General features: G+C 61.9%; 54 protein-coding genes (2 of these 54 running past the window's edge). 33 read left to right on the top strand and 21 right to left on the bottom strand.

The genetic code is table 11. The features are described from left to right. The 6 genes from R0125_RS01025 to R0125_RS01000 all read left to right on the top strand — a co-directional run. Positions 1 to 123, top strand: partial view of an acyltransferase gene (locus R0125_RS01025; RefSeq protein ID WP_317236829.1) — the 3' end only. Its footprint begins 918 nt before the window's first position; 123 of the gene's 1,041 nt are visible here — the last part of the coding sequence; the start codon falls outside the window, past its left edge; its stop codon occupies positions 121 to 123. 177 nt (positions 124 to 300) lie between these two features. Next, positions 301 to 1,377: a TRAP transporter substrate-binding protein gene (locus R0125_RS01020; RefSeq protein ID WP_248181526.1), complete on the top strand. Its 1,077-nt coding sequence runs from the start codon at positions 301 to 303 to the stop codon at positions 1,375 to 1,377. A gap of 100 nt (positions 1,378 to 1,477) precedes the next feature. Next, entirely contained in the window at positions 1,478 to 2,023 is a 546-nt protein-coding gene (locus R0125_RS01015) for a TRAP transporter small permease subunit (RefSeq protein ID WP_317236828.1), read from the top strand. Continuing rightward, complete coding sequence (locus R0125_RS01010; RefSeq protein ID WP_248181528.1) at positions 2,020 to 3,315, top strand: TRAP transporter large permease subunit; 1,296 nt, start codon at positions 2,020 to 2,022, stop codon at positions 3,313 to 3,315. The genes R0125_RS01015 and R0125_RS01010 overlap by 4 nt, the downstream gene beginning before the upstream one ends. A 165-nt stretch (positions 3,316 to 3,480) precedes the next feature. Then, positions 3,481 to 4,797, top strand: coding sequence for a cyclopropane-fatty-acyl-phospholipid synthase family protein (locus R0125_RS01005; RefSeq protein WP_317236827.1), 1,317 nt, complete (start codon positions 3,481 to 3,483; stop codon positions 4,795 to 4,797). Positions 4,798 to 4,799: 2 nt separating this feature from the next. Continuing rightward, the gene (locus R0125_RS01000; protein WP_317236826.1) at positions 4,800 to 5,924 is read left to right on the top strand and encodes an NAD(P)/FAD-dependent oxidoreductase; all 1,125 of its coding nucleotides are present in this window, start codon (positions 4,800 to 4,802) and stop codon (positions 5,922 to 5,924) included. A 56-nt stretch (positions 5,925 to 5,980) separates the two neighbouring features. Here R0125_RS01000 and R0125_RS00995 read toward each other — a convergent pair whose 3' ends face one another. Both R0125_RS00995 and R0125_RS00990 read right to left on the bottom strand, forming a co-directional pair. Continuing rightward, positions 5,981 to 7,669: a choice-of-anchor I family protein gene (locus R0125_RS00995; protein ID WP_317236825.1), complete on the bottom strand. Its 1,689-nt coding sequence runs from the start codon at positions 7,667 to 7,669 to the stop codon at positions 5,981 to 5,983. A gap of 178 nt (positions 7,670 to 7,847) precedes the next feature. After that, complete coding sequence (locus R0125_RS00990) at positions 7,848 to 8,321, bottom strand: Dps family protein (RefSeq protein ID WP_248181533.1); 474 nt, start codon at positions 8,319 to 8,321, stop codon at positions 7,848 to 7,850. Positions 8,322 to 8,524: 203 nt separating this feature from the next. Here R0125_RS00990 and R0125_RS00985 point away from each other — a divergent pair, with 203 nt between their 5' ends. After that, the gene (locus R0125_RS00985) at positions 8,525 to 8,797 is read left to right on the top strand and encodes a DUF2061 domain-containing protein (protein WP_317236824.1); all 273 of its coding nucleotides are present in this window, start codon (positions 8,525 to 8,527) and stop codon (positions 8,795 to 8,797) included. Here R0125_RS00985 and R0125_RS00980 read toward each other — a convergent pair. Continuing rightward, positions 8,763 to 10,205, bottom strand: a complete 1,443-nt coding sequence (locus tag R0125_RS00980) for a dihydrolipoyl dehydrogenase (RefSeq protein ID WP_317236823.1) — start codon at positions 10,203 to 10,205, stop codon at positions 8,763 to 8,765. The two genes, R0125_RS00985 and R0125_RS00980, sit on opposite strands and share 35 nt — an antisense overlap. A 165-nt stretch (positions 10,206 to 10,370) precedes the next feature. Here R0125_RS00980 and R0125_RS00975 point away from each other — a divergent pair, with 165 nt between their 5' ends. Continuing rightward, complete coding sequence (locus R0125_RS00975; protein ID WP_317236822.1) at positions 10,371 to 11,042, top strand: LysE family translocator; 672 nt, start codon at positions 10,371 to 10,373, stop codon at positions 11,040 to 11,042. Here the strand turns inward: R0125_RS00975 and R0125_RS00970 are convergent. Continuing rightward, entirely contained in the window at positions 10,987 to 12,072 is a 1,086-nt protein-coding gene (locus R0125_RS00970) for a 3-deoxy-7-phosphoheptulonate synthase (RefSeq protein ID WP_317236821.1), read from the bottom strand. The two genes, R0125_RS00975 and R0125_RS00970, sit on opposite strands and share 56 nt — an antisense overlap. Positions 12,073 to 12,417: 345 nt before the next feature. Here R0125_RS00970 and R0125_RS00965 point away from each other — a divergent pair, with 345 nt between their 5' ends. Next, complete coding sequence (locus tag R0125_RS00965; protein ID WP_317236820.1) at positions 12,418 to 13,218, top strand: secretin N-terminal domain-containing protein; 801 nt, start codon at positions 12,418 to 12,420, stop codon at positions 13,216 to 13,218. 5 nt (positions 13,219 to 13,223) lie between these two features. On the opposite strand, the gene R0125_RS00960 is transcribed toward R0125_RS00965, so the two are convergent. Then, complete coding sequence (locus tag R0125_RS00960; protein WP_317236819.1) at positions 13,224 to 13,751, bottom strand: molecular chaperone DnaJ; 528 nt, start codon at positions 13,749 to 13,751, stop codon at positions 13,224 to 13,226. Between the two features lie 208 nt (positions 13,752 to 13,959). Here R0125_RS00960 and R0125_RS00955 point away from each other — a divergent pair, with 208 nt between their 5' ends. The 6 genes from R0125_RS00955 to R0125_RS00930 all read left to right on the top strand — a co-directional run bounded on the left by R0125_RS00955 (position 13,960) and on the right by R0125_RS00930 (position 22,646). Continuing rightward, entirely contained in the window at positions 13,960 to 15,063 is a 1,104-nt protein-coding gene (locus R0125_RS00955) for an efflux RND transporter periplasmic adaptor subunit (RefSeq protein WP_317236818.1), read from the top strand. Further along, positions 15,063 to 18,131 (top strand): efflux RND transporter permease subunit, encoded by a 3,069-nt coding sequence (locus tag R0125_RS00950; protein ID WP_317236817.1) that lies wholly within the window; start codon positions 15,063 to 15,065, stop codon positions 18,129 to 18,131. The genes R0125_RS00955 and R0125_RS00950 overlap by 1 nt, the downstream gene beginning before the upstream one ends. Before the next feature lie 93 nt (positions 18,132 to 18,224). Then, positions 18,225 to 18,548 carry a DUF3301 domain-containing protein gene (locus tag R0125_RS00945; RefSeq protein ID WP_248181542.1) on the top strand — a complete coding sequence of 108 codons (324 nt, stop codon included), beginning with the start codon at positions 18,225 to 18,227 and terminating at the stop codon, positions 18,546 to 18,548. Positions 18,549 to 18,670: 122 nt separating this feature from the next. Further along, entirely contained in the window at positions 18,671 to 19,597 is a 927-nt protein-coding gene (locus R0125_RS00940; protein ID WP_248181543.1) for an esterase/lipase family protein, read from the top strand. 90 nt (positions 19,598 to 19,687) lie between these two features. Next, a complete protein-coding gene (locus R0125_RS00935; RefSeq protein ID WP_317236816.1) occupies positions 19,688 to 20,788 on the top strand; it encodes a lipase secretion chaperone in 1,101 nt (366 codons plus the stop codon). 79 nt (positions 20,789 to 20,867) lie between these two features. After that, positions 20,868 to 22,646: a hybrid sensor histidine kinase/response regulator gene (locus tag R0125_RS00930; protein WP_317236815.1), complete on the top strand. Its 1,779-nt coding sequence runs from the start codon at positions 20,868 to 20,870 to the stop codon at positions 22,644 to 22,646. On the opposite strand, the gene R0125_RS00925 is transcribed toward R0125_RS00930, so the two are convergent. Beyond that, complete coding sequence (locus R0125_RS00925; protein ID WP_317236814.1) at positions 22,615 to 23,277, bottom strand: response regulator transcription factor; 663 nt, start codon at positions 23,275 to 23,277, stop codon at positions 22,615 to 22,617. The two genes, R0125_RS00930 and R0125_RS00925, sit on opposite strands and share 32 nt — an antisense overlap. A 233-nt stretch (positions 23,278 to 23,510) precedes the next feature. Between R0125_RS00925 and R0125_RS00920 the strand changes: the two genes are divergently transcribed. Together R0125_RS00920 and R0125_RS00915 are read left to right on the top strand one after the other, a co-directional pair. Then, positions 23,511 to 24,806: a pyridoxal phosphate-dependent aminotransferase gene (locus R0125_RS00920; protein ID WP_248181547.1), complete on the top strand. Its 1,296-nt coding sequence runs from the start codon at positions 23,511 to 23,513 to the stop codon at positions 24,804 to 24,806. Between the two features lie 57 nt (positions 24,807 to 24,863). Beyond that, complete coding sequence (locus R0125_RS00915) at positions 24,864 to 25,688, top strand: inositol monophosphatase family protein (protein ID WP_317236813.1); 825 nt, start codon at positions 24,864 to 24,866, stop codon at positions 25,686 to 25,688. 3 nt (positions 25,689 to 25,691) lie between these two features. Here the strand turns inward: R0125_RS00915 and slmA are convergent, their stop codons facing one another. The 9 genes from slmA to R0125_RS00870 form a co-directional block, all read right to left on the bottom strand. Beyond that, positions 25,692 to 26,279, bottom strand: a complete 588-nt coding sequence (slmA, locus tag R0125_RS00910; RefSeq protein ID WP_248181549.1) for a nucleoid occlusion factor SlmA — start codon at positions 26,277 to 26,279, stop codon at positions 25,692 to 25,694. A gap of 99 nt (positions 26,280 to 26,378) precedes the next feature. Then, complete coding sequence (locus R0125_RS00905) at positions 26,379 to 27,188, bottom strand: thiazole synthase (protein ID WP_317236812.1); 810 nt, start codon at positions 27,186 to 27,188, stop codon at positions 26,379 to 26,381. 69 nt (positions 27,189 to 27,257) lie between these two features. Beyond that, complete coding sequence (thiS, locus tag R0125_RS00900) at positions 27,258 to 27,458, bottom strand: sulfur carrier protein ThiS (RefSeq protein ID WP_248181551.1); 201 nt, start codon at positions 27,456 to 27,458, stop codon at positions 27,258 to 27,260. Between the two features lie 19 nt (positions 27,459 to 27,477). Beyond that, complete coding sequence (locus tag R0125_RS00895; protein ID WP_248181718.1) at positions 27,478 to 27,861, bottom strand: DUF423 domain-containing protein; 384 nt, start codon at positions 27,859 to 27,861, stop codon at positions 27,478 to 27,480. A 10-nt stretch (positions 27,862 to 27,871) separates the two neighbouring features. Then, positions 27,872 to 28,672, bottom strand: a complete 801-nt coding sequence (locus tag R0125_RS00890) for a symmetrical bis(5'-nucleosyl)-tetraphosphatase (RefSeq protein WP_248181552.1) — start codon at positions 28,670 to 28,672, stop codon at positions 27,872 to 27,874. Then, positions 28,665 to 29,495 carry a 16S rRNA (adenine(1518)-N(6)/adenine(1519)-N(6))-dimethyltransferase RsmA gene (gene rsmA / locus R0125_RS00885; protein WP_317236811.1) on the bottom strand — a complete coding sequence of 277 codons (831 nt, stop codon included), beginning with the start codon at positions 29,493 to 29,495 and terminating at the stop codon, positions 28,665 to 28,667. Before rsmA ends, R0125_RS00890 begins: the two co-directional genes overlap by 8 nt. Continuing rightward, entirely contained in the window at positions 29,492 to 30,487 is a 996-nt protein-coding gene (gene pdxA / locus R0125_RS00880) for a 4-hydroxythreonine-4-phosphate dehydrogenase PdxA (RefSeq protein ID WP_317236810.1), read from the bottom strand. Before pdxA ends, rsmA begins: the two co-directional genes overlap by 4 nt. Further along, on the bottom strand, positions 30,484 to 31,818 hold the full coding sequence (locus R0125_RS00875) for a peptidylprolyl isomerase (RefSeq protein ID WP_317236809.1): 1,335 nt from the start codon (positions 31,816 to 31,818) through the stop codon (positions 30,484 to 30,486). Before R0125_RS00875 ends, pdxA begins: the two co-directional genes overlap by 4 nt. 52 nt (positions 31,819 to 31,870) lie before the next feature. Beyond that, positions 31,871 to 34,153 carry an LPS-assembly protein LptD gene (locus tag R0125_RS00870; protein ID WP_317237939.1) on the bottom strand — a complete coding sequence of 761 codons (2,283 nt, stop codon included), beginning with the start codon at positions 34,151 to 34,153 and terminating at the stop codon, positions 31,871 to 31,873. A 385-nt stretch (positions 34,154 to 34,538) separates the two neighbouring features. On the opposite strand from R0125_RS00870, the gene R0125_RS00865 reads away from it, so the two are divergent. From R0125_RS00865 to R0125_RS00855, 3 genes are read left to right on the top strand one after another with little or no spacing between them, the layout of a single operon-like run. After that, the gene (locus R0125_RS00865; protein WP_317236808.1) at positions 34,539 to 35,567 is read left to right on the top strand and encodes an aminoglycoside phosphotransferase family protein; all 1,029 of its coding nucleotides are present in this window, start codon (positions 34,539 to 34,541) and stop codon (positions 35,565 to 35,567) included. Further along, positions 35,564 to 36,244, top strand: coding sequence for an N-acetylmuramate alpha-1-phosphate uridylyltransferase MurU (murU, locus tag R0125_RS00860; RefSeq protein WP_317236807.1), 681 nt, complete (start codon positions 35,564 to 35,566; stop codon positions 36,242 to 36,244). The genes R0125_RS00865 and murU overlap by 4 nt, the downstream gene beginning before the upstream one ends. A 4-nt stretch (positions 36,245 to 36,248) precedes the next feature. Next, positions 36,249 to 37,001: a DnaJ domain-containing protein gene (locus R0125_RS00855; protein ID WP_248181557.1), complete on the top strand. Its 753-nt coding sequence runs from the start codon at positions 36,249 to 36,251 to the stop codon at positions 36,999 to 37,001. A 17-nt stretch (positions 37,002 to 37,018) separates the two neighbouring features. Here the strand turns inward: R0125_RS00855 and R0125_RS00850 are convergent, their stop codons facing one another. Next, positions 37,019 to 37,945, bottom strand: a complete 927-nt coding sequence (locus R0125_RS00850) for a DUF3530 family protein (protein WP_317236806.1) — start codon at positions 37,943 to 37,945, stop codon at positions 37,019 to 37,021. A gap of 166 nt (positions 37,946 to 38,111) precedes the next feature. On the opposite strand from R0125_RS00850, the gene rpe reads away from it, so the two are divergent. The 13 genes from rpe to R0125_RS00785 all read left to right on the top strand — a co-directional run bounded on the left by rpe (position 38,112) and on the right by R0125_RS00785 (position 52,245). After that, complete coding sequence (rpe, locus tag R0125_RS00845; protein WP_248181559.1) at positions 38,112 to 38,798, top strand: ribulose-phosphate 3-epimerase; 687 nt, start codon at positions 38,112 to 38,114, stop codon at positions 38,796 to 38,798. After that, on the top strand, positions 38,795 to 39,484 hold the full coding sequence (locus R0125_RS00840) for a phosphoglycolate phosphatase (protein WP_248181560.1): 690 nt from the start codon (positions 38,795 to 38,797) through the stop codon (positions 39,482 to 39,484). The genes rpe and R0125_RS00840 overlap by 4 nt, the downstream gene beginning before the upstream one ends. Before the next feature lie 233 nt (positions 39,485 to 39,717). Beyond that, entirely contained in the window at positions 39,718 to 41,205 is a 1,488-nt protein-coding gene (gene trpE, locus R0125_RS00835) for an anthranilate synthase component I (protein ID WP_248181561.1), read from the top strand. A gap of 16 nt (positions 41,206 to 41,221) precedes the next feature. Beyond that, complete coding sequence (locus R0125_RS00830) at positions 41,222 to 41,803, top strand: aminodeoxychorismate/anthranilate synthase component II (protein ID WP_248181562.1); 582 nt, start codon at positions 41,222 to 41,224, stop codon at positions 41,801 to 41,803. Between the two features lie 11 nt (positions 41,804 to 41,814). Then, positions 41,815 to 42,843 carry an anthranilate phosphoribosyltransferase gene (trpD, locus tag R0125_RS00825; protein ID WP_317236805.1) on the top strand — a complete coding sequence of 343 codons (1,029 nt, stop codon included), beginning with the start codon at positions 41,815 to 41,817 and terminating at the stop codon, positions 42,841 to 42,843. Positions 42,844 to 42,922: 79 nt separating this feature from the next. Further along, positions 42,923 to 43,735, top strand: a complete 813-nt coding sequence (gene trpC, locus R0125_RS00820) for an indole-3-glycerol phosphate synthase TrpC (protein WP_317236804.1) — start codon at positions 42,923 to 42,925, stop codon at positions 43,733 to 43,735. A 10-nt stretch (positions 43,736 to 43,745) separates the two neighbouring features. Continuing rightward, positions 43,746 to 45,128 carry an MATE family efflux transporter gene (locus R0125_RS00815; protein ID WP_317236803.1) on the top strand — a complete coding sequence of 461 codons (1,383 nt, stop codon included), beginning with the start codon at positions 43,746 to 43,748 and terminating at the stop codon, positions 45,126 to 45,128. Positions 45,129 to 45,202: 74 nt separating this feature from the next. Then, a complete protein-coding gene (locus R0125_RS00810; protein WP_317236802.1) occupies positions 45,203 to 47,035 on the top strand; it encodes an IucA/IucC family protein in 1,833 nt (610 codons plus the stop codon). Further along, positions 47,022 to 48,770 carry an IucA/IucC family protein gene (locus R0125_RS00805; protein ID WP_317236801.1) on the top strand — a complete coding sequence of 583 codons (1,749 nt, stop codon included), beginning with the start codon at positions 47,022 to 47,024 and terminating at the stop codon, positions 48,768 to 48,770. Before R0125_RS00810 ends, R0125_RS00805 begins: the two co-directional genes overlap by 14 nt. 7 nt (positions 48,771 to 48,777) lie before the next feature. Next, entirely contained in the window at positions 48,778 to 50,094 is a 1,317-nt protein-coding gene (locus R0125_RS00800; RefSeq protein WP_317236800.1) for an AMP-binding protein, read from the top strand. Next, positions 50,094 to 50,354 carry a phosphopantetheine-binding protein gene (locus R0125_RS00795; protein ID WP_317236799.1) on the top strand — a complete coding sequence of 87 codons (261 nt, stop codon included), beginning with the start codon at positions 50,094 to 50,096 and terminating at the stop codon, positions 50,352 to 50,354. Before R0125_RS00800 ends, R0125_RS00795 begins: the two co-directional genes overlap by 1 nt. Then, entirely contained in the window at positions 50,354 to 51,379 is a 1,026-nt protein-coding gene (locus R0125_RS00790) for a DUF6005 family protein (RefSeq protein WP_317236798.1), read from the top strand. Before R0125_RS00795 ends, R0125_RS00790 begins: the two co-directional genes overlap by 1 nt. Then, positions 51,376 to 52,245, top strand: a complete 870-nt coding sequence (locus tag R0125_RS00785) for a sugar phosphate isomerase/epimerase family protein (protein ID WP_317236797.1) — start codon at positions 51,376 to 51,378, stop codon at positions 52,243 to 52,245. Before R0125_RS00790 ends, R0125_RS00785 begins: the two co-directional genes overlap by 4 nt. Here R0125_RS00785 and R0125_RS00780 read toward each other — a convergent pair. The 5 genes in view from R0125_RS00780 to R0125_RS00760 are tightly spaced (at most 48 nt apart) and all read right to left on the bottom strand, a layout consistent with a single transcriptional unit that may run on beyond the window. After that, positions 52,215 to 52,505: a DUF2218 domain-containing protein gene (locus R0125_RS00780; RefSeq protein WP_317236796.1), complete on the bottom strand. Its 291-nt coding sequence runs from the start codon at positions 52,503 to 52,505 to the stop codon at positions 52,215 to 52,217. The genes R0125_RS00785 and R0125_RS00780 overlap by 31 nt on opposite strands. 48 nt (positions 52,506 to 52,553) lie before the next feature. Beyond that, on the bottom strand, positions 52,554 to 53,330 hold the full coding sequence (locus R0125_RS00775) for an ABC transporter ATP-binding protein (protein ID WP_317236795.1): 777 nt from the start codon (positions 53,328 to 53,330) through the stop codon (positions 52,554 to 52,556). After that, entirely contained in the window at positions 53,327 to 54,421 is a 1,095-nt protein-coding gene (locus R0125_RS00770; RefSeq protein WP_317236794.1) for an iron ABC transporter permease, read from the bottom strand. Before R0125_RS00770 ends, R0125_RS00775 begins: the two co-directional genes overlap by 4 nt. Beyond that, positions 54,418 to 55,560, bottom strand: a complete 1,143-nt coding sequence (locus R0125_RS00765; RefSeq protein ID WP_317236793.1) for an ABC transporter substrate-binding protein — start codon at positions 55,558 to 55,560, stop codon at positions 54,418 to 54,420. The genes R0125_RS00770 and R0125_RS00765 overlap by 4 nt, the downstream gene beginning before the upstream one ends. A gap of 14 nt (positions 55,561 to 55,574) precedes the next feature. Further along, positions 55,575 to 57,321 carry the 3' portion of a TonB-dependent receptor domain-containing protein gene (locus tag R0125_RS00760; RefSeq protein WP_317236792.1) on the bottom strand. Its footprint extends 227 nt past the window's final position, so only the last 1,747 of its 1,974 coding nucleotides appear in the window; the start codon falls outside the window, past its right edge; its stop codon occupies positions 55,575 to 55,577.

Genomic DNA, 57,321 nt, shown 5'->3' with positions numbered 1-57,321 from the left:
GCCCTGACCCTCGCGGCCGCCATCCATTACGCCATCGAAAAACCGGCCCTGACGTGGTTTCGAAAACTCCGTCATCGGGCCACCGAACAGCCGGCGCCAGTGCCGGTCAGAACACTGCCCTGAAGGCCCGGAACAAGCCGTCGGAACGACTAAGACCTAGGTCGTAGAGACGCCGGTTTTGCGTTCCGTTTGCTAACAATTGCTGCTACCTTGAACTAGAATCACAAGCAAGTAATCCCTGTCGGGTGACGCCCGAATCATTCAAAAAAGACAAAAAACAAATCAGAGGATAGAAGAGCAATGAAGATCCGTTCTGTTCTTTCCGCCGCTGTGCTGGCCGTCGCAACTACCCTAGCCTCCGCACAAGCGCTCGCCCAAGACACCTTTACCCTGCGCCTCGCTGAGACCTGGGGACCGAACTTCCCGATTTTCGGTGATACCACCAAGCGCTTCGCAGAGACCGTTGAGACCATGTCCGATGGCCGCCTCAAGGTCCGCATCGATTCCGCCAACAAGCACAAAGCCCCGCTCGGCGTGTTTGACATGGTCAAGGCCGGTCAGTACGACATGGGCCACTCTGCCTCCTACTACTGGAAAGGCAAGGTTCCGGAGACCCTGTTTTTCACCAGCATGCCCTTCGGCATGAATGCCATGGAACAGTACGCCTGGTTCTACCACGGCGGTGGCATGGAGCTGATGCAGGAAGTGTACGAACCCCACAACATGCTGTCGTTCCCCGGAGGTAACACCGGTGTTCAGATGGGCGGCTGGTTCCGCAAGGAAATCAAGTCCCTGGATGACCTCAAGGGCCTGAAGATGCGCATCCCCGGCTTTGCCGGTGAAGTGTTTGCGGAAGTGGGCGTAAACCCCACCAACATCGCCCCGGGTGAGCTCTACACAGCCCTTGAGCGCAATACCATTGATGCGGTTGAGTGGGTCGGTCCGGCGCTGGACCTGCGCCTTGGCTTCCAGCAGATTGCCGATTACTACTACACCGGCTGGCACGAGCCTGCCACCGAGCTCCAGTTCCTGGTGAACAAGCGGGTGTGGGATAAACTCCCCGCTGACCTTCAGGAAATTATGCGTGTCGCCATGCGCACCGCCTCTTATGACATGCTTGTGCACTCCCAGCATGAAAACGCCAAAGCCTGGGCCAACATCAAGGAAGAGTATCCGAACGTGCAGATCAAACAGTTTCCGGATGACATCTTCCAGGCGATGTACAGCGCCAACAAGAAGCTACTGAAGGAGTCAGCCGAAGGTAGCGAGATGGCGGCCAAAATTATCGAATCCCAACAGAACTACCTTGAACAGAGCCGCGCCTACACGGACATTTCCGAACGGGCGTACCTCAACACCATGGCTGAAATCGAGTAACATCGCAGCCTTATCAGAGCCGGGATCGCTCGAGCAGTGATCCCGGCTTTGTTATTTGTAGCAACGGAAAATCGCCGGCTGATATGGCGGAGGAATATTAATGCGGTGGATTATCAAACTGGACGAGGGCCTGGCCCGTCTGTCCATTCTCTGTGGCTGGATTGCCTGTATCGCGATGATACTGATGGCAGCCAACGTCTTTTATGATGTTGTCGCCCGTTACGCGTTCAACAACGTCTCCATCGGCATGCAGGAAATGGAGTGGCATCTCTATTCCGTGGTTTTCCTGTTCGGGATTCCCTATGCCCTGCGCACCGATGGCCATGTGCGGGTGGACGTGTTCTACGCGCGCTGGAGCAACAAGACCAAAGCCTGGATCAACCTCGTGGGCGCGTTCATTTTCGTCATTCCTTTCGCCTACCTGATCGGCATCTATGGCTACGAATTCGCTCTCGATTCCTACACCATGGGCGAGGGCAGCGGCGACCCCGGCGGCCTTCCGCACCGCTGGATCATCAAGGCGGTGATCCCCCTGACCGCGGTCCTCACCGCCATCGCCGGCCTCAACATGGCCACCTTCGCGATGCGGGTCATGTCCGGTGAGAAGGAATACGAAGGCGAGCACAGCGCAGGGGGACTGGCATGATCGGCATGATAATGTTCGGTGTCGCCCTCATCATGCTGATGCTGGGCTTCCCGGTTGCCTTCACGTTTGGCGGCGTTGCGCTGTTTTTTGGCGTGTTTGCCGAGGGCATGGATCTGTTTGCCTTCATGCCTTACCGCATCATGAGCGTGATGCAGAATACCGTGCTGATGGCGGTGCCCCTGTTCATTTTCATGGGCGTGGTGTTGCAACGGACCAAGCTGGCGGAACAGCTACTGACCTCCATGGGCCGACTGTTCGGAGGCTTGCCCGGCGGCCTGGCCATTTCCACCATTCTGGTGGGCGCCCTGCTGGCAGCGTCTACCGGCGTGGTCGGCGCCAGTGTTGTCGCCATGGGTTTGATATCCCTGCCCGTCATGTTGGCGCACAAGTACGACAAGCGCCTGGCGACCGGCACCATTTGCGCCTCCGGTACGCTCGGGCAGATCGTGCCACCGTCCATCATCCTGATCATCCTGGGCGATGTGCTCGGCCTGCCCGTAGGCGATCTGTTCAAGGCAGCTGTCGGACCCGGCGTGGTGCTCATCGGGCTGTACATTGGCTATATCCTGATCATGACCCGCTTCAAGCCGGAAACCGCGCCGGCCATGCCGGACGACAGCGGCGTCTCGCGCAAGCGCGAGGTTTTCGATGCGCTGCTGGCCATTATTCCGCCGCTGGCGTTGATCGTTATCGTGCTGGGCTCCATCTTCACCGGCATTGCCACGCCCACCGAATCCTCCGCCCTCGGCGGCGTGGGTGCCGTGCTGCTGGCTATCATCTATCGCCAGTTCTCATTCAAGATGGTGTGGGATGCGTCCAAGGATACGGTCAAGGTCACTGCCATGGTGTTCGCGATTCTGATTGGCGCCACGGCCTTTTCCATGGTCTTCAGCTACACCGGCGGCGACTACCTTCTGGAGGAATGGCTGCTGCAGCTCCCCGGCGAGAAATGGGGCTTTATCATTCTGGCCATGCTGGTCATTCTGGTGCTGGGCTTCTTCATCGACTTCGTGGAGATTTCCTTCATCATCGTGCCAATTCTCGCGCCGGTGGCCGAGGCCCTGGGCATCAACATGCTCTGGTTCGCCATTCTGGTCGCCATGAACCTGCAGACCAGTTTCCTGACGCCGCCCTTCGGATTCGCGCTGTTCTACCTGAAAGGGGTGGCGCCACCCAATGTGCGAACGACCGACATCTACAAAGGGGTGTTGCCGTTCATCATGCTGCAGGTTCTGGTGCTGGCGCTCATTGTCATCTTCCCGGAATGGTTCGGGATGAGCTCGTCCTACTGACATCGATCCAGCATTGCCAAAAAATGCCGGGGCTATCGCTCCGGCTTTTTTCGTTTTTGCCCGCCCCCATGACAAATTACGATCATTTTCTATACTGATGACACAACCGGTGTTTCCCAGTTGTGCAGTCGGGATTCGCCTCACCCATAAGGGAGGCAAGGATTCATGAACCAGAGTACGGCCCAGAAAACGGAACCTTCCGGCCAAACCGACCGCCCACAGGCTCATGTGCTGAAACTGCCCATCGAGGGTCTTCAGGTAGATCGTGAACCGCGCTCCTACGAAGTCTGGCTGATCACCAAGCTCATGCGGATGGCGGGATCGCCCCCGGTGCGGTTCCGCCTCTGGAACCACGAAGTCATCGAGTCCGAGGCGGGCGAGGCCCGCTTCACGATTCACCTGAGTGACCCCAAAGCCCTGAGGTCACTGGTGGCCAATCCGAACCTGGCGTTCGGCGACCTCTACAGTGCCGGCCGGCTGCATGTGGAGGGCGATCTGGCCGAGCTGATGGAGACCCTCTACCGCTGCATTCATCAGGCCCGCCAGCGCTGGCCACGGTGGCTGGACGCGCTCTGGCGCAATCACAACCCTCGCCCCACAGGTATTTCCGAGGCGCGGGAGAACATTCACCACCATTACGATCTCGGCAACGAGTTCTACCGTATATGGCTCGATACTGCCGAGATGCAGTACACCTGCGCCTACTACGAGCGCCCGGACCTCACCCTGGAGCACGCGCAACTGGCCAAGCTGGAACACGTGTGCCGCAAACTCCGTCTCAAACCCGGAATGACGGTGGTGGAGGCCGGCTGTGGCTGGGGCGGCCTGGCCCGCTACATGGCCAGACACTATGGCGTAAAAGTACACGCCTACAACATCTCGAAAGAACAGCTGGCCTACGCCCGGGCTGAAGCGGAACGGCAACAGCTGTCGCATCTCATCGATTATGTGGAAGACGACTACCGCAACATTCAGGGCCGGTACGATGCGTTTGTCTCCATCGGCATGCTCGAGCACGTCGGCAAGGACAATTACCCGGCCCTGTCGGAACTCATCCAGCGCTCGCTCAAGCCCGAAGGCATTGCCCTGCTGCACAGCATCGGCCGCAACCGCCCCATGCTGATGAACGCCTGGATCGAGAAAAGAATTTTCCCGGGCGCCTATCCGCCCAGCATTGGTGAGTTCATGGAAATCTGTGAGCACGGCGATTTCTCCGTGCTGGATGTGGAAAACCTCCGGCTGCACTATGCCAGCACCCTGAGCGACTGGATGCAGCGCTTCACCGCGCGGGAAGCGGAAGTCATCGCCCTGTATGACGAGCACTTCGCCCGTGCCTGGCGCATGTATCTGGCCGGTTCCATCGCCGCCTTCCGCGCAGGGTCGTTACAGCTGTTCCAGGTGGTATTCACCCACGGGGGTAACAACCGGCTGCCCCAGAACCGGCAGGACCTGCACACCTCACCCGCCGCGCCGGAGGCCTGATCATGGACTACTACGATCTGATCATTGTGGGCGCCGGCCCGGCCGGGTCCACCCTGGCTCACGCGCTGCGAGGCAGCGGCAAGAAAATTCTGATGATCGACAAGCAGTCCTTCCCGCGAGACAAGACCTGCGCCGGCTGGGTCACGCCAGCAGTGATGAACAGCCTCGAGATCGACCTGGCCGATTACGAAAAGAACCGCACCCTGCAGCCGATTCGCCGGTTCCGGATCGGCATGATGGGGCAACCGGCGGTGGAAAATAACCACGACAAGGTGGTGAGCTACGGCATCCGCCGCTGCGAGTTTGACGACTACCTGCTCAGACGCGTCAACGCCCCCAAAGCGCTGGCCACACCGGTAAAGTCCATCGACCGCGAGAATGGTAACTGGATCATCAACCACACCTGGCAGGCGCCGCTTATCGTCGGCGCTGGCGGGCATTTCTGCCCGGTGGCCCGCCTGCTGGGCGACGGCCCGGGTGGTCACGAAACGGTGGTGTCGGCCAAGGAAGTGGAGTTCGAGATGACCCCGGAACAGTCCGAGGTCTGCGCCGCCCGCGGAGACATGCCAGAGCTCTGGTTCTGCCGCGACCTGAAGGGGTATGCCTGGGTATTCCGTAAAGGCAACTTCCTGAACATCGGCCTGGGCCGGGAAGACAACCACAAGCTGAGCGGGCATCTGGAGCAGTTTGTCGAGGAAATGAAAGCCAGCGGCCGCATCCCGCCCGATCTTCCGGGCCGGTTCAAGGGGCACGCCTATCTGCTTTACAACCACGCCGAGCGTCCGCTGGTGGATGAAGGCGTCATGCTGATCGGGGATTCAGCCGGGCTGGCCTATACCCAGAGCGGCGAGGGTATTCGCCCTGCCATTGAGTCCGCGCTGATTGCCGCACAGGTGATCCGCGAGGCCGGAGACAATTCCGCCCAGGCGCTCCAGACCTACGGTGAGGCCATCGCCGAGCGGTTCGGCACCCGCGCCACCGAGGCGGATCAGGGCTGGCAGGTTCCGGAGTGGGTGAAGTCGCCCCTGGCCAGCACCCTGATGCGCTCCCACTGGTTCACCCGCAGGGTGGTGACCGAAAAATGGTTTCTGCACCAGCAGGTACCACCTCTCGCGTTGGCCGTTTAGGGCAACCACAAAAAAGCCGGAGACAGGCTCCGGCTTTTTAATCACTGCAGGCGCGATCAGTCGGCTTTGAGCTCGATCACATCGATCCCGTACAGGGTGGTGGTGCCACTCACTTCATTGCCCACCGCCAGCATCGGCGATCCAGTCGGGCTGTTGTCTGCGCTGATGAACGCCAGACCTTCCGGCCCCAGATCACCCGCCATGCCAGCTTCCAGTTCCATCTGGGTGGCGCTGAAGTCGCGGTTGTTCAGGTACTGCACGAAGACCGGATTCTGGGGGTTGGTGACGTTGTAAACCATGAGCCCACCAACCCGCTCGAGGCCGATGAATGCAAAGGTCTGGCCATTGATCTCGCCCGTCACCACGGCCTCGGGCTCCGGCCCCTTGTCATCGGACCGGTTGTCGAAGGCGTTCTCATCGTTGTTGCTGTTGAAGTTGTCCGGGATCACCCGGGCGGTGATGCGCTCGAACTCACTGCCGCTGTCGAACACCTGGGTGCCGTCCGCGGTCCAGATGGAAAACGAGCGGGCGCCGTAGGAATACAATTCGCTGTATTCACATGCTGCCTCAACGTCTGTCATCGGATCTGACGGGTCGCAGCCGTTGCTGACGCCCAGGGTGGAGGTGACGTTGAGCCGGCCCAGGTTCTCATCGTTCTGGAGCTCAGCCGCATCTGGAAACGCTATTCCATCCAGCATCAGGTCCTTGATGCGGAACTCTTCGCTGAAGCCGTCGTAGTCGCGGGAGTCGCCCTCGTTGGCGGTGATGTAGTACGTCTTACCGTTAAAGCCGTAGCTGGTGATGGCATCCGGCTGGTACATGCCTTTCACCGGCCAGTTACGGATATTGATGCGGCTGTCACCAAGGGCGTTGAGATCCTCGTTGCTGGCATCGAGTTCGTTACCGATGACGCTGTGGTCCTTGAAGCCCAGTGGCAGGATGCGGGTGATCTCACCGGCTTCAATGTCCAGTTCCGCCACGGCATTGTTCTCCTGCAGCGCAACCCAGGCGGTGGTGTTGTCGACCGACACGGCAATGTATTCCGGCTCGAAATCCTGGGCGGTACTGGCGCCGGGCCCGAAAATTCGCACGCCCTCTGCCCGCAGCTGATCCTCCTGGCCGTTGAACGCGGTGAAGGCCGCAGTGGTCACCGAAGCACCGGCGACACCGGCAGACAGATCAATGATGCTGACGGAGCCTTCCGGGTCCACGCTGTAGTCGTCGCTGGGTTCGCCTTCGTTGGCCACCAGAACCTTCTGGCCATCCCGGGTGAATGTGAGCATGTCCGGCAACGCGCCCACCACCACTTCGCCCACCTTGCCCAGGTCGCTGGCGTTATAGAACACCACCTTACCGTTGTCCTGCTTGACCACCGCTTCTATCGCGACCGCCACCAGGTCACCGAACACGGCAACGCTGTTGGCCGCTGCCCCTTCTTCAGTGGCGTCAATCGTGGCCATCTTGGTGGGCTGGCTCGGGTCCTGGATATCCAGCACGTCTACGGTAGCGTCGTTGGCGTTGATTACGAACAGACGCTGATTGGCAGGGTCGTGGGCCACGATCTCAGCGGCACTCTCATCGAACACACCGCTGGCATAGGTGCCCAGCTGGTTGAGCTCAATGGTGGTCTGGCTGGTGCCGGCAATACCAGCAACGCCATTGTCACCATCGTCGCCGTCACAAGCGCTCAGACCAAGCGTGGATGTCAGGATGGCTGCCGCCAGAAGGGATTTACGAAGTTCCATGGTCGCCTCGGTGGAATTATGAGTGTGTGGAATCCCGACACACCCTAGGGCGACAATGTGACAGCCATGCGTCACTTTGAGGACAGTTTCAAGACGAGCGCGTTGCAGCCGCGGATTCACACCACAAAAAAAGCGGCCCGCAGGCCGCCTTTTTTCAGTCGTCGACTGCCCGATCCGATCAGTGGCCCAGGTAGCTCCGATACATCCACACCGTCTTTTCCTGCTGGGAGATGTAATCGCTCATCAATGCAACGGTGCCTTCATCATCGGCCTCCCCGGCCAGGTGCAACAGCTCCCGCTGCTTGCCAATGAGCTTGGCGAAGCTCTCGACAATGTTTTCCATGGCTTCCTTGCCATCGGACACATCCTTTCGTTCCGGCACTTCCGATTTCTCGATGTAGGTGCTGTAAGCATGCGCCGGCCGATGGCCCAGGGTCAGCACCCGCTCAGCAATCTCGTCTATCTTGAGCAGAAGATCGTCGTACAGCTCCTCGAACTTGACGTGCAACTCAAAGAAGTTGTCGCCCTTGATGTTCCAGTGGTAGCCGCGGACGTTCATGTAGAAAATCTGGTAGTTGGACAGCAGATCATTCAATACGCTGGCCAGCTGTTCGGTTTTGGCGGTATCCAGACCAATAAAGTTCTTACCCATAACGTGTCTCCTTGACAGTTACTCAATGAAAACTGGCTTCGATAGTAGCCAGATCGTGCAAATCCGTGAAGTTTAGTTCGCCAATTTCACTCATAGAGCCACCCTATCAAATTTCTTCATACAATTTATTTAACAATGATTATCACTTGCCCCATAGTGATTGCGAAACGATGACACATGACGTTCATCAGGCGGGGTTGATCATGAGTGCACTCAAACTGTTTATCCACGATCATCAGAACAACGGCGACAATTCGCTGCTGAAAACCATCACCTTCGCGCTGACGCATTTCACCGTCGCCTTTACCGTGGCGTTTCTGCTGACCGGCGACATCCTGATCGGCAGCCTGATTGCGATGGTCGAACCGGCGATCAACACCGTGGCCTATTTCTTTCACGAGAAATTCTGGGCCCGCCGCGAGCGACAGGCCCGCCCGGCGCCTATGTCCCGGGACCGCAATCCATGCAGCGCTTGACGATCTCCGGGCCAATGCTCAGGTTGCGATTGAGATCCCGCAGAGCGGTTCTCACCCCCTCTTCAATAACCGGGTGGTAGAAAGGCATATCGAGCATTTCGCTGACCGTCATGCGGCGTTGCACGGACCAGGCCAGCAAATGGGCAATGTGCTCGGCCGCGGGGCCGAACATTTCTGCGCCAAGAAACTGACCGCTACCCCTTTCACCATACACCCGCAGCAGACCGCGATTTTTGCCGATGACCCGGCTGCGGCCCTGCCCCTCAAACGACACCTCGCCAACGCCGTAACAACCCTTGCAACGTTCATCCACCTCATCAAGGTTAAGACCGACCGTGGCAATCTGCGGATCGGTAAACACCACCGCCAGTGGCGTGCGGCGCAACCCGGCGCGCACGTCAGGAAAGCGCCCGGCGTTGTCCCCGGCGATACGCCCCTCATCAGCGGCTTCATGGAGTAACGGCGCATCGTGGTTGCAGTCTCCGGCGATGAAAATGGCGCTGTCGCCGCATTGCAGGGTGTAGCGATTGAATCGTGGCGTACCACGATCATCCAGCTCGATGTCGGTGTTCTGGATGTCCAGCTGATCAACATTCGGCCGTCGGCCGGTGGCAGCCAGCAGGTAATCGAAGGTTTCGGTAATCTCTCCCCGATCGTCGTCCACAAAGGTGACGGCCACCCCTTCCTCAGTGCGCGCTACCGCTTTGACCTCGCCTTCCGGGTGCAGCTGGAATTCACGGCGGAAGGTTTTGAGGGCGTAGTCCCGCATTTTCTCTTCCCGGATCGGGCCGAGGGATCCCCCCCGACCGAACATGCGCACCCGCACGCCCAACCGACTCAGGGCCTGACCCAGCTCCAACCCGATAATACCGGGGCCGAACACCACCACCGATGCCGGCAGATCCTGCCACTCAAAGAGGTCGTCATTGACCACCAGGCGATCCTTGGCTTCCTTGAGCATGTCCGGAATATTGGGTCGTGAGCCGGTGGCCACCACAATACGATCGGCCGTGATTTCGACGTCGTCGTTGACGATCAACCGGTGCGCATCCACGAAACGGGCATCGCCAATCAGCTTGTGTTCAGCGGGCATGTCTTCCACCGTTTCGAGCACAAAGCCGACAAAACGGTCGCGCTCGCTTCGCACCCGCTGCATCACCGCTTTCCCGTCAATCCGGATTCCGCCCGGATGAATCCCGAACTGTGCCGCCCCGGCCATGTCATGGGCGCGCTCCGCGGCGGCGATCAACAGTTTGCTGGGCATGCAGCCGACACGGGCACAGGTTGTGCCATAATGCCCGCCTTCAATCAGCACCAGGCTGTCAGTGTGCGCTTTGGCGGCGCGATAGGCGCCCATGCCGGCCGTGCCGGCACCAATGATCGCCACATCTACCGTTCGCTTCTCCATCACTGCCTCTCCCGCTGGTTACCTTGCTCATCAAGTCTGCACAGTATAGTCCGCCAGAATTAATTGCCTTTGACACAGGATATTCTGGCCGATCACTTATATGCTTGCGCTCACAGGATTATTGCCGTTTTGACCACACCCGGATCGGTTTGGGAGAACCATTCAATGCAAAACTATTGGGCGGAATTTCTGACCGTCGCGCTGGTTCATCTGCTGGCGGTGGCGAGCCCCGGCCCGGACTTCGCCGTGATTCTTCGACAGGCGCTCTGCCAGAGCCGCCGCAACGCACTGCTCACTGCAGCGGGCGTTGGCGCCGGCATTCTCGTGCATGTCACCTATTCTTTGTTGGGGATCGGCCTGCTGATTCAACAGTCATTGCTGTTGTTTAATATTCTCAAGGTGGTGGGTGCGCTGTATCTGAGCTGGATTGCCATCCAGTGTCTGCGGGCCCGGGCAGGCGGGGTGCAAGTGGCAGCAGAACCCGCGCTGGCACAACGGGGGCTGGCGGCGTTCCGCCTGGGCTTCCTCACCAACACCCTGAACCCCAAGGCCACGCTGTTCTTCGTGTCGCTGTTTTCCATAGTCATCAGCCCGGGTACGCCGGTCGCCCTGCAAACCGCTTACGGCGTCTACATGGCCCTGGCCACCGGGCTTTGGTTCGCCCTGGTCGCCACGTTCTTCACCCTACCCCGGGTACGGCGCGGTTTTAACCGCTTCGGCCATTGGCTCGACCGGTTAATGGGTGGCGTGCTGTTATTGCTCGCCGGGCAACTGCTGTTTTCTACAGTGAGCGGATCAGAGCCTCCGTCTGCGCCCAGCCAATACACGGATCGGTGATGGAACAGCCGTAGGTCAGATCGGCGCCGTCGTTCTGACGACCCGGCTGCAGGAAACTCTCCAGCATCAGTCCACGAATGCAGGTGTTTCCTTCAGCTCTCTGCGCCATGACCTCCCGGGCAATTTCCAGTTGACGCTCCGCCTGCTTGCAAGCGTTGTCGTGGCTGCAGTCCACCATGAGGGCGCTGGACACCCCGGCGCTGCTGAGCGCCTTGATCGCCTGGCCAACACTGTCGGCGTCGTAGTTGGTGATACCGCGGCCACCCCTCAGTACCAGGTGGGTATCCGGATTGCCGGCGGTGGTGATCATCGCCGCAGCGCCGCTGCGGGACACGCCCATGTGGTGATGGGGATGCGCCGCCGACTTCATGGCGTTGATGGCAACGGCCACTCCACCGTCCGTGCCGTTTTTGAAACCCACCGGCATCGGCAACCCACTGACCAGCTCCCGATGCACCTGGGATTCGGTGGTACGGGCACCGATGGCCGTCCAGCTGATCAGGTCCCCCAGGTAATCCATCGCGAACGGGCTGAGCGCCTCCGTCGCCAGCGGCAGGCCGGACTCCGCCAGGTTCAGCAGCAGCCGCCGTGAGCGCACCAGGCCCTCAGCGAGATTGCCGGCACCGGTGCGCTCGGGGTCGTACAGCAGGCCTTTCCAGCCCACGGTGGTTCTGGGCTTTTCCAGATAGGCGCGCATCACGATCAGGAAACGGTCTCTGACGCTCCGGGCCAGCGCGCTGAGCTTCGCCGCGTATTCCAGCGCCGCCACCTCGTCATGAATTGAACAGGGGCCGATCACGATGAGGGTGCGGGGGTCATCACCTCGCAACACCCGGCGAATGGCGTCCCGGTGACGCAGAATCTGGCGCTCAGTGGCTGCTGTGACCGGCAGGCTCGCGGCCAGCTCGGCGGCGGTCGGCAGGATCTCTTCCCGGCGATTGGCTGCGGTCGTGGTGGCTGTTGCGCTCAACTCTCCAGATTCATCATCTCTGGCTTCATGAAGCGCGTCGATGTTCAAAGGCATGTTCATGTCGTTCGTCCGTTTCCCTGTATCAGAATCAAAAAAGCCCCGGCTGGGCTACCAGTCGGGGCTTTTTCGAGTCCGGTGGCAGCTTGGGTCTCTGCCGGGCTGCCTTCCTCGTTATTCGGTCGATGAAGATCTTATGGGCGGCCCGGGCTCTGGCTAAAATAGCCATAACCAAACCACCAGAAAAACACAGCAGCGATCACCCCCGTCGGTTGCGCACCGAAGGCTTGCAGAACATTCAATTGACAGATCGCGTGTGTTGTCTTCATGATTTTCAATATATACCCCGGCTTTTCGGCTTTGCAACCCGCAAACCCGATATTTGTGGATTTTATCCCGGTGACTGCCATGACCCTGACGTTGCTCAACCAACCTGCCCGCCGGTTCCCGGCCCTGCTTGCGCTGGTCATTTTGCTGGCGAGCCCGCTGTCTGTGCTCGCGGCCCCCGAGTCCCGCACCTATCGGCTGGATAACCGGGCAGCGGAGGATGTGGCGGCCCAGGTCCGGGACCTCTATGGTTCCGATCAGGTCCGGATCACCGCGCGGGGACAGCAGATGATCCTCCGCGGCGAGCCGGCGGTGCTGGATGAAATCGGTATGCTGGTGGACACCCTGGATGTCGCGCCGGTTCAGATGCGCATTACCGTGCGCTCCCGCAGCAACCTGGACGCTAAAAGTGGTGGCGGTGGCGTCACCATCACCAACAACCAGGCTGGCGCTCGCGTGGAACGCAAAGTGACGACAACCCGGCGCAATCAGGAGCGCACACTGGTGGTTCAGGACGGCCAATCCGCCCATATCACGTCAGGACAGGTTCGTACCGTGCCTGTCGCCATCCGCGGAGGTCGCAATCCAGCGGCCGTGCTTGGTCAGGTGGAAACCCGCAGTGGCTTTCTGGTCAGCCCCCAAGCTCTGTCAGACAGCGCCATCGAATTGAACATCGTGTCCTTTGAGGAAGACCCGGAAGGTGATATTCCCGGGTATGAAACCGAGGCGCTGATGACTATCCGGCGGGTGGAGCCCGGCCAATGGGTGGAGTTGGGCAGCACTCGCAGCCGCCAGGCCGGAACCCGCTCCGGCATTACCTATCAGGTCGGCGGCGAGGAGCGCGCAAACCAGACTTTCGAAGTCAGGGTTGATCTGCTCTGATCGGCTCAGGCCACCCCACGGCGGGCGGCCAACAGGGTCGCTTTGGCTTCATTGACCTTGGCCGCCAGGTAGTCGTTACCGCCACGGTCCGGATGAATTTTCTGCATCAGACGCCGATGCGCCAGAATGACGTCATCTTCGCTGCAGCCGGTGGGCACCCCCAGAATCTCACACGCCTCACGCTCTGACATCTGCCCCGGACGTCCCTCGCGCCGGTGACCATGCGCTGACGATTGGCCACCGGCCGTGCCGGGATCCTCGCGTTGATCCTTGCTCTGGCTGAACAACCGACTGGCCAGCGGCGCGAACTTCAGCAGCGCCGGCAGCTTGCGCAACAGGGGAATCAGCCCGGCCACTGCGGCCGTGAGCACGTGGATCCGCCCGGTCAACACCATAAACAGCAACAGGGCACCGCCGACCACCAGAAACAGCTTCCAGACGGCCGCCTTTTTCTTCTCTGCGGTCAGCCCGCCCCACTGCTTGAGAACGAGGAAGACCGCAACGGTCAGGGCAAGTCCAAGTATCCAGTGCATAGGGTAATCCCTTACGTTTCAATGACCGTAATTCTGGCATCACACCGGTGACAAAACACCCGTTTTTTGTATAGGATGCTACCCTATTAGTCGGATTAAGAATCAATCACAAACTCTTTCCCTCTCCGGATAGGCACAACCAATCGGCGACCCCGTTGTCGTGCTGGTGGCAGACTTTCCGATGGAATTCAATACTCAGGACTGACCTATGCGCACTGCCTCCCGTTTCCTGATCGTTATTCTCTTTCTCGTCGTCGTGCTTGGTGGCATTTTTGGCTACAAGTTCTATCAGTTCGGCCAGATGAGCGAGCAGATGTCACAGCCGCAGCCGCCGGCTGAAGTTTCCACCATCAGGGCCAGTGCCGGAAAGTGGACACCGGCCACCAAAGCGGTGGGCAGCGTGGAAGCGATCAATGGCATCGAGGTAGCCAATGAGGTCCCGGGCGTGGTGGAAACCATCGGGTTTGAGTCCGGCGATACCGTCAAGAAAGGCGACCTCCTGATCCGTCTGGATGCCGCCATCGACGAGGCGGCGCTGCGCACCCGCCGGGCCGAGGCACAACTGGCCGAGCAGGAGTTCAAGCGGGTGTCTGACCTGCTGCCGAAACGCGCTGTGTCCCAGTCTCAGTTTGATGAGGCCAAGGCCAACTTTGATGCCGCCCGGGCCCGCGTCAACGAAGCCGAGGCCCAGCTCAACAAGAAAGTGATTCGCGCCCCGTTCGACGGCAACCTGGGCCTGCGCATGGTGGATCAGGGCGAATACATCCCGACCGGAACACCGATTGTCGAGATCAACATGCTCGACCCCATCTACGTGGATTTCACGCTGTCTGAAAAGGAGCTGCCAAGGGTGGCGACCGGGTACGAGGTGGATGTGACCGTTGCGGCCATTCCGGGCAAAACCTTTACGGGTGAAGTCAGCGCCATCAATACCTCGGTCAATCCGGAAACCCGCACGGTGCGGATCCGCGCGACCGTGCCGAACCCGGACAACCAACTGCGGCCGGGCATGTTTGCCACCATTCGCACGCTGCAACCGGAAGACCGTGACGTGGTTACCGTTCCGCAAACCGCCATTTCCTACAACACCTACGGCGATTTCGTATTTGTGGTGGAGGAAAACAACGAGGGCGACCTGATCGTCAACCGCCGCACGGTTCAGTCCGGCGAAATCCGTGACGGTCGTGTTGCCATCGAGGACGGTCTGAGCGAAGGCGAGGAAGTGGTCTCCAAGGGCCTGTTGAGACTCCGCGCCGAGCAACGGGTCACCGTTCAGGAAACCGAAGACGAGTCGGTGGAGGCGTCTGAATAATGCGCTTCACTGATATTTTTATCCAGCGCCCGGTGCTGGCAACGGTGGTCAGCCTGCTGATCCTGTTGCTCGGTGCCCGCGCCGCCATGGAAATGGAAATTCGTCAGTACCCCGAACTGGAAAGCACCACGGTTACGGTGACCACGTCCTACCCCGGCGCCAGTTCGGATCTGGTCAAAGGCTTCATCACCACGCCGCTGCAGCAGGCCATTGCCGAAGCCAGCGGCATTGATTACCTGACCTCGACCAGTTCTCAGGGCCAGTCCACCATCGAAGCCAAGATGGAACTGAATTACGACGCCAACGCCGCGCTGGCAGAAATCCAGGCCAAGGTCGCCAGCCAGCGCAACGTGTTGCCGGCGGACGCCCAGGACCCGGTGATCACCTCCACCACCGGTGACTCCACCGCGCTCATGTACATTGCGTTCTACAGCAATGACCTGGAAGTACCGCAGATCACCGACTACCTGACTCGGGTGGTCCAGCCCAAACTGCAGGCGCTTTCAGGCGTGGGCAAGGCGGAACTGCTGGGGCGCAAGTTTGCCCTGCGTGCCTGGCTTGACCCCGAGCGGCTATCGGCCGTGGATATGACACCCCAGGAAGTGGTGCAGGTGTTGTTGCAGAACAACTATCAGGCCGCAGTGGGCAACACCGAGGGCAAGTACACCAAGATCAGCATGACCAGCGACACCGATGTCGGCGATCCGGATCAGTTCCGCGACCTCGTCATCAAGGAATCCAATGGCTCGCTGATCCGGCTGGACGACATTGCCAGGGTGGAGCTGGGCTCTGAAACCTACGATCAATTGGCGCTCTACAAGGGCCAGCCCGCCACCTATGTTGCCATCGAACTGTCTCCTGGTGCCAACCCGCTGACCGTCGCGGAGCTGGTCAAGAACGAGCTGCCGGGCATTGAACAGCAACTGCCATCGGGGCTGGAAGTACGCCTCGCCTATGACGCCTCCGACTTCATCGATAACTCGATCAATGAGGTCATCCAGACGCTGGTTGAAGCGCTGTTGATTGTTCTGGTCGTGGTGTTCCTCTGCCTGGGTTCCTTGCGAGCCGCCGTGGTGCCCTCGGTGGCGGTGCCGCTGTCACTGGTCGGTGGCGCCTTCTTCATGCTGATGATGGGTTTCTCCCTCAATCTGCTGACGCTGCTGTCCATGGTGCTCGCCATCGGCCTGGTGGTGGATGACGCCATTATCATGGTGGAGAACGTGCATCGGCATATTGAGCAGGGGGAATCCCGGTTCGATGCCGCCATCAACGGCGCGCGAGAAATGGCAGTGCCGATCATTGCCATGACCACCACTCTGGTGGCGGTGTATGCCCCCATCGGCTTTATGGGGGGACTGGTGGGTTCGCTGTTCACCGAGTTCGCCTTCACCCTCGCCGGCACCGTGGTGATTTCCGGCATCGTCGCGCTCACCCTGTCGCCCATGCTGTCCGCCAAGATTCTCAAGCCCCACGGCAACCCCGACCGCTTCGAGAAACTGGTGGAGCGGTCCTTCGGTGGCCTGGCCAACGGCTACAAGCGGGCGTTGAGCACACTGATGGACACCAAATCGGTGGTGATCTTCTTCGCGCTGGTGGTGCTGGCCTCCATCTACTTCATGGTGATGATGAGCCAGAACGAACTGGCGCCCACCGAGGACCAGGGCATCCTGTTCTATCAGGGCCTGGCGCCACAGACTGCCACTCTGGACTACCTGCAGGAGCACGGCGAGGAAGTGCTGGAGCGCATGGAAACCGTTGACGGTTACAACGAAGACTTCATGATCCTCGGCATCACTGCGCCCAACGCTGTCTTCGGTGGTTTCAAGATGAAGCCCTGGGGCGACCGGGAGGTCAGCCAGTTCGACGTCCAGCCGCAGCTCGATGCTGAACTGAAGAAGATCACCGGGCTGCAGACCGCGGTGTTCCCGCGGCCCTCGCTGCCGGGCTCCGGTGGCGGCCTGCCCTTCCAGTTCGTGATCACCACCGGCAACGACTACGATCGCCTCAACGAAGTAGCCGATGAAATGCTCGGCAAGGCCATGGGCAGCGGTAACTTCATGTTCCTGCAGAAGTCCATCGACTTCGACCGGCCGGTTACCCGCATCAAGGTGGACCGCGACCGGGTGGCGGACCTGGGATTGTCGATGCAGGACATCGGCCAGGCCATGTCGAGCATGCTCGGCGGCGGCTTTATCAACCGCTTCAGCATGGAAGGCCGCTCCTACCAGGTTATCCCCCAGGTGGAGCGGGAGTTCCGCCTGACTGCAGATGCCCTGAACGAGTACTACATTCGCGCGGACAACGGCGAACTGGTGCCCCTGGGCAGCGTTATCAGCTTCGAGCATGACGTGGAGCCGTCCCAGCGCACCCAGTTCAACCAGCTGAACTCACTGACGCTTCAGGGTGTGGTCATGCCGGGTGTGACGGTGGGCGATGCCATGGCGTTCATGGAGTCCACCGCCGAGGAGGTGTTCCCTCAGGGCTTCACCTCCGACTACACCGGTGAATCACGGCAGTTCGCCAATCAGGGCAGCGCGCTGATGGTGACCTTCTTCCTGTCGCTGCTGGTGATCTATCTGGTGCTTGCGGCGCAGTTTGAAAGCTGGCGCGATCCGTTCATCATCCTGGTATCGGTGCCCATGTCGGTGGCCGGCGCTATGGCGTTCATTGTGCTCGGTTTCGCGACCATGAACATCTACACCCAGGTGGGGCTGATCACGCTGATCGGTGTGGTGTCCAAAAACGGCATCCTGATCGTGGAATTCGCCAATTCGTTGCAGGTGGACAAGGGCCTCAGCAAGCGGGACGCTGTCATCGAGGCCGCCGCTATTCGCTTACGCCCGATCATCATGACCTCACTGGCGCTGATCTTCGCCATGGTGCCACTGCTGATCGCCGTCGGCCCCGGGGCGGAAAGCCGCTTTGCCATCGGCCTGACCATCAGCGCCGGGCTGGGCATCGGCACGCTGTTTACCGTGTTTGTCCTGCCAGCGTTCTACATCCTGCTGGCCCGCGACCATCACGGCACAGCAGAGGCTGACACCGGCAGTGCCGTTCATCAGTCCTGACCGCCCGCCCTGCCATTGTCGCCGGCCGCATTCCAAGGCCGGCGACAATGCTGTAGGCTTTCGTTTCCCTGTCCACAGAAAGCCGTAACCGTTGTGACTCTAGGAACCCTCTTCTGGCTGTTTGTTGCCGGTTTCCTCATCTGGTATTGGTGGCGCGCCAAGGCCATCAAGGATTTTGTGCTGCATGCGGCCCGACAGTACTGCAAGAAAATGGACGTGATGCTGCTGGACGACGCTGTCTATCTGCGCGGCCTGTGGTTCAAGCGCGACGATCAGGGCCAGCTCCGGGTGTGGCGTCGATTCCTGTTTGACTTCACCTCCACCGGCGAAGAGCGCTACGCCGGGCGCATCATCATGCTTGGCCAGCGCATTATCCACATGGAGCTGGAACCCCACCGCTTCGGCCCGGACACCTAACAGCCGCCTCCCCCAAATGGGCGATTCTTACCGCTGCGCCAATCCCCAATAATCCCCCTCGCATTGACGACAAACGTTAGCCAGGCATGGCTAACGACCGACAAAAACAACAGGAGTCAACCATGCGTAAGTTCCTCACGCTCGCCGTGATGGCAGGCTTTGTCCTGCTTGCCGCACCCACCCTGAGTATGGCCAGTTACACCCAGACCAAGCACCCCATTGTGCTGGTGCATGGTGTCACCGGATTCAACACCATCGGTGGTCTGATCAATTACTTCCATACCGTGCCCTGGAATCTCGAGCGCAGCGGCGCCCGGGTCTATTCCGCCAGCGTGTCGTTCGTGAACAGCAGCGAACAGCGCGGTCAGCAGCTGGCCAACTACATCAACGGCCTGGGCGTGTCCAAGGTCAACATCATGGCTCACAGCCAGGGTGCCCCCACCTCGCGGGTGACTGCCTCCCTGATCCCCCACAAGGTTGCGTCGATCACCTCGATCAACGGCGTCAACAAGGGCTCCCGGGTGGCTGATGTGGCTCGCGGCATCCTGCCCCCGGGCAGCTACGTGGAAGGGGGTGTCAGTGCCATCGCCAATGCCCTCGGTGATCTGGTGAATGCACTGTCCGATGCCGACAATCCCCAGGACGGCGTCGCCGCACTGGAGACCCTGACCACCCGCGGCACCACGCAACTGAATGACGCGCTGGGCTGGAAAGGCGTGAATCGCGACGCCTGCGCTGGCACGAATGAGGACGTATGGATCAACGGCAACAAGATCAAGTTCTTCTCCTGGACCGGTACCGCCGTATGGACCAACTGGACCGACATCACCGATCCGTTCCTTGGCGTCACCACGCTGGCCTTCGGTAACGAAGCCAACGATGGCCTGGTGGGCGAGTGCTCCACCAAGATGGGCAATGTCATCGGCACCCACTATGAAATGAATCATGTGGACGCCATCAACCATCTGTTCGGTGCCCGCTCCTGGCGCACTGACCCCATTTCACTGTATCGCAGCCACGCCAACCGCCTGAAGAACCGGGGCCTCTGATACACGCTCACCGGAACGATCGAAACGATTGCGGAGCCCCTCACGAAGGGGCTTCGTTGATGGCTGAACCTGCTTATTCAGGACGTTGTTATGCCACGAACCACCCCACACACCCTCAAGCGCGCACTTTTACCCCTGGCACTGGTCATCCCGATCGTCGGCGCCAGTATCTGGCTGCTGCAGGCCGAACGTCCCGCCGGAACGACACCCAGCCATGCCACCGAAACCACGGCGTCCCGAAATACCGTTTCACCGTCGCCCCGGGTGGCGGTGCCACCCGCCAGCGCCAACGACCGCAACACCCTGGCCCACGCAACACCCCGCAGCCTCGGAGAGAACCCTTACGCCCCCTCGCTCGCAGGTACCGACATTGACGGGCGCCTGCGAGCGGATGCCGATGGCAATCTGGTGGTCGAACTGGAAACCCGGGATTTCTTTGACTACTTCCTCAACACCATCGGAGAGGTCCCGGCCGAGCGAGCACTGTCCGAGATCGAGACCCTTGCCTACGGCCACCTGCCCGAGCGCGCCGCCAGACAAGCCATGGCACTGCTGGGTCGCTACCTGGCCTACAAGGATGACATGATGGCCATGGGCAATCGCAACCTGGACCCTGCCCGTCAGCACGATCCCGCCTATCAACTGGAAACCCTGAAAACCGCCCTGGCAGACCTCAAGGCGCTGCGCAGGCAATCCTTTTCCGGGCAAACCCATGAGGCGTTTTTTGGTCTGGAGGAGGCCTACGGCGATTACACCCTGGCCAGCCTCGATATCCGGCAACGCCAGGACCTGTCTGCCGAAGCCAAGGCGGACCTGCAGGTCTGGCATCGCGAACAGCTGCCCGAGGTCATTCGCCGCACGGAGACCCGCATGCTGGCCGAAGGTGAACGTCATCAACAACGGCAACAGGCCATCGCCAGTGCCGGCTCTGCGAAGCAGGCCGGCGAACGTCTGCGATCCCTGGGTGTCGACGAAGCCCGAATAAACGACGTTGTTGGTTACCTGGAGGAGCGGGAGCGTTTTGACGACCGGTTTCAGGATTACCAGCGGGCACGGGCGAGCGTCCGCGCCTCCGGCCTGGCCAGTAAAGAGGCGGCCACGCAGGAAACCCGCTTGCTGGAAGAATACTTTGCTGATGAACAGACCCGCACCTGGGCACGTCTGCGAGCACTGGACGCTCGTTCGCCATAGTGTGCAGTGTTCCCGCACCCCGGCGCGCTGACAAGGGTACACTCCCACAGAGTCCCCCGTTAACAGCAGGCGAACCGCAATGAACATGGCCCAGCTGCAGCAACAGATCGAAACCGGATTCTGGCGTTTACGTTTCAGCCCGGAGCTGGAACAGCGCTATCGCAGGGTAAGAAACGAGGGCATCCGGGTCCGCGCCAGGCTGGTTTCGGCCAGTGCCCTGTTGCTGTTTCTTATCTACGCAATGCTGGATTCCACCATGCTGCCGGCAAGCATTGCGGAGGACACCGTCAGGGTGCGCCTGCTGGTGACCTGCCCGGTGATCGCGGTGGTGTGGTGGCTGTCCTACACCCGCATTCCCCCTGCCATGTTCGCCAGACTCTACATTGGCGCCTACCTGGTCGGTGGATTGAGCGTTGTGATCATCATTGCCCTCGCCCGCATACAGCAGCATCCGCTGCCTTATGAGGGCATCTTGCTAATGCTGATGTTCGGTTACTTCGTGATGGGCATTCCCTTTCGCAGCGTGTCACTGGTGTCACTGCTGGTGTTGGTGGCCTATCTGTCGGTCGAGTACGCCACCGGGATGACCGGTCAGCAATTGCTGGTCAACGGCTTCTTCATCGCCACCGCCAATGTGATAGGTATGGTCGGCTCCTGGCTCAGTGAACACCGCCAACGGGCCCACTTCCTCGACCGCCAGATGCTGGAGTTGTCACGACGGCAGGCCGAGCTGGAAAGCCAGCGGAAAACCCGGCTGATCACCGTTGCCAGCCACGATCTTCGCCAGCCCCTGAATGTGATCAGCCTGATTCTTGAGCACCTTGACGGTGACGGTCTGCCACCAAAACCGGCCAGTCTGGTGACGAAGCTGAAGGCATCGGTCGGGCACTTCAACGGTTTGCTGGCGTCCGTCCTGGATATTTCCCGTATTCAGGAAGGCATGGTGACGCCGGAAAAACGCACACTGGATCTCCGGCCGACCCTGGAACAGATCCGGGAAACCTGCGGCGAACAGGCGCGGCACCTGGGTGTTATCCTCAACCTGTCGCCGGCCGCAGAGGCCATGGCGGTGGTGGCCGATCCCCAGTTACTTTACCGCATCCTGCAGAATCTGGTGGTCAATGCGCTCGAGCACAGTGGCGCTGAGCGTATTGACCTGACCACCCGACGCGAGGCCGGTCAGGTGCGGATCGAGGTCCGCGATAACGGCCGGGGCATGGATCCGGCCGGTGAAAGTCACGCTTTCGATCCGTTCTACCGCCACCACGCCGGCAACGCCCCCCACCCGGGACTGGGCCTGGGTCTGGCCATTGTCCGGGAGCTATCGCTGCTGATGAACGGGCACTGTGGTGTCCGCTCGGTGGCCGGCCAGGGTTCGTGTTTCTGGATCAGGTTGCCGGCGGCCTCGACGCCCCGGGTAGCCGCTCTTCCGGACAGCACGGCACTGGCCACCGAAGAAGGCAGCCATCCGTTTGTGGTGGTGGAGGATCATGACGAAGCGCGGCACTGGGTCTGTGAAACCCTGAGACATTGGGGCTATGCCACCCGGGGTTTTGCCACGGCTGAGGATGCCCTGGTGGCCACCCGCGAGAGCACAGGCGCCATTCTGGTCACCGACCTGCACCTGCCCGGTATGTCAGGCCGCACCCTGCTCAGCCGACTGAGTGAACGTGGCACCGCCGTCGGTGGTATCCTGATGACCGCCGATACCGCCCTGCCGCAAGGCTACGATGCAGAGCACCATCTGTGGGTGCTGCACAAACCGTTGTTACCCATGCGACTGCGAGCGGCTATTTCACAGCTCACCCGCTACCGCCCCGAGGCGGTCAGATCAGTCCCAGCGACCGCGCCTGAGTGACGCACTCGGTGCGGTTATGCACCCCGAGGTGAGCAAATATCGCTTTCAGATGGGTTTTGACCGTGTGCTCGGTCAGGTCCAGAGCCTGGCAAATGCGTTTGTTGGGCAGGCCTTCCGCCAACAGCGCCAGCACTTCCAGTTGCCGTGGCGTCAGATGCTCCGGTACCCGGGACGGCACCTGCAAGGTGGGGTAATACAGCAGCCCTTCTCCGACACACTGCAACATTCGCATCAGGCTTTTGCGGCCTGAGGATTTGGGCAGAAAGCCAACGGCACCGGCGGCTCGGGCAGCCCGCACCGAAGTCTCGTCCTCGCGGCTGGAGATCACCACCACCGGCACGGGCAAACCCAGACGCTCCAGCTCGGCAAACAGCGACAGGCCAGCCTCCCCCTGCAGCGCCAGGTCCAACAGCACCATGGACGTTTCCGGGTGGGCCAGAAGATCGGCCACGGCCTCCGCTACCGAGCCCGCCACAGCCACCTCAGTGACCAGCCCGTCCTGCTCCAGAATGGCGCTGAGGCCTAGCAGGAAAAACGGATGATCATCCACCATCAGCACCCTCGCAAGGGGCAGGCAGCTATTGGCCGACGTAGACGCCCGGGCTGTATCCCCGACCGGTCTGGTTTCCATAACGGACTCCGCAACGTGTCTGTTGTTGTTAATGCGGTTGCCAACACTATACGGCCAGGATCTGAAACCGACCGGTTGCTACTTAACAAATTGTGCAATTTCCGGTCACCACCCCGAATACTCAAGAATAACCGCCGCCTGGAACTTCGGCAATCACCTATGATCCGCACCACCACGGAAGCCGGTGAGGCTCCTATACTGCCGGTAACACCCGCTACCAACAGATCGGACCTATGAACATTCACACGGACCACCGCTACGCGATCAACCTGAACGTGCGGGGCATACAGCCCTCCGCCACCCTGCGCATCAACGAGCTCAGCAATCAGCTCCGCTCCGAGGGCCGGGACATCATCAAGCTGGGCCTGGGGCAATCACCCTTCCCGGTTCCCGACCGCGTGGTGGCGGCACTGCAGCAGCATGCCCATGAAAAAGATTATCTGCCGGTGAAGGGCCTGAAAGCCCTGCGGGAGTCCATCGCCGGTTACATCAACCGGGGCGAGCGCATGCGCTGCACCTGGGAAGACGTGCTGATTGGCCCCGGCTCCAAAGAACTGCTGTTCATCCTGCAACTGGCCTACTACGGCGATTTGCTGATTCCCCGACCAAGCTGGGTATCCTACGCACCCCAGGCCCGCATCATCGGCCGCTCGGTGCACTGGCTGCCCACCCACGCAGAGAACAACTGGCAGCTGACAGCGGAAGAACTGGACATCATCTGCCGCGATGATCCGTCACGCCCGCGTATCCTGATTCTGAACTACCCGTCCAACCCCACCGGCTGCACCTATGCCGATGACCAGCTGCTGGCCATCGCCAACGTGGCGCGCAAGTACAAACTGATCCTGCTGTCGGACGAAATCTATGGCGAGGTGCACTTCGAGGGCACACACAAATCGATTGCCCGCTATTACCCGGAAGGCACCATCATCAGTACCGGTCTGAGCAAATGGGCCGGTGCCGGCGGCTGGCGCCTGGGCACCTTTATCTTCCCACCCGAGTTGCGCCCGCTGCAGGACGCCATGGCCATCATTGCCAGCGAGACCTACACCGCCACCAGCGCACCGATCCAGTACGCTGCCATCGCCGCCTTCGACGGCGGCGACGACATGGACGAGTATCTGACGCAGTCACGCCGGGTGCTGAAAGTGGTGGGCGAATACATGCACCGCCGCCTCACGGAGATGGGCGCGGTGGTACAGAAACCGGAGGGGGCCTTCTACTTGTTCCCGGACTTCAACAGCTTCCGCGACGCGCTGGCCAACAAGGACATCAAGACCAGCCAGGCCCTCTGCCAGGCCCTGCTGGAAAACACCGGGGTGGCCATACTGCCGGCCAGTGATTTCGGGTTTGTGCCGGATCACCTGGCGGCGCGGCTGGCGTTCGTGGATTTCGACGGCGCCGGCTCGCTGAAACTGGCTGCCGGTGATTACGCCGGGCAGGCACTGGACGACAACTTCGTCAAACAGGCCTGCCCACGCCTAGTGCTGGCCATGGACAAGATGGAGCAGTGGCTGAACAGCCTGTAAGCCCGTCGTGGTAGACTGGCGCCCTCTCTCTTCTCCAGAGCCAGCCAAGGGGGCGCCATGTCAGACTCTTTATCGTTACGGGACATCACGGATTTCACCGAACAACTTGCACGAGAAGCCGGTAAGCTGATTCGTCACGAACGTGACCACAACACTCTGCGTACCGACTACAAACAGCAGACCGAGCTGGTTACCCATGCTGATGTGATGGCCGACGAATTCATCACCGCCGCTATTCGCAAACGTTTCCCTGACCACCGTATCCTATCCGAAGAAACCGCGCCGGACCTGAGTCAGGCAGAGGAGCTGGACACCCCCTTGTGGATCATCGACCCCATCGACGGCACGGTAAACTATGCCTATGGCCACCCGCAGGTGGCGGTGTCGATCGCCTACGCCGAGAAAGGCTGCGTCCAGGTGGGCGTGGTGCACGCGCCATTTACTGGCGAAACCTTCCGCGCCACCAAAGGTGACGGCGCCACCCTCAACGGCGAGCCCATCCAGCACAGCGACGCCATAGTGCCTCGGGATTCGCTCTTCGCCACCGGTTTCCCCTACACCAAAGACAGCCTGGAACCGCTGATCCGGCGTCTGGACGCCATGATCCACCAGTGCCGTGATCTGCGCCGCATCGGCTCCGCCGCCCTCGATATTTGCTGGGTGGCCTGCGGCCGGCTGGACATCTACTACGAAAACGTCAGCCCCTGGGATTTTGCCGCCGCCCGGCTTATCGCCCTGGAAGCTGGCGCCACCGCCGGTCACTTCGGCGATGTGCCCGACGGCTATCCGGCCGACCTGTACGGTCGGGACATTCTGATTTCCGCTCCGGCGGTATGGGAGCCAGTGCGCAGGATTCTTCGCTCTGCTTCGGGGTATGACTGAAGCTCAGCCCCAGACGCCCTCGGAAACCAACCCCCAATTTTCTTCAAAATCAGTGGTCGGCTTGCGGGAAAACGACGAGCGCACAAAGCGCTGAATCCGCCCTTCCAGGTAGACCAGCACGAAATCCGCGCCGCGATTGGCGCTGGTGCGGGGCCGCAGGCCCTGGCGGATTTCGCCTTCCTTGAGGATCTGACGGATCTGGGTTTCCAGGCGTTCGAAGAACTGGGACGCACGCTTGCGCAACGCCTCGTTTTCGCCCATCAGGGCGTCGCCGGTAAGCACGCAACAGAGGCCCGGATTGCGCTCGGCGAACACCAGCACCAGATTGACCAGCTGCTGCAGCCGCACGCGGGCGTCTCCCTGATCCTGCAGAATGACCTGACATCGACTGAACACCGCGTCGTCCGCGAAGTCGATCAGCGCCTCGAACATTTTGCGTTTGCTGGGGAAATGGCGGTACAGCGCCGCCTCGGTAACGCCTACGGATTTGGCCAACCCGGCGGTGGTGATGCGAGCGCCGGGATCGGCTTCCAGCAGCTCCACCAACGCGTGCAGGATGGCCTCCCGACGACTGGGTTTCGGATCGGTCATGACAGGACTTCAGCGCTCTGTATCGGAGTTATTATCGGGGCCGGTCTTTAACGCCGGCCCTCTCAGGTTTTTCAGCGATGTACCGGATTGTTCACTAAATCAGAAAAAAGTGCCATCAATGGGCGACGAGGCGCTGGCGTACAGCTTCTTCGGCATACGGCCGGCCAGATAGGCCTCGCGACCGGCTTCCACCCCCAACCGCATGGCATGGGCCATCTTGATGGGATCCCGGGCCTGGGCGATGGCGGTGTTCATCAGTACGCCGTCACACCCCAGTTCCATAGCGATGGTGGCGTCCGATGCGGTGCCCACCCCGGCATCTACCAGCACCGGCACCCTGGCGTTTTCCACAATCAGCCGAATGTTGTAGCGGTTCTGGATGCCCAGACCGGAGCCGATAGGCGCACCCAGTGGCATGATGGCGATACAGCCCATGTCTTCCAGGCGCTTGGCCAGCAGCGGGTCGTCGGAGCAATACACCATCACCTTGAAACCGTCTTTGATGAGTTCTTCGGCGGCCACCAGCGTTTCGGTCATGTTCGGGTAAAGGGTTTTCTCCTCGCCCAGAACCTCCAGTTTCACCAGATCGTGGCCGTCCAGCAGCTCACGGGCCAGCTTGCAGGTGCGCACGGCGTCTTTGGCGGTGTAGCAGCCGGCGGTGTTGGGCAGAATGGTGTAGGTGTCCGGGGAGATCACATCGAGCAGGTTGGGCTCGTCCGGGTTCTGACCGAGGTTGGTGCGCCGCACCGCTACGGTGACAATTTCCGCGCCGCTGGCCTCGATGGCGTGGCCGGTTTCCATCAGGTCACGATATTTGCCGGTACCCACCAGCAGGCGTGACTGATACACACGGCCTGCGAGTTCAAGTGGCTTGTCTTCCGGGAGCTGGATTGTCGCTTGTTCGCTCATAACCTTCCTGAGACTGAATGGAGTGATGAATAGGGTGGTGTCGGCCGGGCGGACCGACTCGGGGCGGCGTCAGCCGCCACCGATGGCATGGACCACTTCAACCCGGTCGCCGTCGTTCAGGCGGAAGTCCGGATGCTGGCTGCGGGGCACAATGTCTTCGTTGACCTCTACCGCCAGTCGTTTGCCTGTCAGCGCCATATGTTCTATCAGATCGGCGAGGGTTGCCTGAGCGGGCAGCTCCACACCATCGCCATTTACTTGCACCTGCATGTTTACCTCTGTGCGTTGTCTAATCAGCGCGCGGGCACTTCAGGCCAGCCGCCAGAACCAGGGCCCAGCCCACCATGAAGCAGACACCGCCGATCGGAGTGATCGGTCCGATCCAGCGCAGCTCGGTCAGCACCAGCAGGTAAAGGCTACCACTGAACATCAGGATACCGGCGAGGAAAAAACCGGCGGCCAGCTTCAGCAACCGGCGGTGTAAACCGAACCCGGCCAGCAGGGCAATCAGAATCAGGCCGATGGCATGATATACCTGATAGGTGACGGCGGTCTGGAAAACTTCAAGGGCCCGCGCGCTTACCACTGACCGCAAGCCGTGGGCACCGAAGGCGCCCGCCATCACCGCCAGCATTGCAAAAAAGGCGCCGAGCACCAACGGAGCGCGCAACACCTCTACGTTATTAACAGTCACAGTGGATCTTTTCTCCGCTGTCGAGATTCATCATTGTCAACGCCCCACCCCAGACACAGCCGGTATCCAGCCCGATAAAACGGTCACTGCCGGTGTTGCCCTCCAATGACGCCCAGTGCCCGAAGATCACACGAACGTCATCGCTGCGAGGGTATTCAAACCAGGGGGCAAAGCCGGCGGGTGCGCTGTCGGCCGACTCCTTGGTGGTCAGTTCCAGGCGGCCATCCTCGGCGATAAAACGCATGCGGGTAAAGTAATTGGTGATCACCCGCCAGCGCTCCATACCGGTGAGCCCAGGCGCCCAACGCTCCGGCTGGTTGCCGTACATGTGTGTAAAGTATTCCTGTGCCCGGTCATCGGCAATGACCGCCTCCACCTCGCCGGCATTGGCCAGTGCCTGCTCGACGCTCCACACGTGAGGCAGCCCGGCATGGGCCATCAGCAGGCGACGACCGGGGTCATAGACACAGAGCTTCTGCTGACGCAGCCAGGCCACCAGCCGGTCATGATCCGGGGCGTCGAGTATACCCTCGAGGGTATCCTTCCGGCGGGTCTGGTGTCCGCCCAGCGCGACTGCCAGCAGGTGCAGGTCGTGGTTGCCGAGCACCACCTCGGCCGAACTGCCAAGGCTCTCGATATAGCGCAGCGTTTCCAGGGACGATGGCCCACGGTTGATCAGATCGCCCGCCACCCAGAGTCGATCCCGGGAGGGCGAGAAATCCACTCTGGCGAGTACCTCCCGCAGGCGGTCGTAGCAGCCCTGAATATCGCCGATGGCGTACTCAGCCATGGTCATCTCCGCTGGCCGCAGCGCTGCTGGACTTGCGATCCACCAGGCTGTCGGCGATTGCCACGTAATCCGCCAGTGACAGGTTCTCCGGACGCAGACCGTCATTGATACCCAGGTGCTGCAACTGTTCCACGGTGACCAGCCCGGCCAGGGCCTTGCGCAGGGTTTTGCGGCGGGCGTTGAACGCTGTGCGTACCACCGCCTGCAAGGTCTCGAGGTCCTTTGCCGGGTGCGGCAGGGTCTGGTGGGGCACCAGCCGGACAATGGCGGAATCCACTTTCGGTGCCGGCCGGAACGCGCCCGGACCCACCTCGAACAACGGCTGAACCTTGCAGAAGTACTGGGTCATGATACCCAGGCGACCGTAGTTGTTGTCACCCGGCACCGCGCCCATGCGCTGCACCACTTCTTTCTGCAACATGAAATGCATGTCCTGCACCACCCCGGCCTGGCTCAGCAGGTGGAAAATCAGGGGCGTGGAAATGTTGTAGGGCAAGTTACCGATAATGCGCAGCGGTTTGTCCGACACCAGTTGGCGGAAATCAAACTTCAGCGCGTCCGCCTCGTGGATGCGGAATTCCGGGTAGTTGAAGAATTTGGTGCGCAGCACCGGAATGAGGTCACGGTCCAGTTCCACCACCTGCAGGGCCGGGTTGACCGCGAGAATTTCTTCGGTGATGGCGCCAAGGCCCGGACCAATTTCGACGATGGTGTCGTCGGCTTTCGGATGGATCGCACGCACAATGCGCTCGATCACGCCGGGGTCCTGGAGGAAATTCTGACCGAAGCGTTTTCTGGCCTGGTGGCCGGGTTTGTTGCTCACTCTGACTCTCTCTTGTGTCGGGCCATCTGCTCACCCACCCGAATGGCGGTATGCAGGCTGCCAGCGTCCGCCTTACCGGTGCCGGCGAGATCCAGGGCCGTACCATGGTCCACCGAAGTACGCACAATCGGCAGCCCGAGGGTAACGTTCACGGCGCGACCGAAACCCTGGAATTTCAGCACCGGCAAGCCCTGATCGTGGTACATGGCGAGCACAGCATCGGCGTTGTCCAGCCAGTGAGGCGTAAACAGGGTGTCTGCTGGCAGTGGGCCGGTCAGGGTGATGCCCTCGCTCCGGAGAACGTCCAGTGCCGGCTCGATCACCTCCAGCTCTTCCCGACCCAGATGCCCGCCTTCACCCGCGTGAGGGTTGAGGCCCGCCACCAGAATGCGCGGATTCGCGAGTCCGAAGTAGGTCTGCAGATCCTGGTTGAGAATGCGGGCGACCTGCATCAGCCGCTGGGGCGTGATGGCGGCGGACACGTCCTTCAGCGGAAGGTGAGTGGTCACCAGCGCCACCCGCAGTTCCTCGGTGGCCAGCATCATCACCACACGCTCGACACCACACAACGCCTGAAGAAATTCGGTGTGGCCGCTGAAGGCAATGCCGGCGTCGTTGATCACGCCCTTGTGCACCGGGGCAGTGACCATGCCGTCAAAAAGCCCGTCGAGGCAGCCCTGTGCGGCAATGCGCAGAGTGTCGAGCACATACGGGCTGTTACCGGCATCGAGTTGCCCGGCAACGGTGTTCACCACACCGTCCACGTTGTAAACCGACAGCTGCCCGGGCGCCGTGACTGCCTGTTCTCCGGGCTGCCACGGCATGAACATCACATCCATGCCCAGCTGCCGGGAGCGGGCTGCCAACAGGGCCTGACTGGCTACCACCACAATACCGGTTGTTCGCGCCTCCAGCGCCAGCTGCAGGCACAGTTCGGGGCCGATGCCCGCAGGCTCACCGGCCGTCAGGGCCAGGGTGACCGTATCGGTCATGATGTTCCGGCGTCCTCGTTGTTGTCCGCGTATTCACCCTTGAATTCCACAAAGGCCTCGGCGCGGATCTCACGCAACCAGTTCTGCAGCTCGGTGTCGAACTTGCGGCGGTAGATGGCCTGGCGCGCCTCGGATTCCCGGACCTCGCCGCTGATGTCTTTCTGGCGGCGCTCCTGCACTTCCAGAATGTGCCAGCCGAACTGGGAGCGGAAGGGGCCTTTCAACTCGCCCACGCGGGCTTCCTGCATGGCCTGCTCAAATTCCGGCACCATCTGACCCGGGCTGACCCAGCCGAGGTTGCCACCATCGGAGCCCGAGACCGGATCGTCCGAGTATTCTTTTGCAATGGCGGCAAAATTACCGCCGTCACGAATTTCTGCAGTCAGATCACGAATGGTGGCTTCAGCGTCGGCATCCGACACGGTTTCGGTCGCGCGGATGAGGATGTGGCGAACCCGGGATTGCTCAATAACCTGTTCACCGTCGCCGCCGCGACGGTCCTGCACCATCACCAGGTGAAAGCCGCTGTTGTTGCCCAAAACCTCGGACGGCACACCGGGCTCCAGGTCGGGCACCACCGATTCCAGCAACGACGGCAGCTGACTGCGACTACGCCATCCCATATCGCCCCCTTCAAGGGCATTGGCGGCATCGGACTCGGCAACCGCCACCTCGCGGAAATCCCGGCCCGCCGCAATCTCGGCGCGCAGGCGCTCGGCTTTTTCCCGGGCAGCGGCAACCGAGGCGTCGTCACTGGGGTTGGCCACTTCGACGTAGATGTAGGACAACCGATATTCCTCATTGCTCGGTTCCCGGGACGCCAACGCCTGCAGGTAATTCTCAACTTCGCGGTCAGTGACCCGCACGCGGTTTCCGACCTGACGCTGCTGCACCCGGCTGGCCAGCATCTCGTTACGGATCTGCTCGCGAGCCTCGCGGTAACTGACGCCCTCGGCCACCAACTCTTTCTCAAATTGCTCGAGGCTCAGATTGTTTCGCCGGGCAATGCCTGCCATGGTCTCATTCAGCTCGTTGTCGCTGATGCGCATGCCTGCGCGATCGGCCATCTGCAGCTGGATCGACTCGGTAATCAGCTGCTCTAGCACGCGCTCTTCCAGAATCTCCCGGGGCGGCAGACCGGTGCCCTGGGACTGAAGCCGGCCCACAATGCTGCCAATCCGGTTCTCCAGCTCGGTCTGCAGAATAACGTCGTCATCCACAATGGCCACCACCCGGTCCAGCGGCTGGCGTTCGGCCTGCACCATCGAGGCCATCATCGCGGCCATCAGGACCAGGAATGTTCTTGCACACTGGCGAAGGTTCGCCTTCATAGTCACCTCTGATAGATCAACATTCGTTCTGCGGAACACCGGCAGCACCGGCTCAGTCATAGCCGCTCGTCGCGCCACCAAAACGGCGGCGTTCCCGCTCATCAAATCCGTATATGGCTTCGGAAATCCGGTCCGAAGAGCCGCCACTGCCACCCAGCCCCTTGAGCTGGATCTGGAACAGCACACGGCTTTCGAGTTCCTGATCGTCGGTCAGGGCGTTCTGATGAACCACCTGAACGCTCCAGCAACAGTTATTGTATTCGATGCCGGCCAGGGAGCCGACGGTACGATCCAGCTGTGAATCCCATACCCAGCGTCCGATCAGACTAACACGGTCTGTGACAGGAAAAACTGCCCCGATATCCGACTGTTCCAGTTCATTACGGCTATAGGTGTGGCCGAGCGTGGCCAGGTAGCGGTAATTCTCGGAGTGGAAGATCAGCTGACTGCGGCCTTCCTCGGTTTGCTGGGTGTCCGGGTCCCACAGCCCGGAACTGCGGATTTCAAGATTTTCCAGAGGTCGCAACAGCACCTCACCGGCCAGCGGCGAGTCGCTGCGATCGTCGGCGCCCACCCCCATCAGGGTTACCTCGCGGTCATCGTAGTAGTGGACCTGGCCAATGCTGAAGCGCGCGCGCTCGGCACCGGTGAGCAGATCGTTGAACCGGCTCGTCAGGGCCACCGTCAGCTGATTGGCATCGCCGACCCGGTCACCACCGGTGAAGCGGTTACGGCGGAACAGCTGATCAAAGCTGAACGACCGCAGCGCTGAATCGAAATCCGGAATGTCTTCCTGGTCAGCGTCGGCATCGGCCCAGGCGTAGTAGAGTCGCGGTTCCAGTGTCTGGTTATAGGGGATGTCGAACAGCGTTGCCTGACGGTCGAAATACAATCCGGAATCCCACTCGAACACCGGCACCGAGCGATCAAACCCGGCGCTGCCCAGGTCATAGTCCTCAAGTTCGTAGCGGGTGTAATCCAGGCTGACCGACGGGCGGGCAAAGCCCCACAGCGCGCGCATCGGCAGCGCCACTTCCGGGATAGCCCGCAAGCGCTGACCGTTGGCACGGTCAAGTCCGGTCAGCTCGGCATTATCACGATAGAAATAGGTGTACTGGCTTTCCAGATTGGCCTCCACCGGCCCCAGATCGGTGGTCATGCCATAGATGACCTCCGGTAACTGGGCGTAGGGACGATTACGTTCCGCGATGCGGTCGGTGATGGTCTGGTAGCCGTTCAGATAGGCCTCGAAGTACTGGGACGAATCCTGATAACGGGTGCCGCCGCGACGCTGCAAATGGGTGGCCCGATCGATTTCCAGCGTCTGGTTCAGATCACTGAGGTAATCGTCATCGCTGACCACCGAATAATCACCGTAGGCCGACCAGCCACCACCGAACCCTGCACGGGTGGTGAAGTCCAGCGCCCAGCGCTCACCGTCTTCCCCGGGGAATTCGTTCTGGTACTCCAGGTCGTTACTGATGTAACCGAGCTGCAATACCGACTCGCCCCAACGGCTCAGATAGCGGCCTTCCGCCTCGTTAAACAATCCGCGACCGTGAATGTACTGGGGCGTCAGAGTGGCGTCGTAGTGGGGCGCCAGATTCAGATAATACGGCAGCGAGAGAAACGCGCCACTGCCGGCATTGGAGGTGCCGAAAGAGGGATAGAGAAACCCGGTCTTGCGGCGATCGTCAATGGGAAAGCTGGCGTAGGGCCAGTAGAACACCGGTACGTCCTTGACCTGCAATCGGACGTGCCTGGCGGTGCCAAAGCCCTCGCCCTGATCCAGATGAATGTCCGACGCCACGATGGACCAGTCGTTCTGACCCGGCGCACAGGTGGTAAGTGACCCCTCACTGATCAGCACCTGATCCTCGGCAATCCGCGACAGCCGGCCGGCAGAGCCACGCATTTCCGCATCATGAAGCAGGAAGGTGGCGGTGTTGATGTCGAATCGCCCGCTGTTCACGTCGTAATCCGCCTGCTCACCGGTCAACAGAAAGGCCTCGCCCCGACTGACCAGTGGCCCGTCAACCGCCACCCTGCCGCCCACCTGATCGTAGCGCGCCTCGGAACCGGTTACGGTGAACCGGCCCTGGCGCATCCGCACGTCACCCTGCAGGAAAAGTTCCGAATCCAGCTCATAGCGGGCGCTCAGGCCGCTGGCTTCCAGAGGCTGATCCGCGTCCGGCGTGCCACCGAACAGGCCACCACGGCTGCCTCCATCCACCACCGGCATGGACATCTCCGATGGCAGATAACCACCGTCGCAGAACGCCGGCAAGGTGTTGCGTACCGACTCCGGCAATTCCGAGCGTGGCCGCCAGTCCATCTCGGCGGCGGTGGGCGCGTCTTGCGCGACCACAACAGACGCGGGCCACCATGACAAAGACAGAGTGAGCACGACACCCGTCCGCCACCCGGGCACCCGGGACCGTCTCCGTGGGCACCACAACCGGTTAGCCGGTGACTGCAGGTTCCTTACTGGCGCTGGCACGGTGATCGGGTTCCTGTGGCAATGACTTTCGGGTTCAGAGAATTGAACAGCGGCCTAGTTTACACGGCACCTTCTACCTTGTTAACGGAAACTCGGTACCTTGTGAACGGAAACCCCAGTTTGCTGCGAAACCGATTTACCCTCTCCATGGGGATCTGCTAACTTTCTGGTCTATCAGCCCACACGCAACATTCATTCGCTCAGGATAGCCAGCCGTTCCATGGATACCCGCCTGCAGACACTGACCCAGTGGGTCCGACAGTTTCCCGGTCTTGAACAGGCCGAACCCGCAGCGGTCTCCGGTGACGCCAGCTTCCGACGTTATTTCCGGGTCACGAACGCGGAGCACACGCCCTTTATCGTGATGGACGCCCCGCCCGCCCATGAGGACTGCCGCCCCTTCGTCGCCATCGCCCGACACTGGCACCGCCAGGGCGTGGCTGTGCCGGAGGTGATAGGCGATGACCTGACGCAGGGTTTTTTGCTGCTCGAGGATTTCGGTGATCGCCTGATGCTGGGCGAACTGTCGCCCCGGTCCGCAGAGACGCTCTACCGCGGCGCTCTGACGGAGCTGTTGCGCATCCAACAGGTCAATGAAACACCGGACTACCCGTTACCGCCCTACGACACCGCCTTGCTGGACCGGGAAATGGCTCTGTTTCCGGACTGGCTGTTGACCAAAAAACTGGGGCTGACGCTGTCCAACGGCGAGCAGGCCATGCTGGACACCGCGTTCGCGTATCTGCGCGAGAGCGCCCTGGCACAACCGGAAGTCACCGTGCATCGGGATTACCATTCCCGCAACCTGCTGGTCCGCGACACCACAGAGCGTCCCGGCGTGATCGATTTCCAGGATGCAGTGCGTGGCCCGGTGACCTACGACCTGGTCTCGCTGCTGAAGGACTGTTATGTCCGCTGGCCAGACGCCGACGTCAGCCGGTGGGTCGAGCATTACCGGCAGCTCAGCGCCGAAGCCGGCCTGCACAACGCCGACCCCGACACGTTCCGCCAATGGTTTGAACTGATGGGGATGCAGCGCCACCTGAAAGCCGCGGGAATCTTTGCACGACTGTCCCTGCGCGACGGTAAAGACGGCTATCTGGCGGACATACCACGCACGGTGCGCTACCTGATTGAGGCCAGTGGCCGGCAGGGTGCGCTGCGGCACCTGTACGAATGGTTGTCAGACACGGTGATGCCGGAAATCGAGCGGCTGATCGGGCCGGCAACCCGGGGCGACGCCCCTTGAAAGCGATGATTCTGGCCGCCGGCAAAGGTGAGCGCATGCGCCCGCTCACACTCACCACGCCGAAACCCTTGCTGGAGGCCGGTGGCAAGCCCCTGGTTGTCCACCACCTGGAGCGCTTGCGGCAGGCCGGCGTGACTCATGTGGTCATCAATCATGCCTGGCTCGGCGAGCAGATCGAACGAGCCCTCGGGGATGGCACGGACTATGGCCTGCACATCGAATATTCCCGGGAAGGCACGCCACTGGAGACCGCCGGCGGCATTCTCAAGGCCCTGCCCCTGTTAACGGACGCTCAGGACGACTGGTTTCTGGTCATCAACGGTGACATCTGGTGCGATCTCGATCTGGCCGAACTGGCACCGCCGGAGGCGTCCGACGCGCTGCTGGTGCTGACCAGCAACCCCGATCACAACCCAGCGGGCGACTTCCACCTCGGCGACGACGGCCTGGTCGCCGCCGAAGGCCCGAACAAACTGACCTTCAGTGGCATCAGCCTGCTGCACCGCCGGCTGTTCGAAGGCCACGCGCCCGGCCACGGTAAACTGGCCCCTATCCTGCGCGCAGCCATGGCCCGCCACCGGGTCAGAGGCATCGCACACCGCGGACACTGGATGGACATAGGCACACCGGAAAGGTTGCAGCAACTGGACCAGTGGTTGCGCGGAGGCCGGGGCTGAACCGATGGCAACCAACACCCGCGACACCACATTGCCGGCCCGCATCGAGGCTGAATTTTCGGACCTGCTGCAGGAACTGAGCGCCTGCGGCCACCAGGCCAACGAACTGATTCTGCGCACCAGCCTACCCCACTGGTGCCGCCGCAGCCTGTTCTTCTTCCTGGGTTACATTGCCAAATCGGAAGGCCGGGTGACCGAGGCCGACATCGGGTTTGCCGAAGCCATGATGAAAACCCTCAAACTGTCGATGCGCCAGCGCCGCAAGGCCATCCACTGGTTCCAGAAGGGCAAGAATGCGGAGAACATGCCGACCCTGAAGGCCCTGGGCCTGAAGCTGACCCACTACCTGTGGCCGTCACCGGCCCTGCGAGTCGCCATCTGCCTGTGCCATGCCGCCCAGCTCCAGGGTCGGCCCGCAAAGCCCCGGCGCTATCGCTGCGAGGACGCCATTGACCAGATCGGACTGCCTATCCGTGTCAGTGACGACATACTGGAAAGCTATGCCTCCAAGGTGTGGATCACTCAGCCGGAAAGCCGGCCGCCACCCAGCAGTTACGAGCAGGCCTGCCAGCTGCTCGGGGTAACCCGGCGCGAGTCCTTTGATGCAATCAAGCGGGCTTACCGCAAAAAAGTGTCGGAATCCCATCCGGACAAGCTGGCGCAGCAAACCCTCAACGCCGCGGAGCGTGCCCGCGCCAAGGACCGTCTGCTGCGTTACCAGCAGGCGTGGGAACTGATCAAGCGCCACCACAACTGAGGCCGCCCCGGGCAAGCTTACTCTGAGGTTAGCCATGACCGGATGCGTCCGGCCAGGGCATCCGCGTCGCGGGCCCCGGCCGGTGACGGGACCGCAACCGGCTGTGCCCGATAGTCACTCATCCCGGCCTTCTTCAGCTGGACCGCCCACGCGCGGGCAGTTGTGCCTGCGGCGTCCTCACGAGCACTGTACAGATGTAGCAGCGCCAGGGAGTCCGCCCCGGCCAGCAGTTCGATCAGCCCTGGCTCATCTCGGGGATAGAACCGCGGCGTCACCCACACCTGCTCGCCAGCATTGCCTTCGCGGGCATAGCGCGCCAGATGGATCGCCGCGGCACCGACACTGACCAGCACCACGCGATCGTAGCCACGTTTCCTCAGGTTCGCAGACGCCGCCGCCAGCATTGCCTGCACCCGCTTCCGGTAATCGCTCTCCAGATCCTCCCGCTCGCCTTCATCCATCACATCGATCATCACGGACTCCGCATCTTCACCGGCATCCTGCACGGCCGAGGCCTCGGCCGGGTCAGCGTTGGCCTCGTTCCAGGCCTGCTGAAGTTCGTAGGGCGGTGCCTCCAGACCCAGCGTCATACCAGCCCAGCCGCGTGAGGAGAGCCGCTTGCCCAGCCCTGCGAGCAGCTCAGAGGCCGCCGAATGCCCTTCATCCGCCAGCATCAACAGAGCGCCCTCGACCGGCAGACGCTGCTCGGGCTCGAACAGCGCCAGCGCTGTATCATCGCCCTCCAGATCCAGCCAGACCGCATCATCCGGACGCTGGGCGGCAATCACCGCCGAGCCCAGACCGGACGAGATCATGACGCGCTGCCGCTCAGGCGGCGGCGCTTCCCCGGCGTTCTCGTCCTGCGCCAGCACAGCGCCTGCAACGCCCCAGGCCACCATCATCCACACCAGAATCCCTAACCTCTTGCTACACCAATTGCTCACAGGCTCTTACTCTTTCAATGCGAAAAACCATCGCCAAACTGTTAGACTTGCAGCCTACCGGATTTGCGCAGCCCACGCCGCCCGGCACACCATCTTCAACGTATCTGACACTGTATCCGAGAATGCACCAGAGCACGCATTACAGAGTTCACCAGAGAGAGCCGTCATGAACCCGTACCTGATCGCACCATCCATCCTGTCCGCCGACTTTGCCCGCCTGGGCGAGGAAGTCGATAACGTGCTGGCTGCCGGCGCCGATGTTGTACATTTTGATGTCATGGACAACCACTACGTGCCCAACCTCACCATTGGACCCATGGTGTGTGAAGCGCTGCGCAAGCACGGCGTCACCGCGCCCATCGACGTGCACCTGATGGTTTCACCGGTGGACGACCTGATCCGCATGTTCATCGACGCCGGTGCCAGCTACATCACCTTTCACCCGGAAGCGTCCAATCACATCGACCGCTCGCTGCAACTGATTCGTGAAGGTGGTTGCCAGGCCGGCCTGGTGTTCAATCCGGCCACGCCACTGCATTACATGGACCATGTCATGGACAAACTCGACATGGTGCTGCTGATGTCGGTGAACCCGGGCTTCGGCGGCCAGAAATTCATTCCCGGCACCCTCGATAAGCTGCGGGAAGCGCGCAAGCGCATTGACGCCAGCAACTACAACATCCGCCTGGAAATCGACGGCGGCGTCAAAACCGACAACATTCGCGAGATCGCCGAAGCCGGCGCCGACACCTTCGTGGCCGGCTCCGCCATCTTCAACACCGACGATTACAAGGCCACCATCGACGCCATGCGCGACGAGCTGGAACAGGCCCGCAAGGTCATCAGCCAATGAGTCTGGCGGGCCTGTTCAGTGCGCGCTGGCCCGGCGTTGCCTTGTTCGATCTTGATGGCACCCTGGTGGACAGCGCACCGGATCTGGCGGCAGCGATCGACCAGATGCTGGAGCACCTGGGCCGCTCCCCGGCCGGGATTGACCGGGTAAGGCAGTGGGTCGGCAATGGCGCCAGTGTTCTGGTGCGCCGGGCGCTGGCCGGGCAGGTGGACTGGGAACCGGCGCGACCGAAAGACGACGCCCTGTTCAAGGACGCCCTGGCGATCTTCTATCACGCCTACGGCTCACTTAACGGACAGCACTCGGTGGTCTACGCCGGTGTCGAGGCCTGCCTTACGCATCTGAAGAATCAGGGTTGCCGGCTGGGTATTGTGACCAACAAGCCGGCACAGTTCGTGGCGCCGCTGCTGGAACAGCTGGGGCTGGCGCACTGGTTCGAGTTGTGTGTCGGCGGTGACACCCTGCCGGTAAAGAAGCCGGACCCGACGCCCCTGCTTCATGCCATGGAATCGCTGGGCGGAACCCGCGGCACCACGGTGATGGTGGGCGATTCGGCGGCCGACATAAACGCGGCCCTGGCCGCCGGCATACCCTGCGTGGCGGTTCGTTACGGCTACAACTACGGCCCCGCCGTGGATACCCTCGGCGCCGACGCGGTTGTTGATTCGCTGGCCGAGCTTTTGTAATCTCACAAGGAACTGACATTGAGCCTTTCTTTACGGGGGATTCCTGCCGTGCAGGGACTGAATCTGATGGCAGCGCGAGGCATCCTGACGACCCGCGCAACACGATGGTGGCGATGGCGCGCCGGCTGAGAATGCCCGGCGGCTGACGGACCCGCGTCTGTCGAGACCGCAGCACCTGATGAGAGCCCACGGCTTTCGTCCACAACGCAGATCAGATTTCAGGAAACCGTACCATGACACCCGAGCAATTCTCCGAGCTCGCCAGCGCCGGCTTTAACCGCATCCCCGTGTACCGCGAAGTGCTGGCCGACCTGGACACACCCTTGAGCACCTATCTCAAGCTGGCCAGTGGGCCCTACTCCTATCTGTTCGAATCCGTGCAGGGTGGAGAAAAATGGGGCCGTTATTCCATCATCGGCCTGCCCAGCCACGAAGTGCTGAAAGTGTTTGATCACCACGTGGAGATCAGCCGCGGCGGTGAGGTGGTAGAGGCCGAGGAAGTGGACGACCCGCTGGCCTTTGTGGAAGCCTACCAGAATCGCTTTCACGCCCCCGATCTGGACGAGTTGCCCCGCTTCAACGGCGGCCTGGTGGGTTACTTCGGTTACGACACCGTACGCTACATCGAGAAGCGCCTGCGCAAGAGCTGCCCGCCGGACCGCATCGGCACTCCGGACATTCTGTTGATGGTGTCCAACGAGATCGTGGTGTTCGACAACCTGCGGGGCAAGCTGCATCTGATTGTGCATGCGGATCCCGCCGTGGAGGGCGCCTTTGAGCAGGCCCAGGCCCGCATTGATGAACTCGAGAATCGCCTGCACCGGCAAACCGCCGACGCCCCCCGCACGCCGGACCACCTGCGCGGCACAACCGTAGACGAGAGCGACTTCATTTCCGGCTTCAGCCAGGACAAGTTCGAAGCTGCGGTGGACAAGATCAAGGGCTACGTGCTCGACGGTGACGTGATGCAGACCGTCATCTCACAGCGCATGTCGATCCCGTTCGAGGCACCGCCACTGAACCTGTACCGCTCGCTGCGAGTGCTGAACCCCTCACCGTACATGTACTTCCTGAACCTGGAAGACTTCCACATCGTTGGCTCGTCTCCGGAAATCCTGGCGCGGGTGGAAGACGAGGAAGTCACCGTGCGACCCATCGCCGGCACTCGCAAGCGCGGCGCCACCGATGCCGAGGACAAGGCACTGGAAGCGGAACTGCTGGCTGACCCGAAAGAGATTGCCGAGCACCTGATGCTGATCGACCTGGGCCGCAACGACGCCGGCCGGGTATCGGAAACCGGCACCGTCAAGCTGACCGACAAGATGATCGTGGAGCGCTACTCCCACGTGATGCACATTGTTTCCAACGTCACGGGCCGGCTGAAAGACAACACCAGCTGCCTGGACGTGCTGCGCGCTACCCTGCCCGCCGGCACTCTGAGCGGCGCGCCCAAGATTCGCGCCATGGAAATCATCGACGAGCTGGAACCGGTCAAGCGGGGGGTTTACGGCGGGGCCGTGGGCTACCTGTCCTTCAACGGCAACATGGACACCGCCATCGCCATCCGCACCGCGGTGATCAAGGACAACACCCTGCACATCCAGGCCGGTGCCGGCGTGGTGGCCGACTCCGTGCCCCGCCTCGAGTGGAAGGAAACCATGAACAAGGGCCGTGCGATTTTCCGTGCGGTGGCCATGACCTACAACGATTTCGACCACTGAGGCGGAGGATAAGATTATGTTGCTGATGATCGATAACTACGATTCCTTCACCTATAACGTGGTGCAGTATCTGGCAGAGCTGGGGGCGGATGTGCAGGTTTACCGCAACGATGAAATCACCGTTGCAGAGATCGAAGCCCTGAAGCCGGAACGGCTGGTGATTTCCCCCGGCCCCTGTACGCCCAATGAGGCCGGCATTTCCATGGACGCCATCCGCCACTTCGCCGGCAAACTGCCGATTCTGGGCATCTGTCTCGGCCACCAGGCCATCGGTCAGGTTTACGGCGGCGACATCATCCGCGCCGGGCGGGTGATGCATGGCAAGGTATCGCCGGTGTTCCACGAGGACAGCGGCGTGTTCCGCGGCCTCAGCAACCCGCTGCAGGCCACCCGTTACCACAGCCTGGTGATCGACAAGGCCACCCTGCCCGAGTGCCTGGAAGTGACGGCCTGGACCCGCAACGATGACGGCTCTATCGAGGAAATCATGGGCGTGCGCCACAAAACCCTGGCAATCGAGGGTGTGCAGTTCCATCCGGAGTCTATTATGACGGAACAGGGCCACGAGCTGCTGCGCAACTTTCTGAGAACACAATAAGAGGCCGACACATGGACATGAAAGAAGCTCTCAACCGCATTGCCTCCAACCTGGATCTGACCCGGGAGGAAATGAAGGACGTGATGCGCATCGTCATGAACGGCGAGGCCACTGACGCCCAGATCGGCGCGTTTCTCATGGGATTACGCCTGAAGAGCGAAACCATCGATGAAATCACCGGTGCCACCGAGGTCATGCGCGAGCTGGCCACCGGGGTCACCGTGAATGCCGAGCCGCTGGTGGACATCGTCGGTACCGGCGGCGACGGCGCTAATCTGTTTAACGTGTCTACAGCTGCATCGTTTGTAGTGGCCGCGGCTGGAGGTTTTGTGGCGAAACACGGCAACCGCGCAGTCTCTTCGAAAAGCGGCAGCGCCGATCTGCTGGAGAACCTCGGTATTAACCTGCAGATGACCCCGGAAGAGGTGGCCCGCTGCGTGGAACAGATCGGTGTCGGCTTCATGTTTGCACCGGCTCACCACAGCGCCATGAAACACGCCATCGGCCCCCGCAAGGAACTGGGCTGTCGCACGATTTTCAACATTCTCGGCCCCATGACCAACCCGGCGGGTGTGAAGCGCCAGCTGGTTGGCGTCTTCAACGCCGAACTGTGCCGGCCGATGGCGGAAGTACTGCATCGCCTCGGCGCGGAACACATCATGGTGGTGTGCGCGAAAGACGGCCTGGACGAAATCAGCCTGGCCAGCGCAACTCATGTGGCGGAACTGAAGAACGGCGAAGTGACTGAATACGACCTTACGCCGGAAGACGTCGGCATCAAGAGCCAGTCACTGGTCGGACTCACTGTGGATACCGCCGCGGATTCCTTGAGGCTGATCAAAGCGGCCTTCGGGCGGGGTCATGATGAAATGGCCGAAAAAGCACGGGATTTAATTGCGCTGAATGCAGGCGCTGCCATTTACGTTGCGGGCCTGGCAAAAAACCCGGCCGCTGGAGTTGAAATGGCACTGGATGCCATGGGCTCGGGCCTCGCAGCGGGCAAAATGTCTGAACTTGCTGACTTTTCCCAATGCTTTTGAGTTTCTCTTAACCGACGGCAATACCAAAGCTTGAAGGGCCTTGCCACCGGCCCAAACCACCGATTTCATTAGGCCGAAAATGAGCGACAGACACCTGGATAAAACCCCCACCATTCTGCGGAAAATCGTTGGCCGGAAGTGGGAAGAGATCGACGAGCGGAAGCCTCAGGTTTCAGTCTCAGACCAGAAAGCCATGGCTGGAGATCAGCCGCCAGCCAGGGGTTTCGCTGACGCCTTGCGCACGCGTATTGAGGCGAAAACGCCGGCGGTCATCGCCGAAATCAAGAAAGCTTCGCCCAGCAAAGGCATCCTGCGGGATCCGTTCGAGCCGGCAGTGATTGCCGAAAGCTACGAACAAGGCGGCGCAGCCTGCCTGTCAGTGCTCACTGACAGGGACTTTTTCCAGGGCCACGAAGATTACCTCGTTGCGGCCCGCAACGCCTGCAGCCTGCCCGTGATCCGCAAGGACTTCATGGTGGCGCCCTATCAGGTCTACGAAAGTCGGGCCCTCGGTGCCGACTGCATCCTGCTGATCGCCGCCTGCCTGACGCGGAACCAGATGCAGGAACTGGAGGGCATTGCCCACGAGATCGGCCTGGACGTGTTGGTAGAGGTCCACGATGGCGAGGAACTGGACGATGCGCTTACGCTGAAGACCCCGCTGGTGGGCATCAACAACCGTAACCTGCACACCTTCGATGTATCGCTGGACACCACCTTCGATCTGCACCAGCGGATTGCGGCGGACCGCCTGACGATTACCGAGAGCGGCATCATGACCCGAAGCGACGTGGAGGCCATGACCGATCGGGGCATTTTCGGCTTCCTGGTGGGCGAGTCGTTCATGCGGGCGCCCGACCCCGGTGAGAAATTGCAGGAACTGTTCGGCTGACGAGACTCCCATGGATGTAACGGACGGCAAGGAGTCCCCCAATCCGATACTCACCGGCCCCCACTGGCCGGTGTTTTTCCATTATGCCCTGCCCTCGGTGGCGGGGTTGCTGGCGCTGACCACCGCCAATATTGTCGACGGCATTTTTATCGGCAACTTTGCCGGTGCCGATGCCCTGGCGGCGTTGAATCTGCTGATTCCCTACTTCACCTTCCTCTTCGGGGTGGCCCTGGCGTTGGCCATCGGTGGCACGGTGCGGGCGGGCAAATACCTGGGTGAGGGCAAACCCGAGGCGGCGTCGGCGGTCTTCAGCAAGTGCCTGATCGCCACCTTTACCCTGGCGCTGGCGGCCACCGGGCTGTGCGTGGTGTTCCACGAGTCGCTGTATCGCCTGCTCGGTGCCTCACCGGAGCTCTATCCGCTGATGTCCGAGTATTTCCTGGTGATTATCTGGGTCATGGTGGTGCAGCTGGTGGCGATGGTGCTGTATTACTTCATCCGTGTGGATGGCCTGCCGGCGCTCGCCACCACCGCCCTGGTGCTCGGGGCCGGCGCCAACATCCTGCTCGATGCCCTGCTGGTCGGTTATCTGGACTACGGCCTTCAGGGCGCCGCGGTCGCCACTGGCCTCGCCCAGCTGCTGCAACTTGGGGTACTGCTGGTGTACGCGTTCAAGCCCCGGCGCCAGTTGCAGTTCCGGTTGCGCCAGCGGCAATGGCAAGAAGTGGTGAGCGCCTTCACCAACGGTGTATCAGAGTGGATCAACGAGTTGTCGGTGGGGCTGGTGATGCTGCTGATCAACTGGCTACTGATGTCCAGCCAGGGGGTGACCGGTGTGGCCGCCTTCACCGTGGTCAATTACCTGATTTTTCTGAGCCTGATGGTGTTTTACGGCATTTCCGACGCCATGCACGTGCTGGTCAGCCACAATCTGGGGGCGGGTAACGCCGAGCGCATCCGCCAGTTCATGGCCTGCGGCGCCACGGTGATCCTCGGGCTGGGGGTTACCCTGGTGCTGTTGGTCTGGCTGCAGGGTTCCGGGCTGATCCGCCTGTTTCTCGACACCACGGAGGACGTCGCCACGGCGCAGCTGGCGGACCGCTTCCTGACCATCCTCTGGCCGCTGTTTCTGATCAACGGGCTGAACGTGTTGCTGTCGGTCTACCTGACCGCCATGCACCAGCCCCTGCCCTCCGCGATGGTCGCGCTGTCCCGCAGTCTGATACTGCCGGCCCTGCTGCTGGTACTGATCCATCAGTTCGCCCCCCACTGGCCGCTGCTGGCGGCATTACCCATAGCCGAATGGCTGACCTTCGGACTTGCCCTGACGCTGTTCCTGCGTTTCCGTCCCGATCGGTTGATCACCCGGGCACAACCGGCCGTTCAAATGTAAAATTTGTAAAACCGATTTTAATGCGGATAATTCTCATTTAGTTTTACCCCAAACCATCATCACGGGGTATCTTCATGGGACCGTCGGCCAGAGCCATTGCCGAACACGCCAGTTTCCGCGCGTTTCTGCACTGCTATCTGCAGGAAGTGGACAGCGGGCAGTGGTACCATCCCGCCGACTGGGCCGATGATCCCGCCGGCCACTACCAGGGAAGCCATGTCTGCCTGCTGGCCCTGAACACCCAGCGCGCGAGACTGGCGGTGGACGTGGTGTACTTTTCCATGGCCGGCCGCCATCGCTTTGGTCAGATCCGACTCTGGAACGCCGGTCGACTCAGCTGGAGCACGCTGGAACCGGAACGGGCCATGTTCATGCTGGTGCGTGAGCTGTACGCACTGATTGGCGGCATGGTGCCGGAGTTATGCCGGTCACGGGAGCTGGAGCTACTGTATCGACTGGCGGACAGCTATCAGGTGATGGCGCGCTACGTCGGCGCCCGCCGTAGCGACCCCCGCCTGCGTTCGGACCATTTCATCGACGGTGAGCAATCCCTGCTGTTCGGCCACACCACCCACCCCACGCCCAAGAGCCGACAGGGCCTGGCAGAGTGGCAACACGCCAGCTACGCACCGGAACTGGCGGGCCGTTTCCAGCTCCAGTTTTTTTCCGTGCACCGGAATTTGGTGATCCAGGCTGGGCACGGCAACCTCAGCGCCACGGCCATGGTGGAGGCTACCGCTGCCTGTGGCCAGGCCCCGCTGAAGCTAGCCGAGGATCAGGTTCTGGTGCCGGCTCACCCGCTGCAGGCGCAGTGGCTGCTGTGCCAACCAGCCATCATGGCCGCCATCGCCAATGGCGATATTCAACCTTTGGGCCCGCTGGGGCCGTCGTTCACCGCCACCTCGTCGGTTCGCACGCTGTACTGTGAGGACTGCGACTGGATGCTCAAGTTCTCCATTCCGGTCAAGGTCACCAACTCCCTGCGTGTCAACAAACACCACGAGCTCCGCGCCGGGGTGGTCATGGCGCGCCTGATCGAACAGACCGGTTTCCTCGATCATGAGCCCCGCTTCCAGATGATCCAGGACCCCGCCTATCTGACGGTGCGCCTGCCAGGGCGGAGCGAAAGCGGTTTCGAAGTCATCCTGAGGGACAACCCGTTCTATCGTGGCCGGGACCGGGGCATCCTGTCGGTGGCGGCCCTGACCCAGGATCCACTCTCCAATCACACCTCACGGTTGCGCACCCTGATCGAAGGGCTGGCGCTGAACGAGAGCCGCAGCCTCGCCGCAGTCAGTCGCGACTGGTTCCGCCAGTATCTGAGCTGCGCCATAGAACCCGCCCTCAGGCTCTATGACGACCACGGCATCGCCCTTGAGGCCCACCAGCAGAACAGCCTGCTGGACCTGAGCTCGGGTTACCCTTCCCGTTACTACTACCGCGACAACCAGGGTTACTACCTGTCAGAGAGTCGGCGAGAGGAACTCCAGGCGCTCTGCCCGGAGCTGGCCCAAACCCCCGAGCTGTTCTATCGCGATGCCATGATCCGCGACCGCTTCTGTTACTACCTGGTGGTCAACCAGCTGTTCTCGGTGATCGCACGGTTTGGTGAGGATGGCCTGCTGGCTGAGTCCCAGTTGCTGGATCTGCTGCGTCATGCCCTCAAAACCTGGCTGACCCACTTTCAGGGCCCGGCACGGCCGCTGGTGGCGATGCTACTGAGCGACGCCCGCCTGCCCTACAAGGGCAACCTGCTCACTCGCGTGCACGATGTGGACGAGCTGAACGCAGAGCTGGAAATGGCGGTGTACACCAGCATCCCCAACCCCCTATACAAGACCCTCGCCGACCGGAGCAAAACCCGGGAGTGCCCGATAACAGGCCCACACCAACATGACGTCGCCTGAGTCAGTTGCCCGCCGGGTCGTTCGCCAACTGCTGGAAGCACTTCTCTTCGAGGGGCTGATCCCCTGGTGCTGTACCGATTCGACATCCGGCTCCTGGCAGTTGCTGCGCTTCCGGATGGGCGAGCTCAACGGCGAATGCCTGGGACGAATCCGTGGGTTTGGCCGCGTGCAACTGAACACCGCGAGCCTGTCGCTGACCCTCAAGGGCCGTGCAGTGCCGGCAGACCTGGCCGTGCTCAGCGAACAGTTGCCAGCAACGGAAGCACAACGGACCGTGCTGCTCAGGGAGCTGCAGGCCACTGTCAATAACAGTGCTGCCAGCCCTCCGCACCGGGATCGACGCGCGCTTGGGGCCGAGGCGCTGGACAGCGCACTGCACGAGGGCCATCCCTACCATCCGTGTTTCAAGGCGCGGAGCGGGTTCAGTCGGGAAGAACAACGGCATTACGGTCCCGAGTCCGGCCGCTGTTTCCGACTGCATTGGTTGGCGGTTCGCCGTGATCAGTGCCTGGCGCACTTGCCGGTGGCCGAAGAGACGTTCTGGCAGCGGGAACTGGGCACCGAAACCGCCTATCTGCTGCGGGCAGCTTTCAACCGCGTTGGCGCCAACTGGCAAGACTACTGCGCCCTGCCGGTGCACCCGTGGCAATGGCGACACCTGAAAACCACCACCCTGGCGCCGGCGCTGGCCCGTGGCGATGCACTCCACCTCGGCCCCCTCGGCGATCGCTACCGGGCCAGCCAGTCAGTGCGATCGCTGTTCAACGCCAGTCGACCGGGGCAAGCCAGCGTCAAGCTCTCCCTCGGCATCGGTAACACCTCGTCCCGCCGCCACCTGGAACCCCATTCGGTGCCTTCCGCACCGCAGATTTCACGCTGGCTGCAAACGGTTGTCGCCGGTGATGACCACTTCGTCAGACCGTATCCGCTGCGCCTGTTGCCAGAGTACGCCAGCCTGATTTACACCGGTCACGGCGGTCAGCCCACAGAGCAAAGCGGATTGGCCGGCGCGCTGGGCAGCATTTGGCGGCTGGGGATTGATCGCCAGTTGCACACCGGAGAGCGGGCGATACCGATGAACGCATTGTCGATGCTGGAGGCGGATGGCCTGCCCTTCATCGATCCGTGGCTGCAGCTCCACGGCGTGATGCCCTGGCTGGAGGCGTTGATCGACACCCTGGTTCTGCCGGTATGGCACCTGTTGATCGCCCACGGCATCGGTATCGAGGCTCATGCCCAGAACAGTCTGATCGTAATGCGGGGCGGCTGGCCCGTGGCGCTGATGCTGCGGGATTTCCACGACAGCGTGGAATACGTGGCGGATTTTCTGCCACCGGATGCCGCAGGCCCCAGCTTTGGCGACCGCCAGGCGTTTTATGACGACGCCCCGGACGATCGCTACTACCGCATGGGGCAGGTGGAGGCGCTGCGGGAACTGGTGATGGACACGCTGTTCGTGTTCAACCTGAGTGAACTGGCACAGGTGCTCGAAATCCACTATCAGGTTCCGGAAGCGGTGGTCTGGGCGCAGGTCCGCCACTGCCTTGACGGTTACGCGCGGCGCCACCCGGAGCTGACTGCCCGGCTGGCGCAGGTGGGTCACCACCGCAACCCCATCGCTACGGAATCCTTGCTTACCCGCACATTACGCGGGCCGGGCGCCGGGGAATGCCACCACCCGATTCCCAACGCGCTGGCGGCCCGGCGCGACACACCTTCATTGAACAACCACTGAGGTTTTTGTGACACCCGACGACACCCTGTTTTTCGTGGATAACACCCCATACTCCCGGGAAGACTGCGAGCGCGCCGTCGCGGCCCTGGCCGCACACCCGCCACTGGCGCAGCCGGCCGGGCTGCGACTGGCGGTGTGTCTGAGCGACTGTTTCCAGTGGCTGGCCTTGTGCCTGCACCTCAAGAATCACGGTGGCAGCGCGCTGCCTATACACCCGGGGACGCCGCGGGCCGCCGCCCGCGACCTGGCCGCCAGCACCGGCTGCCACTACCTGCTGTACGGAGATGGCGCCGGGCTCGAGACCTGCCACACCACGCCCCCCGCTGCGGACGCCAAGCCCGGCGGAGGCGAACTGATCCAGCTCAGTTCCGGCACCACCGGCCGCCCCAAAACCATTGCCCGGCGCTGGACCGATATTGACCGGGAGCTCGACAGTTACGTCCGGCAGTTCACCGACGCCGACGGCCTCACGCCCATCGTGGCCTGCCCGGTGACCCATTCCTACGGGCTGATCTGTGGTTTTCTCGCGGGGCTGCGCCGGGGCGTGTTGCCGCGGATCGTCACCAATCTCAATCCCCGTTTCATTCTCGGGGTTCTGCGTGAATCTCCGGCGCACCTGCTGTACGCCTCGCCCACCCTGGTGACGCTGCTGGTGCGCATGCTGCCTCCGGAGCAGGCGTTTCATACCGTGATGCTGTCCGGTGCGACACTGCCGGCACCGCTGCTGGACACCCTGAACCATCGCAGCCACCGGGTGTGCCAGCAATACGGTTGTTCGGAGGCGGGTTGTATTGCCCTCACCACCCACGTGCAACACGCCGGTCTGCTGGGCCAGGTGCTTTCACACCTGACCGTAACCGCCGGCGCCGGCGCCGATGCCCCGGAGGAAATCCGCGTGACCGTGCACCGGGACGATGCCGAGCCGGACCTGCCGGTGCATACCCGCGATCTGGGGTATCTGGATGCGCAGGGTCAGCTGAATTTCCTGGCACGGATGGACGACACCATCAACGTGGCGGGCATCAACGTGTACCCCGGTGATGTGGAGAATGTGTTCCTTCGCCATCCGGATATCACCGACGCGGTGGCCTACAAACAGCCAGACCCTTACGCCGGCGAACGGGTCTGTCTGCGTTTCGTGGCACGCCGTGAACTGGATACCGAGGCACTGCGGCACTGGTGCCGCGACCAGCTGTCGCCCCACCAGGTACCGGTGATCCTCGAACAGGTTGAGCTGATCGCCCGGCTGGCCAACGGCAAGATCCGCCGCCGCCTGCTCGCACCGCAGCCCGAATCGAAAACCCGAACGGAGGTGGTGTCCTGATGCCTGAGCCCACGGAACTGACCGCGATTGCCACCGCACTGAGACATCATTTGCCCGCGGCGCGGATGAACGCGTTCGCCCCGGACGCCCGTCTGAACGAGGACCTGGCTCTGGACTCAATCATGCTGCTGGAACTGCTGGTGCACCTGGAGCTCGAGCATCGCCTGTGCGTTCCCGAAGAGGCTCTGCTGGCCACTGAGCTGGCCACCGTTGCCGACCTGCAACAGCTGCTGCAACCCATGGATATGGAGACCGCTTGATGATCAAGGTTCACTGCTTTGTCAGTTGTGTGTGCGAGATCCTCAAACGCACACCCGGGGTCGATCACCGGCCCTTCTACTTCGGCGTCTGGGACGCGGATTTTTCAGTGGACGACCAGCACCGGCTGTCCTACCACTCCCCACACACCCGCCATGAAGGGTTCCGTGACTGGTACCGGCTGCTTTACGGCATCACCATCGAGGAGTGGTATGACGCCGGCGCAGACAAAGAGACCAACCTCACCCGGCTGGTGGAACTGGTGGAAAACCGCACGGAGCACCAGCATGTGATGGTGATGCTCGACCTGTACCGGTTGCCGGAACGGGAGAACAAGTTTCACCAGAACCCCTTCCCCCACTACGTCATGCTGGAAACCACCGACAACCCGGAGGAATGGTTCATGTCAGACCCGGATTTCCGCTGGCAGGGCGTTCTGCCGCGGGCCCGCATTCTCGACGCGGTGCGCTCGCCAGCCGCCGCCGGTGGCTTCATATTCGATGGTCTGGATGTCCGGCACAGCCCCCGGGAAACCGTCGCCGCGTATTTCCTGCAGTGCATGAAACGGGACCACAATCCGTTCACCGGGGCGCTGCGGACCATCTTCCGCGCCCACGTCGGCGCCACGGCAACACAGCCATTGGCGGACCTGCCCCAGGCCTTTCGGGAAATTCCGGTGATGGCGATTCGCAAGTACGCCTATGAGCACGCTTTTGCCTGGCTGCTGGAAGACCAGGGCCGTCAGGCCGAGGGGGATGGCCGGTTCGAGGCTTGGTGCGAGGAGATCGACCGGCTGGTGAAAACCTACACCCGACTGCAGTACCGCGCCATGAAGCTGGCGATGACGGGCAACCGCGCATTGGCTGGCACCATCGACGCCCTGCTGGACGAGCAGGACCAGCGCGAATACCGCATCAAGCAGGCACTGAGCGACCTGTTCGATCAGTGGTGGCAAGCCCGGCCGGCAGACCACCCGCTGCCGCAAACCACCACAACGTTGGTCCCGGCCACGGAGCCAATGCCATGATGCCGTTGCACCTGTGCACCATTTCGTTCCGCCACCACCTGACCTCCCTGCCCGAACTGGCACACTGGGCCCGCCACATCGGCTTCGACGGCATCGAGCTCTGGGGCGTGCACGCCCGTCACCTGCAGGATCAGCCCGGTTATGATCGTGCCTGGATCCGCGCCCAGGGGCTGACCATTCCCATGGTAAGCGACTACCTGCCGCTTGAGGGTTCCCGCGCGGATGCCCTGGCCCGCACCCGCCAGCTCTGCACCATCGCCGGACACTGGGGCGCCGGCAAGGTACGGACGTTTGCCGGCCATCAGGCCAGTACTGCCCTGAACGCTGCGGATCGATCGGCGCTTGCTTACCGCTTGCGCCAGTTAACAGACTGCGTGGCAGACGAAGGCCTTGAGCTGATCGTGGAAACCCACCCCGGCACCTTGGCGGACACTGTCGAGGCCACCGTCGATCTGATGACGGCGGTGGATCACCCTGCGCTGGGACTGAACTTCGATGTTCTGCATGTGTGGGAATCGGGGGCCGATCCGCTGGAGGCCCTGCATCAGCTCTGGCCCTGGGTGCGCCACTTCCATTTCAAGAATATCCAGAAGCGCAGCCAGCTGCCGGTGTTTGCACCGGCCAACGTCTACTCCCCGGCGGGCTGCCGCGAGGGCATGGTGCCGCTGCTTGAGGGTGCCTGCGATTACCGCCCGCTGCTTGCCTTCCTGGCGCAGCAGCCGAAACCCAGCGGTCTCGATGCCTCTCTGGAGTGGTTCGGACCGGACTGCCAGCGGGTGCTGCAAAGCGACCTGACGCGGTTGCGGGCGGAGCTGACCAACAAGGCGGGCAGAACTCAGGCCCCGCTGGCGTGCCACGGCACCTGAGTCACCTGGTTGCGGGCAAATCGCACCAGGTGTGAAGCCAACACCTCGCCCAGCTCATCCAGCTCCTCACTGGAGGGAGACTGACAGATCAGCGTCAGCGTTTCTCCCTCCGCAGCCAACCGGCATTCGCCAATGGAAAAGCCAAGGTAGCCGGTGTCGGTGGTCCAGTGGGCGTCAATCTTGTGGCTGAAATGTTTGCACAGCCGGTTGATCAACCGGCCAGGCTCGGGGGTAGCGACAGTGGCGCTCATTTCCTGCATGGTTTCGTCTCCTGAAAAGCTCTGGATTTCAGCCGCCGGCAGCGGCGCTCACGGCGCCAGAGGCCGGTCCGCCAACACAATGGGGTGGCCACGGGAACAGCGTTCGATGCGCGCTTCGATGCCATAGGTCCGGGCCAGCAATGCCGGCGTCAGCGTTTCCTGTGGCGTGCCGAGGCAGGCGTGCCCGCCGGGCGACAGCACCAGCACCTGGTCGCAGAAACGCAACGCCAGATTCAGATCGTGACTCGCCACCAGGGCAATGGCGCCCTGTTGCGACGTCGCTGCGTGAACCGCGTTGAGAACGTTCAACTGCCAGTGCAGATCGAGGGCGCTGGTGGGCTCATCCAGCAGCATCAGACCCGGCTGGCGCACCAGCACCTGCGCCAGCCCGACCATCTGGCGCTGGCCACCGGACATCTCCGCCAGACTCCGCAACGCAAGATCACGAATGCCCAGGGTGGCGAACACGGTCTCGATGGCCTGTTCGGTCTGCTCGCGGGACCAGTCAGCCCGCGCCGCGCGGCAGGCACTGAATACCGTTTCATAGGCCACCAGCGGAATGGCCTGAGGCAATGTCTGGGGCAGGTAGCCGATGTCACGGACCCGACGTGCGCCGCTCAGGCCCGTCAACTCCTCGCCATCCAGCGTGAGTGTCCCGGCCACCGGCAGTAAGCCGGCAATGGACTTCAACAGCGTGGATTTGCCCACCGCGTTGGGGCCCACCACCGCCACCAGCGAACCCGGATGGATCGGCGTCAGGGACAGATCATGGAAGACCGGGCGCCGGCGGTAACCGGCAGTGATGTAGCTCAGTTGCAGGCTCACAGCGATGCCCTCCGGCTACGGCCAATGATCAACGCCATAAACAGCGGAATGCCCACCAGCGCGGTGACGATCCCCACCGGCAGCACCACGCCCGGCACCAGTATCTTGCTGCAGATCGACGACAGTGACAGCAGCACCGCGCCCGCCAGGGCACTGCCCGGCAGCAGGAAGCGGTGATCCTCCCCCAGCAGCAGCCGCGCGATGTGGGGCGCCACCAGCCCGATAAAACCGATCTCCCCCACAAAAGCCATGGCCGCCGCGGTGAGCAGACTGACCCGCATCAGCACCACCAGCCGCAGACGCTCGACCCGGATGCCCAGGCTGCGGGCCTGGTCCTCGCCACTGCGCAGCAGGGTCATGGCCCAGGCGTTGCGTAGCGAGAACGGCAGACACAGCGCCAGGATCAGTACCACGATCGCCACCTTGTCGGTGGTGGCCCGGGCGAGACTGCCCATGGTCCAGAACACGATCTGCTGCAGTGACTCGGCATCGGCAACAAACTGGATCAGTCCCACCACGGCGTTGATACCGAACAGCAGGGCAATACCGAACAGCACCACCGAATGCACGGAGGCACCGAGGGTCCGGGACAGCAGCAGGATCAGCAGCGACGCCACGGCGGCAAACACGAACGCCGACAGCGGTAGCAGAATGTGGGCCGCCAGGCCGAACAGGGAAACGTTGAAGACAATCACCAGGGAGGCACCGAGAGTCGCGGCCGCCCCGACCCCGAGGGTGAACGGACTGGCCAGGGGGTTGTTCAGCACCGTCTGCATTTCAGCCCCGGCCAGCCCCAGACAGGCCCCCACCACTACCGCCATCAGGGCATAAGGCAGGCGTATATCCTCGATGATGACGCGGGTGCCGGCGTCCAGTGCCTGCGGGTTCAGCAAGCCATGGAAGACGTCGGCCAGACCCAGCATCGATGGGCCGGTGGCGATATCCGCCAACAATGCCACCACCGTCGCCAACGCCAGCAAGCCCAGGCAGAGCACACGGCGCAGCACAAAACGGCGGTACTGGCCGGCCAGGTCGCCGCCATGGGTGGTCCCTGGCGGACAGGGTTCCGCACCGGCGCTGCCCGGGGTCATGGCGCCGGCTCCGCCAGCTCGACCCAGTAGGTGCCGTCCAGTTCCACCGGCTGGAAGCGGCGATAGAAGGTCTCCAGCGTCTGCTGCGGGTCCAGATCCGCGAGCTGCTGAGGATGGAACCAGCGTGCCAGCGCCTGCACCGCCACCACGTTCAGCGGGGTGTTGTAGAAATGGTGCCAGATGGCAAAGGCATGCTGTTCCTCAATCGCAGCCAGCGCCCGCAGCCCCGGGCGATCGGTGGCGCGGGCCAGAGAATGGCGCGCGGTGGAGCTTTCGACACCGGCGCCCAACACCACGTAGGGTTGCTTGCTGTCGCTTTCGGCGTAGCGTAGGGAGCCGATTGCGGTGGCCAGGTAAATGTCGGGCTGATCGGTCAGCAGGTACTCCAGATTGAGCACACCGCTGACACCGGGAATCCGCTCGGCCGCCACGTTGCGGCCGCCAGCGGCCTCGATGAACCGCCCCATCATGCCGTGCACCATGGTCTCGCAGCAGGTGTCGTGCAGTCCCACGCGGCTGTGCAGGAACACCCCCGGCCACTGCCGCCGGGGAATGCCGGACACCGCGTCCGTCACCCTCGCCAACTCGTTGCGGTAGAAGGTATTGAACGCTTCCGCCTTGTCGGTTCGACCCAGCACCTCGCCCAGCAACGCCACGCTTTTCGGTGTGTTCGTCAGTGGGTCCTGGCGGAAATCAATGAACACCACGGCAACGCCGGCCCGCTCCAGGCTATCAATCAGCTCACGGTTGCGGGCGGCCGGGCCATGACCTTCCAGGCTGAAGATCGCCAGATCAGCGTCCATGGCGACAACGGTCTCGAGGCTGAAGCTGTCGGCAGAGGTGTGGCCGACCCGGGGCACCTCGGCTATCGCCGGAAACCGCTCACGATATTGCCGGTAGCCGGCCGGGTCGGTCTGCTCGAAATCCGGCAGCATGCCCGCCAGCCGCTCCACCACAGCATCGCCGTCGAGGATCGCCAGCGCCGGGATGTACCGGCTTTCACCCAGCACGATGCGCTCTACCCGATCCGGGAGCGTAACGGTGCGCCCGGCCAGATCGGTGACGGTTCGGCCAGCGTCTGCCAGCCCGGCCTGCAGCAGCAGCAGGCCACCCAACAGGGCGGCCTTTATCCGTTTCATCGGCATTCCAGACCTCAGAACCGCATGGCCAGACCCACCCGGACATCCCGGCCAGGTTCCGGCATACCGACGATGCCCTCGTAATCCGGCAGGTGCTGGTAGTCGGCGTTGCTGGCGTGGTCGAGGTACTGCTTGTCACCGACGTTCTTCACAGTCACGGTCAGGCGCAGGTCGTCATTGCCGGTGGGCAGCCAGTGCACGAACAGATCGTGGACACCGTACCCGGGTTTGTCGATCTCACCCACTGACGTCTCCAGATCGTCAATGCCCTGCACAAACCGCGCCTGCCAGCCGAACTCCAGATTGCGGTCCCAGCGATAGGCCAGATCCGCAACCCAGGTGTCGCCGATGGTGTTACCCAGACCGTTGAATTCGTAGACCGTCAGCGGCTCGCCGTCGATCTCGGCGTCGTTCTGGTGAAAGCTCAGTCCGGCACTGAGACGCTGCCAGTCGTAGCCGGTCGAAATCAGGAAGCCCTCGGATTCCAGGTCGCCCACGTTCTCGTAACGGATCGGGCCGAACAGCGGGTCAGCAATGGCGTTGTCGATGTGCGAGCGATACACCTCGCCGGACAGGAAGAAGTTGCGGTAGGTGTAGTCAAAGCCGATTTCGGTGTTGCGGGCTTCTTCCGCTTCCAGATCCGGATCGTTGCTGGAACCTTCCAGCTTGAAGGCGCCGTGGGTGGTCGGGCCGCGGAAAGCTTCGGCATAACCGGCCTTGAGCACCAGGCCGTCGAGGGCTTCCCAGCTCACATTGGCGTTGGGGCTGACGCCCTCTTCCTCGAAGCGCTGGTCGCTGTTGTCATCCAGCTGGTAGCGGTCGTAACGCACGCCGGCACTGAGCAGCAGGTTGCGGGTCACGTCCCAGTCGTTCTGCAGATAAACGCCGGTGACGTCCGCGCTTTCCTCTTCGGCGCGGCGGTCATCGGCGTACCCCGCGCTGACCTTGTCCTCGCGGTAATCCACGCCATAGGTCACCGCCACATCACCGAGCCGACTGGTGTTGTGCACATCGCCGCCGATGCTGCGGGCAAAACCGAAGTAGCGACCCCAGCGGTCCTCCACGTTCTGCTCGATATCACTCTCGCTGTGGTACACGGTGGCACCCAGGTCCAGCAGCGGCCTGTCGGACGGGCGGATGCCGTAGTTGAGGGTGGTGGTGTCACGGCGGCCATCCAGGTCATACAGCGCGTTGAAGCCGCTGACGATCCACTGCGGGCGCTGGGGGCGCTCGCCTTCGTCCTTGCGCACTTCGTGGCTGAGCTTCAGGGTCTGGCCCCCCGGCAACTGGCCCACCAGCTTGGCGAAGCCCAGTTGCTGACGCGCCTCGGTACCGGCAACGTCATTGCCGTCGCCATCTTCAAAACGCTCGTGGTCACTCTGGGTGAGGGTCACCAGCGCGGTCCAGCGGTCCGTCAGGCGGCCGAACAGCGTGGAACTGACCTTGTAACCGTCGGTGTTGCTGAAAGAACCCAGCTTGACAAGCGCGCCGGCCTGTTCACCGGGCCGCAACAGGTCTTCCGGGTCTTTGGTCACGAAGCGGATGGCACCGCCCAGCGCCCCCGGACCGGAGTTAGCCCGGCCGGCACCGGTCTGCACCTCCACCTGCTTGAGCAGTTCCGGCTCAATGGCCAGCCGACCGGTATGGTGAAACAGACTGCCACCCTGGCCGGCGCCATCAATGGATACGTTGAGCAGCGGATCTTCAAAGCCGCGGACATAGACTTTCTGGGCAATGCCCAGGGAGCCGCCCACCGATACC

It is taken from the genome of Marinobacter sp. M-5 (assembly GCF_032911545.1).
Classification (GTDB): Bacteria; Pseudomonadota; Gammaproteobacteria; order Pseudomonadales; family Oleiphilaceae; genus Marinobacter; species Marinobacter goseongensis.
The sequence above is the reverse complement of the archived record's forward strand: the minus strand, read 5'-3'. Positions and strand labels throughout refer to the sequence as shown.

Coding starts and splice junctions, on each gene's coding strand:
- R0125_RS00840 (WP_248181560.1), top strand. CDS start 38,795: ATGAGTCTGGCGGGCCTGTTCAGTGCGCGCTGGCCCGGCGTTGCCTTG.
- R0125_RS00830 (WP_248181562.1), top strand. CDS start 41,222: ATGTTGCTGATGATCGATAACTACGATTCCTTCACCTATAACGTGGTG.
- R0125_RS00770 (WP_317236794.1), bottom strand. CDS start 54,421: ATGACCCCGGGCAGCGCCGGTGCGGAACCCTGTCCGCCAGGGACCACC.
- R0125_RS00905 (WP_317236812.1), bottom strand. CDS start 27,188: ATGAGCGAACAAGCGACAATCCAGCTCCCGGAAGACAAGCCACTTGAA.
- R0125_RS00955 (WP_317236818.1), top strand. CDS start 13,960: ATGCGCACTGCCTCCCGTTTCCTGATCGTTATTCTCTTTCTCGTCGTC.
- trpE (WP_248181561.1), top strand. CDS start 39,718: ATGACACCCGAGCAATTCTCCGAGCTCGCCAGCGCCGGCTTTAACCGC.
- R0125_RS00870 (WP_317237939.1), bottom strand. CDS start 34,153: ATGGACTGGCGGCCACGCTCGGAATTGCCGGAGTCGGTACGCAACACC.
- R0125_RS00980 (WP_317236823.1), bottom strand. CDS start 10,205: ATGGAGAAGCGAACGGTAGATGTGGCGATCATTGGTGCCGGCACGGCC.
- R0125_RS01005 (WP_317236827.1), top strand. CDS start 3,481: ATGAACCAGAGTACGGCCCAGAAAACGGAACCTTCCGGCCAAACCGAC.
- R0125_RS01020 (WP_248181526.1), top strand. CDS start 301: ATGAAGATCCGTTCTGTTCTTTCCGCCGCTGTGCTGGCCGTCGCAACT.
- R0125_RS00915 (WP_317236813.1), top strand. CDS start 24,864: ATGTCAGACTCTTTATCGTTACGGGACATCACGGATTTCACCGAACAA.
- R0125_RS00995 (WP_317236825.1), bottom strand. CDS start 7,669: ATGGAACTTCGTAAATCCCTTCTGGCGGCAGCCATCCTGACATCCACG.
- R0125_RS00985 (WP_317236824.1), top strand. CDS start 8,525: ATGAGTGCACTCAAACTGTTTATCCACGATCATCAGAACAACGGCGAC.
- R0125_RS00890 (WP_248181552.1), bottom strand. CDS start 28,672: ATGGCTGAGTACGCCATCGGCGATATTCAGGGCTGCTACGACCGCCTG.
- R0125_RS00810 (WP_317236802.1), top strand. CDS start 45,203: ATGGGACCGTCGGCCAGAGCCATTGCCGAACACGCCAGTTTCCGCGCG.
- R0125_RS01010 (WP_248181528.1), top strand. CDS start 2,020: ATGATCGGCATGATAATGTTCGGTGTCGCCCTCATCATGCTGATGCTG.
- R0125_RS00795 (WP_317236799.1), top strand. CDS start 50,094: ATGCCTGAGCCCACGGAACTGACCGCGATTGCCACCGCACTGAGACAT.
- R0125_RS01015 (WP_317236828.1), top strand. CDS start 1,478: ATGCGGTGGATTATCAAACTGGACGAGGGCCTGGCCCGTCTGTCCATT.
- slmA (WP_248181549.1), bottom strand. CDS start 26,279: ATGACCGATCCGAAACCCAGTCGTCGGGAGGCCATCCTGCACGCGTTG.
- R0125_RS00815 (WP_317236803.1), top strand. CDS start 43,746: ATGGATGTAACGGACGGCAAGGAGTCCCCCAATCCGATACTCACCGGC.
- R0125_RS00975 (WP_317236822.1), top strand. CDS start 10,371: ATGCAAAACTATTGGGCGGAATTTCTGACCGTCGCGCTGGTTCATCTG.
- R0125_RS00970 (WP_317236821.1), bottom strand. CDS start 12,072: ATGAACATGCCTTTGAACATCGACGCGCTTCATGAAGCCAGAGATGAT.
- R0125_RS00875 (WP_317236809.1), bottom strand. CDS start 31,818: ATGAAGGCGAACCTTCGCCAGTGTGCAAGAACATTCCTGGTCCTGATG.
- rpe (WP_248181559.1), top strand. CDS start 38,112: ATGAACCCGTACCTGATCGCACCATCCATCCTGTCCGCCGACTTTGCC.
- R0125_RS00930 (WP_317236815.1), top strand. CDS start 20,868: ATGAACATGGCCCAGCTGCAGCAACAGATCGAAACCGGATTCTGGCGT.
- R0125_RS01000 (WP_317236826.1), top strand. CDS start 4,800: ATGGACTACTACGATCTGATCATTGTGGGCGCCGGCCCGGCCGGGTCC.
- R0125_RS00960 (WP_317236819.1), bottom strand. CDS start 13,751: ATGCACTGGATACTTGGACTTGCCCTGACCGTTGCGGTCTTCCTCGTT.
- R0125_RS00855 (WP_248181557.1), top strand. CDS start 36,249: ATGGCAACCAACACCCGCGACACCACATTGCCGGCCCGCATCGAGGCT.
- R0125_RS00790 (WP_317236798.1), top strand. CDS start 50,354: ATGATCAAGGTTCACTGCTTTGTCAGTTGTGTGTGCGAGATCCTCAAA.
- R0125_RS00950 (WP_317236817.1), top strand. CDS start 15,063: ATGCGCTTCACTGATATTTTTATCCAGCGCCCGGTGCTGGCAACGGTG.
- trpC (WP_317236804.1), top strand. CDS start 42,923: ATGAGCGACAGACACCTGGATAAAACCCCCACCATTCTGCGGAAAATC.
- R0125_RS00935 (WP_317236816.1), top strand. CDS start 19,688: ATGCCACGAACCACCCCACACACCCTCAAGCGCGCACTTTTACCCCTG.
- R0125_RS00765 (WP_317236793.1), bottom strand. CDS start 55,560: ATGAAACGGATAAAGGCCGCCCTGTTGGGTGGCCTGCTGCTGCTGCAG.
- R0125_RS00940 (WP_248181543.1), top strand. CDS start 18,671: ATGCGTAAGTTCCTCACGCTCGCCGTGATGGCAGGCTTTGTCCTGCTT.
- R0125_RS00965 (WP_317236820.1), top strand. CDS start 12,418: ATGACCCTGACGTTGCTCAACCAACCTGCCCGCCGGTTCCCGGCCCTG.
- pdxA (WP_317236810.1), bottom strand. CDS start 30,487: ATGACCGATACGGTCACCCTGGCCCTGACGGCCGGTGAGCCTGCGGGC.
- R0125_RS00865 (WP_317236808.1), top strand. CDS start 34,539: ATGGATACCCGCCTGCAGACACTGACCCAGTGGGTCCGACAGTTTCCC.
- R0125_RS00805 (WP_317236801.1), top strand. CDS start 47,022: ATGACGTCGCCTGAGTCAGTTGCCCGCCGGGTCGTTCGCCAACTGCTG.
- R0125_RS00990 (WP_248181533.1), bottom strand. CDS start 8,321: ATGGGTAAGAACTTTATTGGTCTGGATACCGCCAAAACCGAACAGCTG.
- trpD (WP_317236805.1), top strand. CDS start 41,815: ATGGACATGAAAGAAGCTCTCAACCGCATTGCCTCCAACCTGGATCTG.
- thiS (WP_248181551.1), bottom strand. CDS start 27,458: ATGCAGGTGCAAGTAAATGGCGATGGTGTGGAGCTGCCCGCTCAGGCA.
- R0125_RS00780 (WP_317236796.1), bottom strand. CDS start 52,505: ATGCAGGAAATGAGCGCCACTGTCGCTACCCCCGAGCCTGGCCGGTTG.
- R0125_RS00925 (WP_317236814.1), bottom strand. CDS start 23,277: ATGGAAACCAGACCGGTCGGGGATACAGCCCGGGCGTCTACGTCGGCC.
- R0125_RS00785 (WP_317236797.1), top strand. CDS start 51,376: ATGATGCCGTTGCACCTGTGCACCATTTCGTTCCGCCACCACCTGACC.
- R0125_RS00920 (WP_248181547.1), top strand. CDS start 23,511: ATGAACATTCACACGGACCACCGCTACGCGATCAACCTGAACGTGCGG.